At 68.9% G+C, this 57671-nt stretch carries 50 protein-coding genes, 3 tRNA genes and 1 other RNA gene (2 of these 54 only partly in view); 28 read left to right on the top strand and 26 right to left on the bottom strand.

Annotated features, from left to right (window positions below):
- The 4 genes from AB0333_RS11480 to AB0333_RS11465 all read left to right on the top strand — a co-directional run.
- A protein-coding gene (locus AB0333_RS11480) for a YifB family Mg chelatase-like AAA ATPase (RefSeq protein ID WP_366218806.1) crosses the window boundary here: on the top strand, window positions 1-603 show its 3' portion. Its footprint begins 975 nt before the window's first position; 603 of the gene's 1578 nt are visible here — the last part of the coding sequence; its start codon lies beyond the left edge, outside the window; it ends in the stop codon at window positions 601-603.
- 68 nt (window positions 604-671) lie between these two features.
- On the top strand, window positions 672-1925 hold the full coding sequence (dprA, locus tag AB0333_RS11475) for a DNA-processing protein DprA (RefSeq protein ID WP_366218805.1): 1254 nt from the start codon (window positions 672-674) through the stop codon (window positions 1923-1925).
- 28 nt (window positions 1926-1953) lie between these two features.
- Complete coding sequence (locus tag AB0333_RS11470) at window positions 1954-3012, top strand: tyrosine recombinase XerC (protein WP_366218804.1); 1059 nt, start codon at window positions 1954-1956, stop codon at window positions 3010-3012.
- Window positions 3013-3233: 221 nt separating this feature from the next.
- On the top strand, window positions 3234-3737 hold the full coding sequence (locus AB0333_RS11465; RefSeq protein WP_366218803.1) for a DUF3145 domain-containing protein: 504 nt from the start codon (window positions 3234-3236) through the stop codon (window positions 3735-3737).
- A gap of 218 nt (window positions 3738-3955) precedes the next feature.
- Here AB0333_RS11465 and fabF read toward each other — a convergent pair whose 3' ends face one another.
- The 6 genes from fabF to aceE form a co-directional block, all read right to left on the bottom strand.
- A complete protein-coding gene (gene fabF / locus AB0333_RS11460; protein ID WP_366218802.1) occupies window positions 3956-5203 on the bottom strand; it encodes a beta-ketoacyl-ACP synthase II in 1248 nt (415 codons plus the stop codon).
- 156 nt (window positions 5204-5359) lie between these two features.
- The gene (locus AB0333_RS11455) at window positions 5360-5605 is read right to left on the bottom strand and encodes an acyl carrier protein (protein WP_188803109.1); all 246 of its coding nucleotides are present in this window, start codon (window positions 5603-5605) and stop codon (window positions 5360-5362) included.
- Window positions 5606-5680: 75 nt separating this feature from the next.
- Window positions 5681-6733, bottom strand: a complete 1053-nt coding sequence (locus tag AB0333_RS11450; RefSeq protein ID WP_366218801.1) for a beta-ketoacyl-ACP synthase III — start codon at window positions 6731-6733, stop codon at window positions 5681-5683.
- 79 nt (window positions 6734-6812) lie between these two features.
- Entirely contained in the window at window positions 6813-7769 is a 957-nt protein-coding gene (locus AB0333_RS11445; protein WP_366218800.1) for an ACP S-malonyltransferase, read from the bottom strand.
- Window positions 7770-7848: 79 nt separating this feature from the next.
- Window positions 7849-9045: a helix-turn-helix domain-containing protein gene (locus tag AB0333_RS11440; RefSeq protein WP_366218799.1), complete on the bottom strand. Its 1197-nt coding sequence runs from the start codon at window positions 9043-9045 to the stop codon at window positions 7849-7851.
- 169 nt (window positions 9046-9214) lie between these two features.
- Window positions 9215-11971: a pyruvate dehydrogenase (acetyl-transferring), homodimeric type gene (gene aceE, locus AB0333_RS11435; protein WP_366218798.1), complete on the bottom strand. Its 2757-nt coding sequence runs from the start codon at window positions 11969-11971 to the stop codon at window positions 9215-9217.
- Window positions 11972-12271: 300 nt separating this feature from the next.
- Here aceE and AB0333_RS11430 point away from each other — a divergent pair, with 300 nt between their 5' ends.
- The 3 genes from AB0333_RS11430 to AB0333_RS11420 all read left to right on the top strand — a co-directional run bounded on the left by AB0333_RS11430 (window position 12272) and on the right by AB0333_RS11420 (window position 13358).
- Complete coding sequence (locus AB0333_RS11430) at window positions 12272-12655, top strand: DUF3052 domain-containing protein (protein ID WP_245952049.1); 384 nt, start codon at window positions 12272-12274, stop codon at window positions 12653-12655.
- A gap of 92 nt (window positions 12656-12747) precedes the next feature.
- On the top strand, window positions 12748-13203 hold the full coding sequence (locus tag AB0333_RS11425; protein WP_366218797.1) for a redoxin domain-containing protein: 456 nt from the start codon (window positions 12748-12750) through the stop codon (window positions 13201-13203).
- 78 nt (window positions 13204-13281) lie between these two features.
- Window positions 13282-13358: transfer RNA gene (locus AB0333_RS11420), tRNA-Val, on the top strand.
- 70 nt (window positions 13359-13428) lie between these two features.
- Here AB0333_RS11420 and AB0333_RS11415 read toward each other — a convergent pair.
- Window positions 13429-14130 carry a TetR/AcrR family transcriptional regulator gene (locus tag AB0333_RS11415; RefSeq protein WP_115931032.1) on the bottom strand — a complete coding sequence of 234 codons (702 nt, stop codon included), beginning with the start codon at window positions 14128-14130 and terminating at the stop codon, window positions 13429-13431.
- 96 nt (window positions 14131-14226) lie between these two features.
- On the opposite strand from AB0333_RS11415, the gene AB0333_RS11410 reads away from it, so the two are divergent.
- Together AB0333_RS11410 and AB0333_RS11405 are read left to right on the top strand one after the other, a co-directional pair.
- On the top strand, window positions 14227-15249 hold the full coding sequence (locus AB0333_RS11410) for a PQQ-dependent sugar dehydrogenase (RefSeq protein ID WP_366218796.1): 1023 nt from the start codon (window positions 14227-14229) through the stop codon (window positions 15247-15249).
- Between the two features lie 171 nt (window positions 15250-15420).
- Entirely contained in the window at window positions 15421-16155 is a 735-nt protein-coding gene (locus AB0333_RS11405; RefSeq protein WP_366218795.1) for an SDR family oxidoreductase, read from the top strand.
- 259 nt (window positions 16156-16414) lie between these two features.
- Here the strand turns inward: AB0333_RS11405 and AB0333_RS11400 are convergent, their stop codons facing one another.
- A complete protein-coding gene (locus AB0333_RS11400) occupies window positions 16415-17620 on the bottom strand; it encodes a class I SAM-dependent methyltransferase (protein WP_366218794.1) in 1206 nt (401 codons plus the stop codon).
- Between the two features lie 80 nt (window positions 17621-17700).
- Complete coding sequence (locus AB0333_RS11395) at window positions 17701-18567, bottom strand: SDR family NAD(P)-dependent oxidoreductase (RefSeq protein ID WP_366218793.1); 867 nt, start codon at window positions 18565-18567, stop codon at window positions 17701-17703.
- A 275-nt stretch (window positions 18568-18842) separates the two neighbouring features.
- Between AB0333_RS11395 and panD the strand changes: the two genes are divergently transcribed.
- From panD to gndA, 3 genes are all read left to right on the top strand, one after another.
- Window positions 18843-19259, top strand: a complete 417-nt coding sequence (gene panD, locus AB0333_RS11390; protein WP_366218853.1) for an aspartate 1-decarboxylase — start codon at window positions 18843-18845, stop codon at window positions 19257-19259.
- A 171-nt stretch (window positions 19260-19430) separates the two neighbouring features.
- Window positions 19431-20342: a polyphosphate kinase 2 gene (gene ppk2 / locus AB0333_RS11385; protein ID WP_366218792.1), complete on the top strand. Its 912-nt coding sequence runs from the start codon at window positions 19431-19433 to the stop codon at window positions 20340-20342.
- Between the two features lie 175 nt (window positions 20343-20517).
- Entirely contained in the window at window positions 20518-21996 is a 1479-nt protein-coding gene (gene gndA, locus AB0333_RS11380; protein ID WP_366218791.1) for an NADP-dependent phosphogluconate dehydrogenase, read from the top strand.
- A gap of 89 nt (window positions 21997-22085) precedes the next feature.
- Here gndA and epsC read toward each other — a convergent pair whose 3' ends face one another.
- The 3 genes from epsC to msrA form a co-directional block, all read right to left on the bottom strand.
- Window positions 22086-22670, bottom strand: a complete 585-nt coding sequence (epsC, locus tag AB0333_RS11375) for a serine O-acetyltransferase EpsC (protein WP_366218790.1) — start codon at window positions 22668-22670, stop codon at window positions 22086-22088.
- 71 nt (window positions 22671-22741) lie between these two features.
- Window positions 22742-23677 carry a cysteine synthase A gene (cysK, locus tag AB0333_RS11370; protein ID WP_366218789.1) on the bottom strand — a complete coding sequence of 312 codons (936 nt, stop codon included), beginning with the start codon at window positions 23675-23677 and terminating at the stop codon, window positions 22742-22744.
- A 73-nt stretch (window positions 23678-23750) separates the two neighbouring features.
- A complete protein-coding gene (gene msrA / locus AB0333_RS11365; RefSeq protein ID WP_366218852.1) occupies window positions 23751-24284 on the bottom strand; it encodes a peptide-methionine (S)-S-oxide reductase MsrA in 534 nt (177 codons plus the stop codon).
- 156 nt (window positions 24285-24440) lie between these two features.
- On the opposite strand from msrA, the gene AB0333_RS11360 reads away from it, so the two are divergent.
- The 5 genes from AB0333_RS11360 to AB0333_RS11340 all read left to right on the top strand — a co-directional run bounded on the left by AB0333_RS11360 (window position 24441) and on the right by AB0333_RS11340 (window position 28249).
- A complete protein-coding gene (locus tag AB0333_RS11360; protein WP_366218788.1) occupies window positions 24441-25331 on the top strand; it encodes a Nif3-like dinuclear metal center hexameric protein in 891 nt (296 codons plus the stop codon).
- A gap of 24 nt (window positions 25332-25355) precedes the next feature.
- Window positions 25356-26102: a DNA-binding protein gene (locus AB0333_RS11355; protein WP_366218787.1), complete on the top strand. Its 747-nt coding sequence runs from the start codon at window positions 25356-25358 to the stop codon at window positions 26100-26102.
- Between the two features lie 77 nt (window positions 26103-26179).
- Window positions 26180-27205: a reverse transcriptase-like protein gene (locus AB0333_RS11350; protein WP_366218786.1), complete on the top strand. Its 1026-nt coding sequence runs from the start codon at window positions 26180-26182 to the stop codon at window positions 27203-27205.
- A 152-nt stretch (window positions 27206-27357) separates the two neighbouring features.
- Window positions 27358-27903 carry an S-layer homology domain-containing protein gene (locus AB0333_RS11345; protein ID WP_366218785.1) on the top strand — a complete coding sequence of 182 codons (546 nt, stop codon included), beginning with the start codon at window positions 27358-27360 and terminating at the stop codon, window positions 27901-27903.
- 16 nt (window positions 27904-27919) lie between these two features.
- Window positions 27920-28249 carry a hypothetical protein gene (locus AB0333_RS11340; RefSeq protein WP_366218784.1) on the top strand — a complete coding sequence of 110 codons (330 nt, stop codon included), beginning with the start codon at window positions 27920-27922 and terminating at the stop codon, window positions 28247-28249.
- 75 nt (window positions 28250-28324) lie between these two features.
- On the opposite strand, the gene AB0333_RS11335 is transcribed toward AB0333_RS11340, so the two are convergent.
- Window positions 28325-29140: a peroxide stress protein YaaA gene (locus AB0333_RS11335; RefSeq protein WP_366218783.1), complete on the bottom strand. Its 816-nt coding sequence runs from the start codon at window positions 29138-29140 to the stop codon at window positions 28325-28327.
- A gap of 67 nt (window positions 29141-29207) precedes the next feature.
- On the opposite strand from AB0333_RS11335, the gene rnpB reads away from it, so the two are divergent.
- Window positions 29208-29608, top strand: an RNA gene (gene rnpB / locus AB0333_RS11330) — RNase P RNA component class A.
- A gap of 121 nt (window positions 29609-29729) precedes the next feature.
- On the opposite strand, the gene AB0333_RS11325 is transcribed toward rnpB, so the two are convergent.
- Window positions 29730-31730: a BCCT family transporter gene (locus AB0333_RS11325; RefSeq protein WP_366218782.1), complete on the bottom strand. Its 2001-nt coding sequence runs from the start codon at window positions 31728-31730 to the stop codon at window positions 29730-29732.
- Window positions 31731-32110: 380 nt separating this feature from the next.
- Between AB0333_RS11325 and AB0333_RS11320 the strand changes: the two genes are divergently transcribed.
- The gene (locus tag AB0333_RS11320) at window positions 32111-33565 is read left to right on the top strand and encodes a glyceraldehyde-3-phosphate dehydrogenase (RefSeq protein WP_366218781.1); all 1455 of its coding nucleotides are present in this window, start codon (window positions 32111-32113) and stop codon (window positions 33563-33565) included.
- Between the two features lie 143 nt (window positions 33566-33708).
- Here the strand turns inward: AB0333_RS11320 and def are convergent, their stop codons facing one another.
- The 7 genes from def to orn form a co-directional block, all read right to left on the bottom strand.
- Window positions 33709-34326 carry a peptide deformylase gene (def, locus tag AB0333_RS11315; RefSeq protein ID WP_366218780.1) on the bottom strand — a complete coding sequence of 206 codons (618 nt, stop codon included), beginning with the start codon at window positions 34324-34326 and terminating at the stop codon, window positions 33709-33711.
- A gap of 215 nt (window positions 34327-34541) precedes the next feature.
- Window positions 34542-35453, bottom strand: coding sequence for an HAD family hydrolase (locus AB0333_RS11310; protein WP_366218779.1), 912 nt, complete (start codon window positions 35451-35453; stop codon window positions 34542-34544).
- A complete protein-coding gene (locus AB0333_RS11305; protein WP_366218778.1) occupies window positions 35450-36415 on the bottom strand; it encodes a formylglycine-generating enzyme family protein in 966 nt (321 codons plus the stop codon). The genes AB0333_RS11310 and AB0333_RS11305 overlap by 4 nt, the downstream gene beginning before the upstream one ends.
- Entirely contained in the window at window positions 36412-37641 is a 1230-nt protein-coding gene (locus tag AB0333_RS11300; protein WP_366218777.1) for a class I SAM-dependent methyltransferase, read from the bottom strand. The genes AB0333_RS11305 and AB0333_RS11300 overlap by 4 nt, the downstream gene beginning before the upstream one ends.
- Entirely contained in the window at window positions 37638-39137 is a 1500-nt protein-coding gene (locus tag AB0333_RS11295) for an arylsulfatase (protein WP_366218776.1), read from the bottom strand. The genes AB0333_RS11300 and AB0333_RS11295 overlap by 4 nt, the downstream gene beginning before the upstream one ends.
- A gap of 387 nt (window positions 39138-39524) precedes the next feature.
- Window positions 39525-39597, bottom strand: a tRNA-His gene (locus AB0333_RS11290).
- Between the two features lie 92 nt (window positions 39598-39689).
- Window positions 39690-40310, bottom strand: coding sequence for an oligoribonuclease (orn, locus tag AB0333_RS11285; protein WP_366218775.1), 621 nt, complete (start codon window positions 40308-40310; stop codon window positions 39690-39692).
- Between the two features lie 84 nt (window positions 40311-40394).
- On the opposite strand from orn, the gene mptB (AB0333_RS11280) reads away from it, so the two are divergent.
- From mptB (AB0333_RS11280) to AB0333_RS11270, 3 genes are read left to right on the top strand one after another with little or no spacing between them, the layout of a single operon-like run.
- Window positions 40395-42092: a polyprenol phosphomannose-dependent alpha 1,6 mannosyltransferase MptB gene (mptB, locus tag AB0333_RS11280; RefSeq protein ID WP_366218774.1), complete on the top strand. Its 1698-nt coding sequence runs from the start codon at window positions 40395-40397 to the stop codon at window positions 42090-42092.
- On the top strand, window positions 42089-43720 hold the full coding sequence (mptB, locus tag AB0333_RS11275; RefSeq protein ID WP_366218773.1) for a polyprenol phosphomannose-dependent alpha 1,6 mannosyltransferase MptB: 1632 nt from the start codon (window positions 42089-42091) through the stop codon (window positions 43718-43720). The genes mptB (AB0333_RS11280) and mptB (AB0333_RS11275) overlap by 4 nt, the downstream gene beginning before the upstream one ends.
- On the top strand, window positions 43717-45186 hold the full coding sequence (locus AB0333_RS11270; RefSeq protein ID WP_366218772.1) for a glycosyltransferase 87 family protein: 1470 nt from the start codon (window positions 43717-43719) through the stop codon (window positions 45184-45186). Before mptB (AB0333_RS11275) ends, AB0333_RS11270 begins: the two co-directional genes overlap by 4 nt.
- Window positions 45187-45209: 23 nt before the next feature.
- On the opposite strand, the gene AB0333_RS11265 is transcribed toward AB0333_RS11270, so the two are convergent.
- Window positions 45210-46526 (bottom strand): helix-turn-helix domain-containing protein, encoded by a 1317-nt coding sequence (locus AB0333_RS11265; RefSeq protein ID WP_366218771.1) that lies wholly within the window; start codon window positions 46524-46526, stop codon window positions 45210-45212.
- 59 nt (window positions 46527-46585) lie between these two features.
- Between AB0333_RS11265 and AB0333_RS11260 the strand changes: the two genes are divergently transcribed.
- Together AB0333_RS11260 and AB0333_RS11255 are read left to right on the top strand one after the other, a co-directional pair.
- A complete protein-coding gene (locus AB0333_RS11260; RefSeq protein WP_366218770.1) occupies window positions 46586-47656 on the top strand; it encodes a ferredoxin reductase in 1071 nt (356 codons plus the stop codon).
- A gap of 246 nt (window positions 47657-47902) precedes the next feature.
- Window positions 47903-49003, top strand: a complete 1101-nt coding sequence (locus tag AB0333_RS11255; protein ID WP_366218851.1) for an acyl-CoA desaturase — start codon at window positions 47903-47905, stop codon at window positions 49001-49003.
- Window positions 49004-49086: 83 nt separating this feature from the next.
- Here AB0333_RS11255 and AB0333_RS11250 read toward each other — a convergent pair whose 3' ends face one another.
- Both AB0333_RS11250 and AB0333_RS11245 read right to left on the bottom strand, forming a co-directional pair.
- On the bottom strand, window positions 49087-50745 hold the full coding sequence (locus AB0333_RS11250) for a DUF2079 domain-containing protein (protein WP_366218769.1): 1659 nt from the start codon (window positions 50743-50745) through the stop codon (window positions 49087-49089).
- A 118-nt stretch (window positions 50746-50863) separates the two neighbouring features.
- Entirely contained in the window at window positions 50864-52606 is a 1743-nt protein-coding gene (locus AB0333_RS11245; RefSeq protein ID WP_366218768.1) for an FAD-binding protein, read from the bottom strand.
- 71 nt (window positions 52607-52677) lie between these two features.
- Between AB0333_RS11245 and AB0333_RS11240 the strand changes: the two genes are divergently transcribed.
- Window positions 52678-53622 carry a LysR family transcriptional regulator gene (locus AB0333_RS11240; RefSeq protein WP_366218767.1) on the top strand — a complete coding sequence of 315 codons (945 nt, stop codon included), beginning with the start codon at window positions 52678-52680 and terminating at the stop codon, window positions 53620-53622.
- 27 nt (window positions 53623-53649) lie between these two features.
- Here AB0333_RS11240 and AB0333_RS11235 read toward each other — a convergent pair.
- A tRNA-Arg gene (locus AB0333_RS11235) sits at window positions 53650-53722 on the bottom strand.
- A gap of 207 nt (window positions 53723-53929) precedes the next feature.
- Here AB0333_RS11235 and ssb point away from each other — a divergent pair.
- On the top strand, window positions 53930-54505 hold the full coding sequence (gene ssb / locus AB0333_RS11230; protein WP_366218766.1) for a single-stranded DNA-binding protein: 576 nt from the start codon (window positions 53930-53932) through the stop codon (window positions 54503-54505).
- Between the two features lie 68 nt (window positions 54506-54573).
- Window positions 54574-56256: an energy-dependent translational throttle protein EttA gene (ettA, locus tag AB0333_RS11225; RefSeq protein ID WP_366218765.1), complete on the top strand. Its 1683-nt coding sequence runs from the start codon at window positions 54574-54576 to the stop codon at window positions 56254-56256.
- Between the two features lie 38 nt (window positions 56257-56294).
- On the opposite strand, the gene AB0333_RS11220 is transcribed toward ettA, so the two are convergent.
- The gene (locus AB0333_RS11220; protein ID WP_366218764.1) at window positions 56295-57275 is read right to left on the bottom strand and encodes an acyl-CoA thioesterase II; all 981 of its coding nucleotides are present in this window, start codon (window positions 57273-57275) and stop codon (window positions 56295-56297) included.
- A gap of 190 nt (window positions 57276-57465) precedes the next feature.
- Between AB0333_RS11220 and AB0333_RS11215 the strand changes: the two genes are divergently transcribed.
- Window positions 57466-57671: the 5' end (the start) of a hypothetical protein gene (locus AB0333_RS11215; RefSeq protein ID WP_366218763.1), read on the top strand. 529 nt of this gene lie beyond the right edge of the window; the window shows 206 of its 735 coding nt (coding positions 1-206); the start codon lies at window positions 57466-57468; its stop codon lies off the right edge, out of view.

Below are 57671 nucleotides of genomic sequence, written 5' to 3'. Positions count from 1 at the left end.
CGGCGGGTCCTGGATGCCCTGCGCCAGCCGCTGGAGTCCGGGGCCATCACCCTCCACCGGTCCTCCGGGGCGGTGCGCTATCCCTCCCGCTTCCAACTGGTACTCGCGGCGAACCCCTGCCCGTGCGGTTGGGGCGGCGGACGCGGCAGCAAGTGCCGGTGTACGTCCCTGCAACGGCGGCGCTACACGGCCAAGCTGTCCGGCCCCCTGCTGGACCGGGTGGATATCCAGGTGGCGGTGCCGGCGGTGGACGCCACGGCCCTGGTCTCCGGTGCCGGGGGAGAGGACTCGGCCACGGTGCGGGACCGCATCCTGCCGGCCGTCCAGCGGCAGGCCGAGCGGCTGCGGCCCTTCGGCCTGTCCCGCAACGCCCACCTCCCGGCGGCCGTCCTGCGGGAGGGGCCGCTGGCCATCGGGCCTGGGGCGCGTGCCGGAGCCGACGCGGCCCTGGACCGGACCGAGCTCACCGCCCGGGGCCATGCCCGCGTCATGCGCCTGGCCTGGACCATGGCGGACCTGCGGGGCGCGGACCGACCGGCGGCGGAGGACGTGGATGCGGCCCTGTATCTGCGGCGCCGCAGCGATGGGGAGGACGCCGCATGAGGGGCCATCAGGGAGACAGTGGCAGAGACAGAGACAGAGACGGAGACAGAGATGGGGGCGGCACCGAGATGACGGGAGAGGACAGGCGCGGCACCACGATGCCGGCGGGGGCCACCGACGAGTTGCGTGTGGCCCGGGCGGCGCTGACCCGGTTGCTCGAGCCCGGGTCGGTCCTGGGCGCCACCGCGGTCCGGGTCTGGGGTGCCTCGCGGGCGGTCCAGATTCTCACGGGGAGGGACACCCCGGGGGTCGATGAGCGGCAGGATCTGAGGCTCGCCCTTGCTTCGGAAGGTGTGACGCTGACCGAGCGGACCTGGACCACGTCCTTGGCCGGGTGGGCGGCCCGTGCCTCGAGCCTTGCCCCCGAACGCGACCTGGCCTCGCTGGGACGACTGGGCGGCGGGTTGTTGATTCCAGAGGATCCCGAGTGGCCCAGCGGGGCGGACGACTTGGGGCCGGCCGCCCCCGTGGCCTTGTGGTTCCGTGGTGCAGGGTCCCTTCCCTGCGGGAGTTCCACGCTGGCCGTGGTGGGGAGCCGTGACGCCACGGGCTATGGGCAGTCGGTGACGAGGACCCTCGCGGGCGGGCTGGCCGCCAGGGGACTGACGGTGATGTCCGGCGGGGCCTACGGCATCGATGCCATGGCCCACCGGGCGGCGCTGGCCTCGGGGACGGGCACCCCGCCGACGGTGGCGGTCATGGCCGGCGGCCTGGACCGCTACTACCCGGCCGGCAATGAGGACCTGCTGCGCGAGGTGGTGGCGCAGGGGCTGCTGCTGTCCGAGTTGCCACCGGGCGCCAGCCCCACACGTCATCGGTTCTTGCAACGCAACCGCGTCATCGCGGCCCTGTCCGCCGCCGTGCTGGTGGTGGAGGCGCGGTGGCGTTCCGGGGCGCAGAACACCGCCGGTCACGCCTTGGGCTTGGGCCGGGAGGTCGGGGTGGTCCCCGGGCCGGTGACCTCCCCGCAGTCCGCCGGGTGCCACCGGTTGCTGCGGGAATCCCCCGCAGTCGTGGTCAGTGACGTGGAGGAGGCCCTGGCCTTGATGCCGGGTGGTGGATCGGACGCGGCGCGGCCTGACGCTGGCACGCCGACCTCCGCACGGCCCCACGATCACCTCACGGTGGAAGAGCTGTTGGTCTATGAGGCACTGCCCCTGCGCAACGTCGCCCCGGTGGACAAACTCTGCGCCGTGGCCGGGTTGGGCCCCGGCACGGTCATGAGCACGCTGAAGAAGCTCCAGCGCCAGTCGCTGGCCGAGCAACGGGAGTCCGGCTGGCGGCGCACCCCTGCCCCGGGAACGGGAGTCGTAGCACCCTGAAGGTCCGGCACGGTGGCAGAGTGGGACCATGCCATCCTCCACTGCACCGCCTGCCCCGGATGCCGGAACGCCGCCCCGGCTGGCGGCCCGGGATCGTGCCTGGGTCGAGGGTTTCGCCGACCACCTGATGCACGAACGCAACCGCTCGGATCAGACGGTGCGCGCCTATCTCTCGGACGTGGAGGGCCTCGTCACCGAGGTGGCCGGACACGAGCAGCTGGTCCCCGTGGAGGGAGCCTGGCCGGAGGTCCTGGGCGGACTCGACCTGGCGGACCTGCGCGGCTGGTTGGGCCGGCTGTCCGCAGCCGGGCGCTCGCGGTCCACGCTCGCCCGGAAGACGGCCTCCGTACGGGTCTTCATGGCCTGGGCCGTGCGGGAGGGACACCTCGAACAGGATCCATCGCTCCGGCTGAGCTCGCCGAAGCGCAGCAGCACGCTGCCTGATGCACTCAGTGCCGCCCAGGCGGGACGGTTGTTGGACACGGCCGGGTCGCCCGCGCCGGAGGACGCCCGGAAACGGGCCGTGGCCCTGCGGGACGCGGCCCTGCTGGAGGTGCTGTATGCGACCGGACTGCGCGTCTCTGAACTGGTGGGGCTGGACCGTCGGGACGTGGACCATGAACGCCGCACTCTGGTGGTCACCGGCAAGGGTGGCAAGCAGCGGACGGTGCCCTTCGGCGCACCTGCGGCGACCGCGCTCGAACGCTGGCTCGATCACGGTCGGCGGGTCCTGGTGCCGGGCGGCCCCACTGAACAGCATCCGACCTCCACTTCGTCCTCAGCACCAGGCTCAGCCGCTGATCCTGCCCGGGACGCCCTGTTCCTGGGGGTCCGGGGCGGACGCCTGGGTGTGCGCCAGGTCCGCGAGGTCGTCAACCGGGCTCTGGCCGGACTCGGGGACACCGCCGCCCGTGGTCCCCACGTGCTGCGTCACACGGCCGCCACTCATCTGCTCGATGGCGGCGCGGATCTGAGGAGTGTGCAGGAACTACTCGGCCACTCCTCCCTGCAGACCACGCAGCTCTACACCCACATCTCGGTCGAGCGGCTGCGCGAGGGGTACCGCCAGGCGCATCCGCGGGCCTGATGGGGTGTCGATCTTGGCTCTGGCGGCACTTGTGGGGCACAATGGTCCCGGAAGCACACCCGTGTCATTCCTTCGACTGACCTCGGAGCTTCCAGTACCAGCATCTGTAACTGAACATCTCGAGGCATCTGGCGCAGGTCGCTGCCTCCCGGGAACCCTTGTGGTTCACCCGCCTGTGGGGTCGTTGGGGAAGACGTACCGCACAGCACTGGGAGGAACGTATGTCTGAAACCATGGTCCGTGGAATTGTGTACATCCACTCGGCCCCGGCCGCGCTATGCCCACACATCGAGTGGGCGGTGGGCTCGGTCCTCGGTGCCCAGGACCAGCTCGAGTGGACGGCGCAGCCGGCATCCCAGGGTGCCTATCGAGCCGAGATCGTCTGGACCGCAACCCAGGGTTCGGGCGCCCGGCTGGCCTCCGCCCTGCGTGGGTGGGCCCACTTGCGGTACGAGATCACTGAAGAGGCCTCCGCTGGAGCGGACGGCAGCCGGTGGTCCCACACTCCCGAACTGGGCATCTTCCATGCCACCACTGACGTCACGGGCAACATCATGGTGTCCGAGGACCGCATCCGTTACGCGTACGAACAGGGCAGCGGTGACCCCTCGGCCGTCTTCCACGAGCTCAGTCTGGCCCTGGGCGAGGCCTGGGACGAGGAGCTTGAACCCTTCCGCCAGGCGGCCGAGGGAGCCCCCGTGCGCTGGTTGCACCAGGTCGGCTAGGGACCTTCACCACAACCACAGCCACAGCCACAGCCACAGCCACAGCCAGGCTTCCATAGCCGCCGCCTGAGCTGTCGACGCGACGACGCTTCTGAGCCGCAGTCTTCCTCCCAGAACGGCAGAACCCGCCAGGTGATCCTGGCGGGTTCTGCCGTTAAGGCGTTCAGGCCGTGAAGGGGTGCGGGGTGCTGCCCCGGCGTCAGACGCTCCGGAACAGGTTAGATGCTCCGGAACAGGGAGACGGCGTTGTGGCCGCCGAACCCGAAGGAGTTGTTGACCGCCACGCGGGCGCCCTGGGGCAGCTCACGGGGCTGACCGGTGACCACGTTCAGTGGGATCTCCGGGTCCTGGTTCTCGAGGTTGATGGTCACCGGGGCCTGGCCGTGGTGAACGGCCAGCACCGAGAGCACGGACTCGATGGCACCGGAGGCGCCGAGGAGGTGCCCGGTCTGGCTCTTGGTGGCGGACACGGCCACGTCGTCCAGGTGGCCGCCGAAGACCGACTTCATGGCCAGGTACTCCGGGCGGTCGCCGACCGGGGTGGAGGTGGCGTGGGCGTTGACGTGGCTGACGTCCGTGGGCGCGGCACCGGCCGATTCCAGGGCCATCGTCAGGGCGCGGGAGGCGCCGAGTCCCTCGGCCTCGGGGGCGGTGATGTGATAGGAGTCGGAGGTGACGCCCGTTCCGGCCAGTTCGGCGTAGATGCGTGCTCCGCGGGCCTTGGCGTGCTCCTCGGACTCGATGACCAGGGCTCCGGCTCCCTCGCCGAGGACGAAGCCGTCGCGGTCCTTGTCATAGGGGCGGGAGGCGCGCTCGGGCTCGTCGTTGCGCCGGGACAGGGCCTGCATGGAGGCGAAGGCGGCGATCGGCAGCGGGTGAATGGCGGCTTCCGCACCGCCGCAGACCACCACGTCCGCCTTGCCGGAGCGGATGAGCTCCAGACCGATGTCGAGGGACTCGGTGCCAGAGGCGCAGGCGGAGACCATGGTCCGGGCGCCAGCACGGGCACCCAGGGCCAGGCTGATGGCCGCGGCCGGGCCGTTCGGCATGAGCATGGGCACGGTCATGGGCAGCACGCGGCGCGGGCCCTTGTTCCGCAGGGTGTCCCAGCCGTCGAGCAAGGTCCACACACCGCCGATACCGGTGCCGAAGGACACGGCGAAGCGATCAGGGTCCACGGAACCCTCCGCATCGAGTCCGGCGTCGGCCCAGGCCTCCCGGGCGGCCACCATCCCGAACTGGGTGCTGGGGTCCATCCGCTTCATCTCCACCTTGGAGAGCGTCTCCGCCGCCGGAGTGGACACCTGGGCGGCGAAGGTCACGGGCAACTCGTACTCGGCGACCCATTCCTGCTCCAGCGGGCGGGCACCCGAAGTTCCGGCGAGGGCGTTCTGCCACAGGGTCGGGACGTCACCGCCGATGGGTGTCGTGGCACCGAGCCCGGTGATCACGGCTGTGCGGTTCATGTATCTACCTTTGGTCTACCGGGTCGGTGGACCCGAACGAGTGGTTTGAGTGGGGCTGGGACCAGCCCTGAACCGGGGGAGGGGCCGGCCGGCGTCGGGACAATCCTGCTGTCCGCCGGCCGGTTCCCTCACCGGTCGCTGTGGTCCAACGGCGGGTCAGCCCTGGGCGTTGGCGATGAACTCGACGGCGTCGTTCACGGTCTTGAGGTTCTTGACTTCCTCATCCGGGATCTTGACGTCGAACTTCTCCTCGGCGTTGACCACGATGGTCATCATCGAGATCGAATCGATGTCCAGGTCATCGGTGAAGGACTTGTCCAGCTGGACCTCTTCGGACTCCAGGCCGGTCTCTTCGTTGACGATCTCGGCGAGGCCGGCGAGGATCTCTTCCTTGTTTGCCATGGTGGCTCCTTCGGTGTGGATGGTGATGGTTGATCCAACGTCGGTTGACGTGGAGGTCAGGTCAGGGGGAGCGGCTCAGGGGAGCCGGACCACCTGGGCGCCGTAGACCAGCCCGGCGCCGAAACCAATCTGGAGGGCCAGGCCCCCGCTGAGGGAGGGGTCCTCCTGCAGGACCCGGTGCATGGCCAGGGGGATGGAGGCGGCAGAGGTGTTGCCGGTCTCCTTGATGTCCCGGCCGATGGTCACCGTGTCCGGGATCTTCAGCTGCTTGGCCAGCTCGTCGATGATCCGCTCGTTGGCCTGGTGCGGCAGGAAGGCTGCCAGGTCCTCGGCGCGGACACCGGCCTTGTCGAGGGCCTCCTGGGCCACCTTGGCCATGGACCACACGGCCCAGCGGAACACGCTCGGCCCGTCCTGGTGCAGCGTCGGCCAGAGCCTGGACTCCGGGTCGGTCAAAGCGGAGGTGTCCCCCGTCCTCCGAGCGGTCTCCGCTGCATCACGCAGGTCGAGGATCGAGCGGGTCATGCTCACGGTCTCCCAGCGCTCACCATCGGACCCCCAGACGCTCGGGGCGATCCCGGTGTCCTCGGACGCGCCCACCACCACGGCGCCGGCGCCGTCACCGAGGATGAAGGAGATCGAACGGTCCGTCTCGTCGATGAAGTCCGAGAGCTTCTCGGCACCGACCACGAGCACGTGGTGGGCCATGCCGGACCGCACCAGGGCATCGGCCTGGGCCACGCCATAGCAGTAGCCGGCGCAGGCGGCGGAGATGTCGAAGGCCGGCGCCGGGGTGGCACCGATGTTGTGGGCCAGTGCGGCGGCGGCCGAGGGGGTCGCGTAGGGGGAGGTGACGGTGGAGACGATGACGGCGTCGATGTCCGCCCCGGTGAGCCCGGCCTTCTCGATGGCCTCCTGGGCCGCCTGGGTGGTGAGGTCGAGCAGGGACAGGTCGCGGTCCGCCCGGCGGCGGGTGACGATGCCGGTGCGCTTCTGGATCCACTCGTCCGAGGAGTCGATCGGCCCGGCGATGTCCTCATTGGTCACCACCAGGTTGCCGCGTGCGGCGCCCACGGAGAGGATGCGGCTGCCGGCAACGGGCTCGTACTGCTTCAGGGTGGTGGTCATGGTGTCCTCGGGGTTCTCGGGTGCAGTCTGGGTGGGTGTGGCGCGGACCTCGGGAGGTCCCTGTGCGCCCGGCGTCCGGTCAGCCGGCCGTGCCGGTGGTGGAGACGGCGGCGGCCATGCCGTGCTCGGCGGTGAAGTCCCGGGCGGCGTCCAGGTCCGCAGGGGACTTCACCGCCAGGGTGGGTGTCCCCTTCAGAGCGCGCTTGGCCAGCCCGGTGAGGGTGCCGCCCGGCAGCAGTTCCAGGATGCCGGTCACGCCGGAGTCCCTGAGGGTGTCCATGCAGAGGTCCCAGCGGACCGGACGGGTCACCTGGTCCACGAGCTGTTCCACGAACCGGCGTCCGGTCTCCACCGCAAGCCCGTCACGGTTGGACAGCAGGGGGACGGCAGGGTCCCGGGGGGCCAGTCCGTCCGCGTAGGAGGTCAGGGCCGGGACGGCCGGCGCCATGTACGGGGTGTGGAAGGCGCCGGCGACCTTGAGGGCGATGACGCGGGCCTTGGCCGGCGGATTCTCGGCCAGGGCGGCCAGCGCGGCAGCCGAACCGGCGGCCACGGTCTGGCCCCCGCCGTTGACATTGGCCGGTACAAGTCCCTGGGTCTCGAGGGCGGCCAGAACCTCGTCCGGGTCGCCACCGAGGACGGCGGACATCCCGGTCGGTTCGGCCGCGGCGGCCTGGGCCATGCCCGTGGCGCGGATGCGGACGAACTCCAAGGCCTCGTCCGCGGGGAGGACACCGGCCAGGACGGCCGCGGTGATCTCACCCACGGAGTGACCCGCCGCGATCCATCCGGCAGCGGGGACGGAGTCCAAGTCCAGGGCCCGGGCAGCCAGCAGGCCGGCGGCCACGATGAGGGGCTGTGCCACGGCAGTGTCCTTGATCGTGGCCTCATCCGACACGGTGCCGTGGGCGGTCAGGTCGACCCCGGTGGCGGTGGACCACTCGGCGAGCAGGCCGGCCATGCCGTCCAGCTCGAGCCATGGTGTGAGGAACCCGGGGGTCTGGGAGCCCTGTCCGGGGCACACGATCGCAAGCATGTCCTTAACTGTGTCAAAACCGTGACCGGGTTCCGGGGCGGTGGGGACACCAAGCTCCGAGCAGTGTTTTGGAGGATTCCTACAAGTTGGTTCCGGGGGCGGGGGGCAGGCGACCGACGACCAGGGCGGTCTGCAGGACGTAGGCGTCCCGCGGGGACAGGGGATCCCAGCCGGTGATCTCGCTGACCCGCCGGAGCCGGTAGCGGACGGTGTTGGCGTGGATGAACAGCTCCCGGGCGGTGCCCTCGAGGGAATGGCCCAGCTCGCAGTAGGCGTCCACCGTCTCCAACAGGGAATTACCGGCTGCCTGGAGGGGTGTGAAGACGCGCTGGACCAGCACGTCGATGGCGGCCTGGTCGCCGTGCAGGGCACGCTCGGGAAGCAGGTCCTGGGCATGGGCGGGCCGGGGTGCGCGGGGCCAGGCGGCGGCGGCGGCCAGTCCGGCGAGGGCCTCCCGGGCGCTGCGGTGGGCATCCACCAGGCTGTCGGAGAGGGGGCCGTAGACGACCGGGCCGTCACCGAACCAGGCTGTCAGGGCGAGTGCGGCCTGGCTGGGATCGGTGACGCCGCCGACCACGAGGACGATCCGTTCGGACTGGACGCCCACCAGCAGGTCGTGGCCGGCGCGGACCGCGGTGCGCCGTGCCCCGGCCAGTCGGGTGGGCAGGTCGGCAGCGGGGGTCGGCCCGGCCATCACCATGATTCCCTTGTCGCCGTTCCAGCCGGCGGCCGTGGCCCGGGACAGGATCTCGTCCGGTGCCTCACCGCGCAGCACGGCGTCCAGTAGGACCGCCTCGTTCCGGCTGTCCCAGGCGCCGCGGGTCTCGGCGGCACGGGCATAGACATCGGCCAGGGCGAAGGCGATCTCCCGCGAGTACCGCAGCACGGCCTCGCGCACCAGGATCTGGTCCCGGTCCTGCACGATCCCCGGCACCTGGGCCTCCACCACGTCCACGACCGTGCGGATCAGCTGGAGGGCCCGCTGCAGGCTGATGGAGCGGGTCAGCTCGGTGGGGGCCCCACCGAAGACCTCCCCGAGGACGGTGCTGATCGAGGTGGTGGGACGTTCGAACCAGGACAGAAACCCAGTGAGCCCGCGCTGGGCGATGAGCCCGAGGGAGGAGCGCTCGTCCGGCGTCAGCTTGCGGTACCACGGCAGCGTGGAGTCCAGACGCTGGAGCGTCGCGGTGTTGAGCATGCCCAGATGGGCCCGCAGCCGGCGCAGGGACTCTTCGGAGACCTTGCGCGGCGGTGGGGTGCTGCGCGCGTCGGACATGCAGTCGAGCATAGGCCCCGGAGGGGGCGTCGTGACGCGCGTGACACGGGTGCATTGTGGGAAACCCACAAGGACGACGACGGCCGGTGAGGTGCGCTGTGCACCTCACCGGCCGTCGTCGGGATCCGGGCGAGCCCGGACAGGGATCACTGGGCCCCTGGGGAGGAGGTCAGGAATCGCCGCCGGCGTTGCCGGTGGTGCCGGCGTTGACGTCGTCGATCCGGTACGTGCGGTAGGCCTCGGCCGCGGTGCCCGCGTCGACCATGCCGTCCTTCTCCAGCATCTGCAGCGCCTTCACGACCATCGAGTGGGTGTCGATGAGGAAGTAGCGGCGGGCTGCGGCGCGGGTGTCCGCGAATCCGAACTCGTCCGCACCCAGGGTGGCGAAGTCGTTCGGGACGAAGGGGCGGATCTGGTCCGGGACCAGGGTGGCGTAGTCCGTGGTGGCCACCACGGGACCCTCCGTCTCGGCCAGCTTCTGCGTGATGTAGGGAACGCGGGCCTTGCCCTCCGCGCTTTCCAGCGCCTCACGCTCGGCGGCCACGGCGTCACGGCGCAGCTCGTTCCAGCTGGTCACGGACCACACATCGGCGGCCACGTTCCAGTCCTGGGCGAGAATCTTGGCCGCGTCGATGACCCACGGCACGGACACGCCGGAGCCCATGAGCTGGACCTTCGGTCCGGTGACGTCGGCGCCGGCCTGGCTGTAGCGGTAGATGCCCTTGAGCAGCCCCTCCACGTCCAGGTCCTCCGGCTCGTTCGGGTGGATGATCGGCTCGTTGTACACGGTGAGGTAGTACATGACGTTGCGGACCTCGTCCCCGCGGTCGTGCTCGCCGTACATGTCCTCCAGGCCCTGGCGGACGATGTGCGCGATCTCGAAGGAGAACGCCGGATCGTAGTGCTTCACCGCGGGGTTGGTGCCGGCCAGGATCGGCGAGTGGCCGTCCATGTGCTGGGTGCCCTCGCCGGCCAAGGTGGTGCGTCCGGCGGTGGCGCCGATGACGAAACCGCGGGCCAGCTGGTCACCGGCGGCCCAGAAGGCGTCGCCGGTGCGCTGGAAGCCGAACATCGAGTAGAAGATGTACACGGGGATCATCAGCTCGCCGTGCGTGGAGTACGACGTGCCCACGGCGGTCATCGCCGAGGTGGCGCCGGCCTCGTTGATGCCCACGTGGAACAGCTGGCCGGACGTGGACTCCTTGTAGGACAGCATCAGATCCCGGTCCACGGACAGGTAGTTCTGGCCCTTGGGGTTGTAGATCTTCGCCGTGGGGAAGAACGAGTCCATGCCGAAGGTGCGGGCCTCGTCCGGGATGATCGGCACGATGCGGTTGCCGATGTTCTTGTCCCGCATCAGGTCCTTGAGCAGGCGCACGAAGGCCATGGTGGTGGCGGCCTGTTGCTTGCCGGTGCCCTTGCGGGCGTGCTTGTAGGTGGCCTCCGGCGGCATCGGGATCTTGTCGTAGTCCGTGCGGCGTTCGGGCAGGAACCCGCCCAGTTTTTGGCGCCGCTCCATCATGTACTTGATCTCCGGCGCATCCGCGCCCGGGTGGTAGTACGGCACGTTGTACGGATCGGCTTCGATCTGCTCGTCCGTGATGGGGATGCGGTGGCGGTCGCGGAACAGCTTGACGTCCTCGACCGTGAGCTTCTTCATCTGGTGCGTCGAGTTCTTGCCCTCGAAGTGCGGACCCAGCCCGTAGCCCTTGATGGTCTGCGCCAGGATGACGGTCGGCTTGCCCTTGTACTCCATGGCGGCCTGGTAAGCGGCGTAGACCTTGTTGTAGTCGTGTCCGCCGCGCTTGAGGCCCCAGATCTCGTCGTCCGTCATGTCGGCGACCATCTCCTTGGTCACCGAGGAGCGGCCGAAGAAGTGGTCGCGGACGAATCCGCCGGACTCCGCCTTGTAGGTCTGGTAGTCGCCGTCGAGGGTCTCGTTCATGATGCGGACGAGCTCGCCCTCGTCGTCCTGGTCCAGCAGCTGGTCCCATTCGCGGCCCCAGAGGACCTTGATGACGTTCCAGCCGGCGCCGCGGAAGTAGGCCTCCAACTCCTGGACGATCTTGCCGTTGCCGCGGACCGGGCCGTCGAGGCGCTGCAGGTTGCAGTTGACCACGAAGTTCAGGTTGTCGAGCTTGTCATTGGCGGCGATGTGGAGGGCGCCGCGTGATTCCGGCTCATCCATCTCGCCGTCCCCGAGGAAGGCCCAGACCTGCTGGTCGGAGGTGTCCTTGATCCCGCGGTTGTGCAGGTAGCGGTTGAACTGCGCCTGGTGGATCGCGTTGATCGGGCCGAGTCCCATGGACACGGTGGGGAACTGCCAGAAGTCCTTCAGCATGCGCGGGTGCGGGTAGGACGGCAGTGCCTTGGGCGCCTTGGACTTCTCCTGGCGGAATCCGTCGAGCTCCTCCTCGGTCAGCCGTCCCTCGAGGAAGGCCCGGGCGTAGTTGCCGGGAGAGGAGTGCCCCTGGAAGAAGACCTGGTCGCCACCGCCAGGGTGGTCCTGGCCGCGGAAGAAGTGGTTCAGTCCCACTTCGTAGATGGTGGCCAGGCCGGCGTAAGAGGAGATGTGGCCGCCGACTCCGACGCCCTCGCGCTGGGCGCGCTGGACGATCATGGCGGCGTTCCACCGCAAGTAGTTGCGATAGCGGCGCTCGAGCTCCTCGTCTCCGGGGTACTCGGGCTCCTGGTCCACGGGGATCGTGTTGACGTAGTCCGTGGTCGTGACCATCGGTACGCCGACCGACTTGGTGCCAGCCCGCTGCAGGAGTTGGCGCATGATGTATTCCGCGCGCTCCGTGCCCCGCTCTTCCACGAGTCCGTCGAAGGACTCGATCCACTCGGCCGTCTCCTGGGGGTCCTTGTCTGACATCTGGTTGGTCAGTCCGCTCAGGATGTGGGAGCTCTCTTCAGCTGCGCTCACGGCAACCTCTCTGTCGGCGGATGGTCTCCGCTGGTCTGGTGGGCCCGCGGTCCACACCGGGATCGTCCGGCTGGATGGTCAGTGGCGAGTCCTCTGGTTCCACCCAAGACTGTATAACCTGACGGGCCTCGGATGCAGGCTTGCGTACCCCGCATGGCCCGTGGTGCCCGCGAGGACGTAATCTGGTGAGATGATGCCCACATGGGTACCACGCGACAGTCAAGGAGAGATGTGAACCAGCCAGACTCCGCCCCCGCCGTAGGGCGTACTGCGGAGACCAGTGAGGGACCGGCCGCGAAGATGGGCCTTTCCGAAGGCAAACTGGTCCAGGAACTCGGTTTTGACGAGGACATCGACTTCGATTTCCGGAACACGCTCGAGGACGAGCTCGGTAGCGAGCTGCTGACCGAGGAGGATCAGGAGCCGGTCGATGCCGTCCTGTTGTGGTGGCGGGAGGCGGACGGAGACGTCGACGACCTGGCCGATGCCCTCATGGACTCGCAAACCACGTTGGACACCGGTGGGGCGCTGTGGTTGCTCACCCCGCGCAACGGCCGTGACGGCCACGTGCCGCCGGCGGACATCGCCGAGGCGGCACCGACGGCCGGCCTGCACGTCACCACCACCGCCGGGGTCTCTGCGGACTGGTCTGCCACCCGACTGGTGGGCAAGCGCAACCTGTGACCGGTCCGGCGGGGCTGCGTCAGGTTCCAGCAGCTCCAGCGGAGCCGCCGGCCCTTCGGGACCAGTACGGCCAGCTCTGGTCGTGGCCCCCGGTGGCGCCGCCGTCTCCGGACGCGCTCGGCGCCGGTCACGGGGCCCCGCACGACGGCGGCTCCGTGCCCACCCGCTGCTGGCTGTTCTTCCTGCCCGGGGCCTTCACCCCCGTATGCACCGCCGAGCTCGGCTGGGTCGACGAGCTGGCCGAGCGGCTGGCGCCGGCCGGCGTCGGGCTCCGGGTGGTGTCCTGCGATTCCGCCGCCGTGCTGCGCAAGGCCGCGGACGAGACCGGGATCCGCACCCCGCTGCTGTCCGACTTCTGGCCCCACGGGGCCGCGGCCCGCGCGGTCGGTGCGTTCAATGAGGCCACCGGCCGGGCTCGGCGCAGCAGTGTCCTGATGGACGCCGTCGGCACGGTTCGGGCCCGCATCCACGCCGCGGCCGGGGACGAGCGCAGGCTTCAGGACCACCTGGACGCCCTTCCGGGGGAGTGGTCCACCGGCTCGCGATGACGTCGCCGAGTGAGCCGCTGACGTGCTGCTGAGGTAGCATGGAGCGGTCCGGTGGCGGTCCGTCCGCACCGGAGGTTGGGGCCTATAGCTCAGTTGGTTAGAGCACTTCGTTTACACCGAAGGGGTCGGGGGTTCGAGTCCCTCTGGGCCCACCATTGATGACGGACTATGATCTCGATGCCGTTGGGCGTCCGAGTCTGATCGCAGATGGTCCACGCGCGGGATCTATCGACCCAGAGGTGGGTTGCCGAGCCGGTCGAGGAGCTCGACGAGCAGTGCCTGTTCCCCGGCGGTCAGCAGCCCGTCGGTCTTCCCGAGGGTGGCCTTGAGCGCCGTGGCGTGCTGCGGGTACTCGGAAGCGCTGGGTGGCGCGTCGCCTGTGACCGCACCGAGGACGGCCTCGCGTAGCCTGACGGGCAGCTCGGGGTCACGTTCGTCGGGTGCCGTCCCGATGAGGTGGTATGTGAGGCCGCTACCCGCGGAGTGGATCATCGCGGCAGCGGACTCCACGGTGACCGCCAGGCGGCCCGCAGCGGCGATCCGCTCGACGAGCAGGTGCAGCCGGTCCGCCGAGCGCTGGGCCGCGGCCGACGTCTCGCCCGGGATTCGCCGGTCGTACATGAGCAGGTAGTGGGCCGGGTGGGTGAGGCCGAACTCGACGTGGAGGTCCCAGCCGTTGCGCAGGTCCTGCACCGGGTCGTCGGTGAGGCCGATGTCGTGCTTCTGGGCGAGGTACGTCTCGAACCCGTTCGCCGCAACCGCCTCTAGCAGGCCGTTCATGTCCGTGAACTGCCGGTAAATAGCCGGCGGTTGGACCCCGGCCGCGTGGCTCACGGCACGCGTGGTGACGCCGTCGCGCCCTTGGTCCTCGAGCAGGCGTGCCGCCGCGTCGAGGATCCGTTGCCGGGTACTGGTCGGCTCGTTCATATATCAACGATAACGCAGAACTGGTATCAATGGTTGCGTAGTGGTGATAACCGCATTAGTGTTACCGGTGATAACGCATCCACGAAGGGGCATCCAGTGTTCAACGCAACCCACGCGGCCGTGGTGGCTGCGGCCGCCATGGCGACCATGGCAGTGCTCGTGACCGCAGGATGCAGAGGGCCGGCGCCCTCCCCGAGTGGAGAGGTACGTACGCCGGACCCGCCGGGCGCTGCCGTGCCGGCGTCGGAACCGGGCGAGCTGACGGAGCTCACGACCGGGCTGGAGGCCCCGTGGGGGCTGACCTTCCTGCCCGATGGTTCGGCTCTGCTGACCGAGCGGCTGACCGCCCGGATATTGCGTGTGCCCGCCGACGGTGGGCCAGCCGAGGAGGTCGGCGTGGTCCCCGACGTGGAGACCAGCTCGGAAGGTGGCCTGCTCGGCCTGGTCGCCTCACCGGACTTCGCGACCGACCGCACGGTGTTCGCCTACGCCTCCGGATCGCCGACCAACCGGGTGATCGCACTGGAGATCGGGCACGACTTCGACTCACTGACCGTTGCGCGGGTACTGCTCGACGGCATCGAGACCGCGGACCGGCACCACGGAGGCCGGCTGCGGATCGGGCCGGACGGGAACCTGTGGATCGGCACCGGGGATGCGTTCCTCCCCGAGAACGCCGCGGACGACGGGTCCCTCAACGGCAAGATACTGCGGATTGCGCTCGACGGCTCGACACCGGAGGCCAACCCATCCGGGACTGCCGTCTACTCCTCGGGCCACCGCAACGTCCAGGGCATCACCTTCGGTCCGGATGGGACGATGTACGCCTCTGAGCTTGGACACCGCACCTGGGATGAGGTCAACGTGCTGCGTCCCGGCGCCGACTACGGCTGGCCGGAGACCGAGGGTGTTGCCGGCGACACCGGGGAGCCACCGCTGTTCACCGTCCACCCCGACGACGCGTCGCCGTCCGGTATCGCCTACGCGGAGGGATCACTCTGGATGGGCGCCCTGGGCGGGCAGCGCCTGTGGCAGCTGCCGGTGGACGGCCCCGACGCGACCGGGGCCCGATCGAGCACTACACCGGCGAGTACGGCCGCATCCGGACCGTCGAGGTAGCGCCCGACGGAGCGCTCTGGCTCGTCACCTCCAACACCGACGGCGCGACCTGGGGCGGTACGGAGGCCCGGCCCGGTGACGACCGGATCCTCCGGCTCGAGGTCGACCCGGCCTGAACGTGACCCATCACTACCGCACACCCATCACCTGCACATACTCGAGGAGCACACCATGAGAAGCACACCACGAGTCGCCGTCGTCACCGGCGGATCGCGCGGTATCGGCCGGGCCGTCACGCGCCGGCTGACCGCCGCTGGGTTTGACGTCGCCATTATCTACAACGCAGATCAGGACGAGGCGGCGGCCACGGTCAGCGAAGTCGAGGCCGCGGGCCGCACCGGGCTGGCCATCAGGGCGGACATCGCCGACGCGCCAGCCGTGCGCCGGGCCTTCGAGGCAGTCAAGGACCGGTTCGACGGCGTCGACGTAGTGATCAACTCCGCGGGAATCATGCCGCTCGCACCGATAGCGACGCTCGACCTGGACGACCTGGACCGCGTCCTGCGCACCAACGTCCGTGGGGCGTTCGTCGTGGCCCAGCAGGCGGCCCAGAGCGTGCGTGACGGCGGCGCCGTCGTCCTGTTCTCGACCACCGTGACCCGCACCCATCTGCCGAACTACGGCGCCTACGCCGCCACCAAGGCCGCGGTCGAAGGGCTGGTCCCGATCCTGGCCAAGGAGCTCGCCGGCCGGGATATCACCGTCAACGCAGTCGCGCCCGGCCCTACTGCGACCGACCTGTTCTTCGAGGGCAAGCCCCAAGAGGCGGTCGATCGCATCGCGGGCGCCAACCCGATGGGCCGGCTTGGCACGCCCGAGGACATCGCCGAGGTCGTCGCGACGATCGCCGGACCTGCCCGATGGATCAACGGGCAGACGATCTTCGCCAACGGCGGTCTCGCATGAGTGCCGTCCAGATCACCGGCGCCTTCGGAGGTGACCATGGCTGGTTGGATCGGGGCCGGTGGAGCGCTGTTGTTCGTGGCGGTGTTCCTCCTCCTGGAAGATCGCCTTCGGCATGGTGGCCCTCGGGCTGATCCGAACCATGGTGGCCTTCGGGGTGGCGTGGGAGAACGACTCGCCGCGGACACGTCTCGTCCAGCGGGCGTTCCTTGTCCCCGGGATGCTCTGGACGGCGGGGGTGATCAGTCTGTAGGCAGACGGCTCACCCGAGCGGGGGACTGCTCGGCCGCTTCGTGCGAAGTCGCCACAGCGAGGCGACTTCCCGCGAGCGGGCGGCGTGGAGGAGATCAGCGCGGTCGGCGGCTCGCTGATGGCGGGGTGCAGTGTCAAGCCGATCGATCACTTCAAGCCCCGCCTGGTCAATGGCGTCCAGCAGCAGCTGTCGACTGCGTAGCCCGAGGAGCTCGGCCAGATCCGAGAGGACCAACCAGCCCTCGCCGTCATCCGTGAGGTGGCGCGGTAGTCCGGCCAGAAACTGCAGCAGCATGGTGCTGCCGGGGTCGTACACGGCCGCGTCGAGTGTGGTCGCAGCGCTGCCGGGCAACCATGGGGGGTTGCAGACGATGAGGGGCGCCCGACCTTCCGGGAACATGCTGGTCAACTGAGCTTCGGCCGCGTCTTGGAGTCCCAACCGAGCGAAGTTCTCGTTCGCACAGTCCACCGCACGCTGATGGATGTCCGTCCCCACCACCTGCTTCACGCCACGGTTCACGAGCACGGCGGCCAGTAGTCCCGTGCCGGTGCCCACATCGAACGCGAGGTCCGGGTTGCTCAACGGTGCCTGGGCCACCAAATCGACATACTCGTGGCGGGTGGGCAGGAACGTGCCGTAGTGAGGATGGATCCTCCCGTTCACGGCGGGGATGTCGATGCCGGTCAGATACCACTGGTAGGCGCTCTGGATGCCGGTCAGCTCCTGCAGACTCACCACAGCGTGGCCCGCACCGAAGCCTGGTTCCTGCGCGTAGGCGAATTCGACCGCGGGACCGACCTGAGGGGCGCGGGGCAGAGGCACCGTGGCCGCCCCGCCCGGTGCGTCGAACGCGAGTGGCACCAGCATCAAGGACATCATCCTCGAGCGTTGGGCGCGGGCTTGGCGCAGGCGATAGAAGGCATCCGCGTCGCCGATGACAGGCTGTGCGGCCGCCCCGCTTCTGCCCTTGGCCAGGCGTCGATCAATGGCGCTGAGGATCTGTTTCGCGTTGTAGAAGTCGCCCAGCCACAGCATGGCGGTGCCCTGGGCCGCATACTTCACGGCCTGGACGGTGGTGAGCCGGTCATCGACAGCGACCAGTTTCTTGGGGGCCGGCCGGCCGTTGGCAGACCACCACCTGGCGGATGCCGTCACCCCGGCTTGGTCCCAGGTCAGCGACGGACTGTCAGCAATCGGTTCTGGAATGATCGTCATCAACCTCGTTCGGTAGCGGCACGTCACCTGTTGGCAACCGCGCAGGAACTGACCGACCACGGCATGGGGCGTTCCGTAGTCTACCGAGATGGCCGGCCATGGATCTGCTGGTCGGCCATTCCGAGGTCGGTGCCGGTCGCCCGTACCCCGAGGTCCCAGATCGCCTCTGCCGCAGTGTCGTCGCGAGCCAGTGCTGAGGCCTGTTGCGGTTCGGGCTTGCCTCGCCTCTGGCGGAAGCCGTCGGGCCCGAGGTAGGTGAGCGGCGGCAGACCGGTCACGGCGGCCTCCAGGACTGGCAGGCATCCCTCTGCTGCCGATTGGCCGATCATGCGGCAGGCGCCGCTGACCGCACGGTCGAGGACGGGCACGCCGGTGGCGTTCTGGAGGTTGGTGACGGCCCAGCCTGGGTGAGCAAGCTGGACGCCCACCGTAGTGGGCTGGGCAGCCAGCCGCTCATGGAGGGCCCGGGCCCAGAGCATGTCGCAGAGCTTGGACTGCGCATAGGCCGCCGCGATGCTCCAGCGGCGGTGCCGGAAGTGCGGGTCCGCGGCATCGACCCGGCCGCTGTGATGCGCCCCCGACCCGACGATGACCACCCGCCCACGAAGGTGTCCGGAGATCAGGTTGGTCAAGGCGAAGGGCCCCAGGAAGTTGGTGCCGAGGATCATCTCGAAACCGTCGGTGGTCTCGCGGCGGCGCGGAGTGACGGTGCCGGCGTTGTTGACCAAGACGTCGATGGGCTCGTCCAGGCCGGCCGCGAAAGCCCTGACGGAATCCAGATCGGCCAGATCCATCCGGCCCACCAGCACGTCGGCCCCGAGGCGACGCAGGTCCTCCGACACGGCCTGCCCGCGCTCTGCATCCCGGGCCGGGATCACCAGCCGAGCCCCCGCCCGGGCGGCCGCGCGGGCCACCTCCAGGCCGATGCCGTGGGTCGCACCGGTCACTAGCCACGTGCGCGCCGATTGGTCCGGCAATTCCAAACCGGTTGGGACGGAGGGAAATCCTGAGCGATCGGTGGGGCTATCGGTGGGGCGAGAACGGGCCATGGTGACACGGTACCGGTGGCCTGGGAGAGCGTCCGGAAGCCGGGAACCCTGGCTGTGACCGCGACGAGCAGGTTAGTATAGGGGGTTGCTTCCGGAATATGGGAAGCACCTTGACCGTTGAAGAAGGCGCTACGGGAAGTCCAGCCATCTGAAGGGATGCACGCCACATGGCCATGACCCGCACCATGTTCAAGTCCAAGGTCCACCGGGCCACCGTCACCCACGCCGACCTGCACTACGTCGGCTCCGTGACGGTGGACCAAGATCTGCTCGATGCCGCGGACATCCTCCCCGGCGAGCTCGTGGCCATCGTGGACGTGACCAATGGGGCACGGCTGGAGACCTACACCATCGCCGGTGAACGCGGTTCCGGTGTCCTCGGCATCAACGGCGCCGCAGCGCATCTGGTGGACGTGGGGGACACGGTCATCCTCATCACCTACGCGCAGATGGAATCCGCCGAGGCGCGGTCCTTCGTGCCGACCGTCGTCCATGTGGACGCGGACAACCGGATCGTGGACCTCGGGACCGACCCGTCCGAGGCCTTGGCCGAGGACCTGCAGCGTCCTCCCTATGCCGTGGCCTTCTGACCCCTGAGCACAGACGTACCGACGGCCGGCCGCAGCACGCGGCCGGCCGTCGTCGTTCCCGGGACTGTTCACGGCCTGTTCACCGGGGGACCGGCACCAGAGGTCGTGATCCGTCACGCGTCCGTCCGATGATGGAGAATGAAGGCTCAGCCCGGCGTAGAAGGAGACCACATGCTGTTGACCCCTGATGCTCCGCGGGAGAACCTGCGCGAGTTCATCGACAAGCTACGCAACGGCGGGTACACGGTCTCCGACGGGCACACCCCGGACCCGGACCTGATCGACCCCCAGGGGCGGGCCGTGGAGACCTGGCAGGAGGACTATCCCTACGAGACGCGGCTGTCCCGTGAGGAGTACGAGCTCGAGAAGTACAAGCTGCAGATCGAGCTGCTGAAGCTGCAGTACTGGGGCGAGGACACGGACCAGCGGCACATCATCGTCTTCGAGGGCCGGGATGCCGCGGGCAAGGGTGGCACCATCAAGCGTTTCACCGAGCACCTGAACCCGCGCACCGCCCGGGTGGTGGCGCTGAACAAGCCCTCGGATCGCGAGCAGGGCCAGTGGTACTTCCAGCGGTACATCAACCATTTCCCCACCGAGGGGGAGATCGTGCTCTTCGACCGCTCCTGGTACAACCGTGCCGGGGTGGAGCGGGTCATGGGATTCAGCTCGGACGAGCAGTACACCACGTTCATGAACCAGGTGCCGCTGTTCGAGAAGATGCTCGTGGATGACGGGATCCACCTGACCAAGTTCTGGTTCTCCGTGACCCAGTCCGAACAGCGCACGCGCTTCGCCATCCGCCAGATCGACCCGGTGCGCCAGTGGAAGCTGTCCCCGATGGACCTGGAGTCGCTGGACCGCTGGGAGGACTACACGGCCGCCAAGGAGGCCATGTTCCTCCACACGGACACCGACCACGCGCCGTGGACCACCATCCGGTCCAATGACAAGAAGCGGGCCCGGCTCAACGCCATGCGGTACTTCCTGACCCAGTTCGAATACGACGGCAAGGACCACGAGGTCATCGGCACTCCGGACCCGTTGATCGTCCGCCGCGGACGCGACGCCGTCGGGGACTGATCCGCGGCCGTCCGGCCCTGCGCCGATCGCGAGCCGTGGTGAGCCGGCTCGGCCACGGATCGGCCAGGGGTGGGGCGCGCGACCGCGTAGGCTGGAGCACGGTCGCACCGCCCCTTCAGGGGCGGCGGCCCATCCCCTGTTGGTAGCAGCACCGAGCGTGCTGGGAAGGAATGGCATGAAGGCTGACATCGGCGTCACGGGACTAGCGGTCATGGGGGCCAACCTGGCCCGGAACTTCGCGCGGAACGGGTACACCGTGGCCCTGCACAACCGCAGCCGAGCCCGGACCGATGCGCTCGTGGCCGAGCACGGCGGCGAGGGCTCCTTCATCCCCACCGAGACCCTGGCCGAACTGGTCGAGAACCTGGCCGTGCCGCGCCGTGTGCTGATCATGGTCAAGGCCGGCCAGCCCGTGGACGACGTCATCGACCAGCTGGTGCCGATGCTGGCGCCCGGGGACATCGTCATCGACGCCGGCAACTCCCACTACGAGGACACCCGCCGGCGCGAGGCCGCCCTGGCCGCGCAGGACCTGCACTTCGTCGGCATCGGCGTGTCCGGCGGTGAGGAGGGCGCGCTCAACGGCCCGGCGATCATGCCCGGTGGGCCGAAGGAGTCCTACGAGGCACTCGGCCCCCTGCTGGAGGACATCTCCGCCCACTACGACGGCGATCCGTGCTGCGCCTGGATCGGCACCGACGGGGCCGGCCATTTCGTCAAGATGGTCCACAACGGCATCGAGTACGCGGACATGCAGGTCATCGGCGAGGCCTATGACCTGTTGCGCTCCGTGGGCGGGATCGAGCCCGCTGACCAGGCCGGGATCTTCCGCTCGTGGAACTCCACCGATCTGGCGTCCTACCTGATCGAGATCACGGCCGAGGTCCTCGGGCACGTGGACGCCGAGACCGGCAAGCCCCTCGTGGACGTGATCGTGGACCAGGCCGGTCAGAAGGGCACCGGCCGCTGGACCGCCATCTCCGGGCTGGACCTCGGCTCGCCCATCGGGGCGATCGCCGAGTCCGTCTTCGCCCGGTCACTGTCCAGCCAGCCCGAGATCCGCACCACCGCCCAGCAGCTGCTGGCCGCGGGGACCGACCCGGTCACCGCCCCGCAGGAAGAGGACCGTGAGGCCTTCGTGGAGGACGTGCGCCTGGCGCTGTACGCCTCCAAACTCGTGTCCTACGCCCAGGGCCTGGACATGCTGACCGCCGCCGCCGCCGAATACGGCTGGTCGCTGGACCTGGGCACCATCGCCTCGCTCTGGCGGGACGGCTGCATCATCCGCGCCGACCTGCTCGACGTCATCATGACGGCGTTCGGCGGCCGGGACACCACCCGCCACCCGGAACCCGGCACCACCGCCGAGGGGCAGCCGTCCAACCTGCTGTTCGCCCCGGAGTTCCGGGACGCCATCGCCGCGGCGCTGCCCGCCTGGCGCCGTGTGGTGGCCACCGCCGTGGCCGCCGGTGTGCCCGTGCCGGTGTTCTCGTCGGCGCTGTCCTACTACGACGGCCTGCGCCGCGACCGCCTGCCCGCGGCCCTCACCCAGGGTCTGCGCGACTACTTCGGCGCACACACCTACCGCCGCACCGACCGTGAGGGCACCTTCCACACGCTGTGGTCCGGGGACCGCAGCGAAGTCCAGGCCTAAGGGCCCAGAGAACGACGCCGGCCGGCACCTTCCGCGGAAGGTTCCGGCCGGCGTCGTACCCGGGTGTGGTGCTCTCGGTGCTGCGCCGGTCAGATCCACATGGCGGGGTCCACGTACTCCGCCGGGTCCACGGCCGGCTGCTGTTCCCTGGGGGAACGGTGCCGGAAGGTCGCGGGGATGCCGGTGGCGATCGAGTCTGCCGGGGTGTCCTTGACCACTACCGCGTTCGCGCCGACCGAGGAGCCCTGACCGATCTCCACCGGGCCCAGGATCTTCGCCCCGGCCCCGACCACCACGCCGTCATGCAGGGTGGGATGGCGCTTGACCTGTTCCAGGGAGCGTCCGCCGAGGGTGACCCCGTGGTAGAGCATCACGTCGTCGCCGATCTCCGCCGTCTCACCGATGACCACGCCCATGCCGTGGTCGATGAAGAAGCGGCGGCCGATCGTCGCCCCGGGGTGGATCTCGATGCCCGTCAGGGTCCGGGCGGCTTGGGAGAGCACCCGTGCCGGCGTCTTGAGCTTCTCGTGCTGCCACATCTGGTGCGTCAGCCGATGGGCCCAGATGGCGTGCAGACCTGAGTAGACGACGGCGACCTCCAGGTTTCCCCGCGCCGCCGGGTCATGGGACCGGGCATTGGCGATGTCTTCCTTCAGTCGGGACAGGAAACCCACTGGTGGCCTTTCGATCGGGTGGCTCCGGGCTGCGCCAGGATGCCGGGGAAGGGGAGAGGGAGACCGGCCGGTCAGCCGCGGATGTCCTCGTAGAGGACCGTGGAGATGTAGCGCTCCCCGAAGTCACACACGACGGCGACGATCAACTTGTCACGATTCTCTTCCAAGGCAGCCTGCTGGAGGGCCGCCGCCACGATGGCGCCGGAGGAGATGCCACCGAGGATGCCCTCTCGGGTGCCCAGGGCCCGCGCGGTGGAGACAGACTCCTCGAGAGTGGCGGCATAGACATCGGAGTAGATCTCCGTGTCCAGGATCTCCGGGACGAAGTTGGCGCCGATGCCCTGGATCTTGTGCGGTCCTGGCTTGCCGCCTGAGAGAATGGGGGAGTCGGACGGTTCCACCGCGACCATCCTGATCTCCGGCTTCTGCTCTCGAAGGTAGCGGCCGGCGCCGGTGATGGTCCCGCCGGTGCCGATGCCGGCGACGAAGATGTCCACCTGGCCGTCGGTCGCCTCCCAGATCTCCGGGCCGGTGGTCGAGTAATGGGCCTGGATGTTCGCCTCGTTGGCGAACTGCTGGGCCCAGACGGCGTTGTCTGACTCAGCGACGATCTGCTGGGCCTTGTCCAGGGCGCCCCGCATGCCGTCGGCACCCGGAGTCAGCACGATCTCGGCACCATAGGCTCGCAGCATCACACGACGCTCGTTCGACATGGTCTCCGGCATCGTCAGGATGACCTTGTAGCCGCGGGCCGCACCGACCATGGCCAGGGCGATGCCGGTGTTGCCGGACGTCCCCTCCACGATGGTGCCGCCGGGGCGGAGCTGGCCGGAGGCCTCGGCCGCATCCACGATCGAACGCCCAATGCGGTCCTTGACGGAGTTCGCCGGGCTGTAGAACTCGACCTTGACGGCGACCTTGCCGGGAAGGCCCTCGGTCAGTTGGTTAAGCATGACCAGCGGGGTGTTGCCGACGGCTTCGGTGATGTTGTTGAGAATAGTGGCCAAGACGGTGTTCCTTCCAGAAACGGTGGACGTGGGCAAGCCGGGAGAAGGCCGCGATAACAGTGCTGACTTCAGCCTATGACAGGCCGACACTCTCCGAGGGTTCCACGAGCCATTCCGAGTAACGCTGGCGCACCTTGGCCAGCTTCGGGGTGATGATCACGTGGCAGTAGCCCACGTCCGGGCGGTTGGAGTAGAAGTCCTGGTGGAAGTCCTCGGCCGGGTACCACGTGCCGAGCGGCTCGAGGGTGGTGACGATGGGGTCCGGCCAGTTCTCCTGGTTGCGCCGGATGGCCGCACGGTACAGCTCCTCGTCCGCGGCGTCCGCCGGGAACAGGGCGGACCGGTACTGGGTACCGATGTCGTGGCCCTGGCGGTTGAGGGTCGTCGGGTCATGCCCGGTGAAGAAGAGGTCCAGGATCAGGTCCGCGCTGACGACGGACTCGTCGAACCCGACGCGGACGGCCTCGGCGTGGCCTGTGCGGCCCGAGCAGACGGACTCATAGGAGGGGTTCGGCCAGTCACTGCCGGTGTACCCGGATTCCACGGAGGTGACTCCGCGGATCCGCCGGTAGACGGCGTCCAGGCACCAGAAGCATCCGCCGGCCATGGTCAGCACGCGGTAGGACGAGCGCTGTTCCTCGGCCGCCGGGGCTGCGGTGGCGTCAGTGGCATCTGTGGCTTCGGGGGCGTTGTCGAGATCACTCACATTTCCCTACAGCGCCCCGCTGGCCGCGTTCATTCCCGTCTCAGGCAGAATGGCACCATGAGCGCCGAGACCCACGCCACGGATTCCCACACTCCGAACACCGCGACGCCGACCCTGGCCCAGGTGCTGGAGTGCTTCGAGGAGCTGTGGCCGGCCGCCCTCGCCGAGCCCTGGGACGCGACCGGCCTGGTGGCCGGCCGCCCCGGCCAACCGGTGGGACGGATCCACTTCGCGGTGGACCCCGTGCAGGAGGTGGTGGACGAGGCCGTGGGTGCCGGCGCCCAGTTGCTCGTCACCCACCATCCCCTGCTGTTGCGCGGCGTGACCTCGGTGGCCGCCACCGGCTTCAAGGGACAGGCCGTCCACACGTTGATCGAGGGGGGCTGTGCCCTGCTGACCGCCCATACCAACGCGGACTCCGCCGTCGGCGGCGTCTCGGATGTCATCGCGGACATCCTCGGACTGGAATCGGTGGTGCCGCTGGCCCCCACTCCCGGCGGGCTGCCCGAGGAGGGCCTCGGCCGGGTGGGGCACCTGCCCCAGGCGCTCACGCTCTCCGAGTTCGCCGCCCGGGTCTTCGGGGCCATGCCCGCCGTCGCCGGCGGCGTGCGGGTGGCCGGTGACCGGGACGGCATCGTCCAGACCGTCGCCGTCTGCGGCGGGGCCGGGGACAGTCTGTTCGACCAGGTCCGCGCCGCCCAGGCGGACGTCTACGTCACCGCGGACCTCCGCCACCATCCCGCCTCCGAGCTGCGGGAGGCCGCCCGGCTGACCGGTGGCCGCCCCTACCTCGTGGAGGTCTCCCACTTCGGCAGTGAATGGCTGTGGCTGCCTGCCGCCGCCGAGGCCCTGGACACCCTGCTCACCGATCGGGGCTTCGACGTGGAGATCGCCGTGAGCTCCCACAACTCCGACCCCTGGGACTTCGTCCTGACGCCCGGGCCGTGACCACCGAACCGTAAGGACACCACCATGAGCAATGCCCCCACCGTTCCCCTCGCCGAGCAGTTGCGCCTGCTGGAGCTCCAGCAACTGGACACGGCCCTCGACCGGGCCCGCCACCGCATGCAGCAACTGCGCCAGGACCCGGACTACGCCCGGCTCCAGCGGGAGCTGGCCGACCACCAACGGGCCGCCGAACAGGCCGCCACCACCCTGGCCGAGGCCCGGGAGGCGGTCCGGAAAGCCGAGGCCACCGTGGCCGGCGTGCAGGAACACCGGGACCGCAACCAGAAGCGCCTCGATGCCGGGCAGGGCTCCGCCAAGGACCTCGAGAACATGATGCACGAGCTGCAGACGCTCCAGGCCCTGCAGGACGAGCACGAGGGCACCGAGCTGGAGGCCATGGAGGCCGCCGAACAGGCCGAGGCGGCCGACGCCCAGGCCCAGCGCCACCTCGCCGCGGCCCAGGCGGCAGCGCAGGAACGCGGTGCCGCACTGAAGGAGGAGGCGGCCGGCGTCGCCGCCGAGGGCAACGGGCTCACCGGCCAGCGCCAGGCCCTCGCCGCCACCCTGCCCGCCGACCTGGTGGCCCGCTATGACAAGATCCGGGAACGCAACGGCGGGATCGGTGCGGCCCGGCTCGTCGGCAACCGGTCCGAGGCCTCCGGCATGCCGCTGAGCCCCGCCGATCTGGCCCAGATCGAGCAGACGCCCGTGGAGACGCTCGCCTTCTGCCCCGACTCGGGGGCGATCCTGGTCCGCGCCGAACAGGCCTAGACTCGACCAGTTCCCGCACCACGCCCACTTCATCCCCACCGTCCACCTCGTCCTCACCCTCCCTAGGAGATCTCCGCGTGCCCCAGCAGTCCACCCCCTCCACCGGTCGTCTCCTGTATGTCGAGGCCGACGGCGGCTCCCGCGGCAATCCCGGTGTGGCCGGCTACGGAGCGCTGGTCCGTGATCCCGATTCCGGGGCGGTTCTGGACATCGACGCCCAGCCACTGGGGCGGGCCTCGAACAACGTGGCGGAGTACTCGGGCATGATCGCCGGACTGCGGATGGCTCGGCAGATCGACCCGGACGCCGCCGTGCACGTGCGGCTCGACTCCAAATTGGTGGTGGAGCAGATGAGCGGGCGCTGGAAGATCAAGCACGCCGACATGCAGAAACTGGCCGCTGAGGCCCGGGACATCCTGCCCGCCAGCCAGGTCACCTACGAGTGGATCCCGCGGGCGAAGAACAAGGACGCCGACCTCCTCTCCAACGAGGCCATGGACGCCGGGGCCGCCGGCACCGCATGGGTCAAGGAGAGGTCCGGCATCAAGGTGACGGGGGCATCCCCCGCATCGACACCTGCCCCGGCCCCCTCGCCGGCGCCCTCGCCTGCCCCCGCACCCGCCCCCGACGCCGGCTCGCTCGCCCCGGGCGCGCGGGCGACGGAACCGACCGCGGGAGCCGCCCCGGCCGGCGTCGTCCCCCCGCGGCGGGCGGGACGACTGCACCACGTGGAGATCTGGGTGGAGGACCTGGAAGCCGCCCGCGCCAGCCTGGGCTGGCTGTTCCAGGAACTGGGCTATGCGGTAAGCGGTGAATGGTCCGAGGGGACCAGCTACCAGGGGGCGGGGGAGTACCTGGTCCTGGAATCAGGCCCGCACGTCCGTGCCAGTGGCCATGACCGGCTGCGGCCGGGACTGAACCACGTGGCGTTCCACGCGGGCTCCCGGGCGGAGGTCGATGCGCTGACCGAGGCCGCCCGGAGCCGTGGCTTCACCCTGCTGTTCGCGGACCGGCACCCCTTCGCCGGCGGTCGCAACCACTACGCGGCCTACCTGGAGGCGCCGAACGGCTTCGAGGTCGAGCTCGTGGCCGAGCCGGCCTAGCCCCGCGCTGTACGCGGGCGCGTAGGAGCCCACAGCGAAGGCAAGAAACGGCGCCGAGGTCGTGAGTGAACCGCTGCAGAGCACGATGCCGCATAGTTTCCGACGCAGGGGCGCCACGATTGCTCCTGTCATGTCATCACAGGGGGAACATCATGCTCGATGCGCACCGCCGCCGGATCGCCGGCGTCATGGCCATACTCACCGTCACCGTCACCCTGGCAGGGCCCGTGTCCGCCAGTACTGCCCCTGCGGCTGAGGCCGCCGCCACCCAGGCCTGCGCCACCCCCGACTTCACCGACGTTCCCCGCGGGGCGAACTTCTACGACCCCATCACCTGGCTCCGCTGTGAACAGATCAGCACCGGCTACATCAACGGCTCCTACGCCCCGCATCAGCGGATCACGCGAGGGGAGACCGCTCAATTGCTCTACCGGTTCTCCGGCGAGACCCACCGGCCCGGGATTCACCTCGACTTCACCGACGTTCCCGCCTCCCGCTCCGCCTTCACCGCGGTCTCCTGGATGCAGGCCAAGGGATACACGGCCGGCTACGCCAACGGAACCTTCGGGGCGGACCGGCCCATCACGCGCGGCGAGTTGGCCGCCTTCCTCTACCGCATGCCTCCTCAAGAACCTGGGCAAGAAGTACGACCTGGACCTGAACCAGGTGTACTGGACCGGCTACTCCGGAGGAGCTGACACCATTGCCCGGCACGTGGTGAACTCCCACTCCGCCGGATGGACCGGTGGGGCGGCCGTGCTGGTGGCCGGCGGCGGGATCTACGGACAGAAGGCGCCGCTCCGCCCGATCTCCAGCGCCCTGATGAAGAACTACGAGATGCACTGGGTGGTCGGGGCCGACGACACGCCCTCCCGTGGCGGGGCCTCTGGAGACTTCGACGCCGTACACGCTGCCCGCCTCGGTTCTGCCTTCTACTCGGGCCAGGGCATGAAAACGTCTCTGACCATCAAGCCAGGCATGGATCATTGGGAGATCGCCCCCTCAGGGCCAGCCAAGCTCGCCGAGGTGCTTGCCTCCCGCTGACCTGGGGAACCAGTCACCTTCCTGCAGAAGGACGACTGGACCTCGGGCAGACCGCCCGATCCCACCGACGCGGGGTCAGGACCCTCGGACCGTGGTGTGCTCGTCCGGGAGGGCGATCTGCAGGCTCGACGGCTTGGTCCCGGTCCCCGGCACGAGGTCCACGGACCAGTCATGGGTGCCCTCGGCGGACCCGGCGGCCGCGATCACCTCGGCGGCGGACTCGGGTGATTTCACGACCCGGGGGCCGGCCAGCAGCAGCTCGCGGGCCACGAGACCCCGGGTGTGCTTGGCGAAGTGGGAGACGACCTTGCGTTCACCGTTCCGGATCTGGAAGACGTCCACGGTGGCGGTGATCGCCGCCGGGGCCTTCCACTGCGCCGCGTAGCCGCCCGAGCGACCATCGATGATGACGCCGGTGTGCTCCGCCTGGGCATCCAATGGAGGGGTCAGCCGCGGCTTCCACCAGCTGGACAGGCGGCCCAATCCGGGCAGGGAGCTGGTCACGGACAGGCGGTGGTTCGGGATGTGGTCGCCCAGGGAGAGGACCCCGAACAGGCCGGAGAAGATCAGGACCTTCTCCCGGGCCCGGCGGCGGGCCGTTTCCGGGAGGGAGGGGTAGTCGAGGGCGTCGTAGAGGACGCCGGTGAAGACCTGGTGAGCCGGAGCGGCAGGCGACTCCATGAGCACCACGTTGGCGTCGATGTCCGCCCGCACGGTCTCGCCCACACCCAGCACCTCGGCAGCATCCGGTTTGGCGGAGGCCGCGGCGAGGATGCCCATGACCGTGGTCCGCTCACCGGCCAGGGTGGGCAGGACGAGGGAGGCGAGGTCCAGGGGAGCGCCGGAACGGGGAGCGGTCTTGCCCTCGGAGGGCGGCAACAGGATGAGCACCGAAACAGCCTAGCGATCCCCGCCGGGCCCCGCCGCGACCGGCCGGCGGTAGACTGGTGCGCCGGGACAGGCTGGCGGACGGCCGCAGGGCACCGGTTCTCGGTGCCGTGAGGAACGTCCGGGCTCCACAGGGCAGGATGGTGGGTAACGCCCACTCGGGGTGACCCGCAGGACAGTGCCACAGAAAACAGACCGCCGGCCCGCCTGGTGCGTGCATTACGCGCCTCAGGCGGGCAGGTCAGGGTGAAACGGTGGTGTAAGAGACCACCAGCGGTCCGGGTGACCGGATCGGCTCGGTAAACCCCATCCGGAGCAAGGCCGAACAGGATGTGTTCGAGGGCTGCCCGCCCGAGCATCCGGGTTGGCCGCTCGAGCCCGTCGGCAACGGCGGGCCTAGATGGATGGCCGTCGCTGGGAAGCGGGTGACCGCTCCCGGTACAGAACCCGGCGTACAAGCCAGCCTGTCCCGCCCACGCTCCTCCACCGGAGGCTCAGAACCGACGAACCCCCGGGAGGCCAGGCCTCCCGGGGGTTCGCGATGTCCGGCGCGAGCGGACCCGGACGGGGAGGGAATCCCCGTCCTGATGGCCTACTGGCCGTCCTTCCGGCGCCCGCGGAACAGCCGACGGGACTGGTCCCGGTTCCGGGCGGCGTCCGGCTCCGTGGCCGGTGTGGGCGACGGCGGGGAGTCCGGTGCGGCGGTCTGCGTGGCCGTGCCGCCCGCACGGCGGCGGTCGAAGACCCCGGTGGTGCGGGAAATCCGGTAATCGATGCGGTGATCCACTTGTTCGCCGAAGGCGTCGTCGAAGTCCTCGGACAGCCGATCGCTGATCTGCTGATAGCGGAGCCGGCGTTCGCGGGCGTCGATCGCGTCCTGGTCCTTCTTCAACGCCTTGACGATGGCGAAACACATGGCGATCAGGATCAGGCTGAAGGGCAGGGCCGTGGCAATGGACGCGGCCTGCAGGGCACCCAGGCCTCCGGCGAGCAGCAGGCCGATGGCGAGAGCCCCCTCCAGCAGCGCGAACAGCACGCGGGACCAGATCGGCGGGTTCGGGTGACCGCCGGAGGCCAGCATGTCCACCACCAGTGAGCCGGAGTCTGACGAGGTGATGAAGAAGATCGCCACCAGGAGGATGGCGATCACGGACAGCACGCTGCCGAGGGGGAGATCGCCCAACACGTCGAACAATGCTGCCTCCACGCCGAACTCGGAAGCGCCTTCCGGAACGATCGGATCATCGGAGAACAGCTGGCGCCACAGCCCGGTGCCGCCCATGATCGAGAACCAGAGGAAACCGACCAGCGTCGGCACGAGCAGCACGCCGCCGATGAACTGGCGGACCGTGCGGCCGCGGGAGATGCGCGCGATGAACACGCCCACGAACGGGGCCCAGGAGACCCACCAGCCCCAGTAGAAGATGGTCCAGCTGGCGCCCCAGCTGGCGCCCGCCTCGCCGGTGTAGGCGCCGACGTCGAAGGTCATGTTCATGACTTCGGCCAGATAGACGCCGACGGACTGGACCAGGTTCTGGAACAGGAAGAGCGTGGGGCCGAGCAGCAGCACGGAGATCACCAGGATGGCGGCCATGGACAGGTTGATGTTGGACAGCCACTTGATGCCCCGGCCGATGCCGGATACCACGGACAGCGTGGCCAGCAGGGTGATGACGATGATCAGCACCACTAGCAGCGTCTGGTCCGGTGCCTCGACGATGCCCATCGCCGTGAGGCCGGCACCGATCTGCTGGACGCCCAGGCCCAGCGAGGTGGCGATCCCGAAGATGGTGCCGAAGATGGCGACAATGTCCACCACGTCGCCCATCCAGCCCTTGACCCGGTTGCCCAGGATCGGTTCCAGGGCCCAGCGGATGGACACGGGACGCCCGCGGCGGTGGATGGCATAGCCGACGGCGAGTCCGATCACGGCGTAGACGGCCCAGGGGTGAAGTCCCCAGTGGACGAAGGTCTGGGCCATGCCCAACATGGCTACCGCGTGTTCCTGACCGGGGATGATCGAGGTGACGCCGTCGGCGCCGGTCTCGGTGCCGGGCCAACCGGGCTTCGGCGTGGTGGTGGCATAGCCGAGTGGTTCACCGACGCCGTAGAAGACCAGGCCGATGCCCATGCCGGCGGCGAAGAGCATGGCGAACCAGGACAGCACGCCGAACTCGGGCTTCTCATCGTCCTTGCCCAGGCGGATCTTGCCGAACTTGGAGAAGCAGATGGCCAGCGCCACGATGATGAAGACGCCGATGGCCAGCATGTAGAACCAGCCCAGGTTGGTGGTGATCCAGCCCTGGATGGTGGACAGCACCTCTCCGGTCGGATCCGGTGCGAGGATGGCCACGAGGGCCACTGCCGCGATGAGGATCAGCGAGGGCCAGAAGACGGCCGGCGCGATGGTCCCCGCACCCACGCGGACACCCTGGCGCTTGAGCTTCTCTGTGATCTCCTGGTCGGAGTCGTTCTCGTGGATCCGGGCTGAGGGAGGGACATGCTCCCGGCCGTCCTCCGAGACTGGTGCTGTGGTGGTGGGCGTGGGTGGGTCCTCTGCTGTGGTCGTGGGTTCGTGGTCCGAGCTCGACATGATTGCCTCTCTTGATGAGACGAGGGATACCGTCGCACGTTCCGGGACGGTGGTCCGGCTCGTCGGTTCCCAGCCACCATTCAGGAAGATGGTGGATTGAGTCAAACAAGAAATGACAAGGCTGTCAGTATCTGCTGGTCGGCCGGCCCACCGGCCTCCCGATCCGATGTGGTCGAGGTCACGGCCCTTCGTGTGTCAACGCGGACACACTTCTGCGGTGAACGGCTCAGGATTCACTAGACTGGACACCGCCGTGTGCCATCTGGTGGCGGCATTGGCCGGGACGGGCCATGACCGTCCGCTCACCGGGCGCCCATCGGTGCCCGTCAGCGACAGCGCCGTCGCCGCCTGGAGGCAGGCGCACAAGGGAAGGACCTACCGTGGCAGAAGCGACCAACGGAACCGCGCAGGACCAGCGCGCCGCCTGGAACAACCGGGAGGAGCTGGCCGAGAGGATGGTTCCGCTGATCGGCTCGTTGTACCGGGACAACAACGTGATCACGAGCATCTACGGCCGCCAGCTCGTCCACAAGGGCGTCATCGACATCATCAAGGCCCACCGCTACGCCCGTCAGATCGACGACGTCGTGCTTCCGGTGGAGGACACCTATCCCATGGTCGAGGCCCTGGCCGGAATGAACCTCGGCGCCGCGTCCATCGACCTGGGCAGGCTGGCCGGGAAGTTCCGGACCGCTGGCGGCGACCTGCAGCACTTCCTCGACACCGAGCTGGCCGAGGTGGCCGGGCAGGGTGGCGAGGGCGTCAAGGCCCCCAAGGACGTGGTGCTCTACGGCTTCGGGCGCATCGGCCGCCTGCTGGCCCGCATCATCCTCTCCCACGAGGGCGGCGGTTCCTCGCTGCGCCTGCGGGCCATCGTGGTTCGCAAGAACTCGGAGGACGACCTCGTCAAGCGCGCCTCGCTGCTGCGCCGTGACTCCATCCACGGACCCTTCGAGGGCACCATCACCGTGGATGAGGAGAACAACACGATCACCGCCAATGGGACGGTCATCCAGGTCATCTACTCGAACGACCCGTCCACCGTGGACTACACCGCCCATGACATCCACGACGCCATCGTGGTGGACAACACCGGCCGCTGGCGGGACGAGGATGGCCTCGGCCAGCACCTGAAGGCCAACGGTGCCTCCAAGGTGCTGCTGACCGCGCCGGGCAAGGGTGACATCAAGAACATCGTCTTCGGAGTCAACACCGGTGACATCACCGCCGAGGACACCATCCTCTCGGCCGCGTCCTGCACCACCAACGGCATCACCCCGGTGCTGAAGGTCCTCCACGACGAGTACGGCATCGACTACGGCCACGTGGAGACCGTGCACGCCTACACCAACGACCAGAACCTCACGGACAACTTCCACAAGGGTTCCCGTCGCGGCCGCGCCGCCGGCCTGAACATGGTCATCACCGAGACCGGTGCCGCGAAGGCCGTGGCCAAGGCCCTGCCCGCGCTCAAGGGCAAGCTCTCCGGCAACGCCATCCGCGTCCCCACCCCGGACGTCTCGATGGCCATCCTGAACCTGGCGCTCCAGCAGGAGACCACGGTGGAGGAGCTCAACCAGCGGCTCCGCGAGGAGTCCCTGACCGGCGAGCTGCGCAACCAGATCGACTACATCCACTCCCCGGAGATCGTCTCCTCGGACTTCGTCGGCTCCAACCGCGCCGGCATCGTGGACGGCCTGGCCACCATCGTCAACGGCGGCAAGAACGCCGTGCTCTACGTCTGGTATGACAACGAGTTCGGCTACTCCTGCCAGGTGGTCCGTGTCATCGAGGAGATGGCCGGGGACGCGGTCCCGGTCTTCCCGAAGGCCTGACCCGTTCCGGGCCCGCCCGGAACCCCCTGAACCACGGCGCCGGCCCGGTCACCTGAGAAGGTGGCCGGGCCGGCGTCGTTCTCCCCTGATGTCAACTTTGCGGGCAGAAACACCCGGGTGTTTCTGCCCGCAAAGTGGTGTGGCTAGCGATTCTCGTGCTGGTGATCCTCGAGGTCGTCGGCGTGATCGTGGCCGAACGGGTCGGGGTCCACACCGGGCAGCCAGGTGTGGCCCGGCACCGTCCAGCCCTCACGGCGCAGGGATTTCTTCCACCGCCGGGTCCACTTGCCGTTGAGGCGGTTGATGTACAGGTAGCCGTCGAGGTGGTCGTACTCGTGCTGCATGACGCGGGCGAACCAGCCGGTGCCCTCGAAGTCGATCTCGTGGCCGTCCACGTCGAGACCGGTCAGGCGCACATGGTCCGAGCGCTTGAGCGGGAAGCTGTAGCCGGGCACGGACAGGCAGCCCTCGGACTCCTCGTCCGGGTGCGGATCCTCCTGGGAGGTCTTGCCGATCCGGGTCAGTACGGGGTTGATCACGTGCCCGCGTGCCGGGGCGTCCCCGGAGTCCTCGAAGGTCCACGTGAAGATCCGCAGTCCCACCCCCACCTGGGGCGCCGCCAGCCCGACGCCGCGGGCCGCGTCCTGGGTCTCGAACAGGTCCGCCACCAGGGTCCGGATCTCGTCATCGATCTGCGTGACCTCGGCGGCCCGGCGGTGGAGGACGGGTTCGCCGTGGATGGTGATCGGGCGGATGGTCATGGTGGTGAACGCTCCTTCGGGTGCCGTGCGGGACAGCAGAGAGTCTAGTCTCCGCGGCACTCGGCCGGCCTACGGCGCCAGGTAGGCACAGGCCGCCACCACGTGCGCCCGGGTGGCGGCCTCCAGGTCGGCGCCGGCGGTGGGACGCAGCAGCTGGAAGCACCGATACTCACTGGTGAGATGCGGACAGAAATCCAGGGACGTTCGCCTCGATCCTAAACGGCGAACACGTGTTCCCAGTCTCTGGCCATGCTCACGGTGACCCATCCGAGCCGGTCGGCGACGGCGGAGATCGGCTCTGTGTCGTGGAAGGTGGCCGCCGTGCTCTGGTAGGCGTACTCGCGGCCCGCGTCATCATGGTCGATCAAGATCGCGAGTCCGCCGTGCGGGGAGGACTGCGCCCACTCGAGCATCTCTCGGTCGCCGCCCGAGTTGCCGACCGCGATGAGAGGGGCGCGCCCGTTCTGGGTCTGGATGTTCGCGATCTTCGCCGGCCCCTCGTTGGCCGCGCCCATCAGTGACACGGTCCGCTGCAGGGCGGGACGGCCCTCGTCGTCGCGCACGAACTCGTACCCGATGATGGTGCCGACGACGAGCTCGGGTGGGACCCCGTACAGGCGTGAGCTGACCCGGCGCACGAACTCGGTGCCCCCTCCGGTGACGATGCCGACCGTCACGTCATGGGCGCGCAGCTCCTCGATGAGCTCGAGCATCGGCTGGTACACCACCGACGTGATCGTCACGTCGTATGACGGGTGCCTGTACCGCGCGACGAAGTCGTCGACGGCGGCAGCGAACTCGTCCGGGCTCCGCCCGTCGAACAGTGCGGCCAGGGCACCGGCGATCGTCGCGAGGCCGATCTCGCTGATCGCGGTCGCATCGGAGTCGAGCACCGCGGCGAACTCGGGACGCCTCGCGAGCGAGGGGTCCTCCATCGACCTCTGGCGCAGCACGTCGAGGAAGAAGTCGTATTGGACGTACTGCGGTTTCTCGCACCACATCGTGCCGTCGTTGTCGAGATAGGCGACGCGGTCCTCCAGGGGCACGTCGTCGATGTCGTCGAGGAAACGGAGGATCGAGTCCCGTGCCGCACCGGGCCGCCAGGACGGAAGTCGGTGCGTCATCATGTCTGCTCCTCATCGCTGGGTCGTGACCACGCGCAGCGGAAGCCCACGTGGCTCATCCCGGTGTCAATCATCTGGGGTCTTCTCGCCGCGGGCCGGTACCGGAGGCAGTACGTGTCAGCGCACAGGTGCGAACCGCCCTTGATCACCTTGCGGGGCATGCGGAACTGGGGCTGCGCCGGGTCGAAGCTGTCCTCGACCGAGCCGCCCCGGGGGTCCCTTGGCACGCAGCAGGCCGACGCGGCCGCGTCGGGGTGTCTTGCGCTCCACCAGTCCTCGGTCCACTCCCAGACGTTGCCGGCCATGTCGTGTAGGCCGAAACCGTTGGCGGGGAAGGAACCGACGGGCGAGGTGCGCTCGTAGCCCGACTCGCCGGTGGAGCGCCAGGGGAAGTCAAGCCCGTCCCAACTGTTGGCCATGACACGGCCGCCCGGTCGTGCCTCGTCGCCCCACGTGAAGACGGCACCGTCGAGGCCCCCACGGGCGGCGAATTCCCATTCAGCCTCGGTGGGCAGTCGTGCCCCGACCCACGCGGCATAGGCCTGTGCATCCTCGTGACAGACGTGGACCACCGGGTGGTCGCCGCGATCAGCCACGGTCGAGGGAAGACCCTCGGGCCGCGCCCAGCTGGCACCGGGCTTCCACTCCCACCACTGACTCAGGTGGCGCAGATCGACGGGACCCGACGTCGGGGTGAACACCATCGAGCCGGGGACGAGCTGGGCTCGCGAGAGTCCCGGGAAGTCCTTGGGGTCCAGGGGTCGCTGCGCCACCGTGCGGTAGCCGGTCTTCTCGACGAAGGCGGCGAACTGCCGGTTCGTCACCGGGTGGCGGTCGATGCTGAAGGCGGCGACCGTGACGGGATGCTTCGGCGCCTCCTCCGGATAGTGGTCGTCGGAGCCCATGGTGAAGGTGCCGCCGTCGAGGTGGACCACGTCATGGCCGGGCTGTGAGGTGTCGATCATGAGGACATCCCAGCACAGCCGGAGGCGTCGAGGACCACGAGGTCGTGGCGGAGCCAGCGCCGCACGAACGCGGGGGCACCAGGGCCCAGCTGGGCGATCGTCGTTCCCCCGTCAACACGGCGAAACATCGCCCATTCCTCGGCGCCGACGAACAGCACCAGATCGGTGTCGGTATGGGCACGATTCAGCAGTGCGGCGGCGATGCCGGGTGGTAGCCGCTCCTGCACCGCCAGAGCAGTCGGCACCGGTATTGGTCGTGCAGCGGCCATGGTCGAGGCTGAGGGGTCAGGCTGCTCCGCGGCAGGGTCATCGGCGGCCACGGCGATCGCCGTGTGCCGCACCATGGTGCCGCGGAAAAGCTCCAGGGCGGCGGACTGCTCCGCGGCCGGGAGCGCGGCGATCCGCTGTCCGTGGGGCGTCTCGCTGATGGACCCGCAGTCCGGCAAATAGGGTGCCTGGCGGGCCCAACGGCCGAGCCGCAGCCCGGCGCTGTCCAGTAACGCCAGGAGTTGGGGGACTGAGTATGCGCGGTCTCGGGGGTTCAGCAGGGCGTCGGCGAGGGCGTCGTCGTCGGCGAAGTCTCGGGTGCCGCGCAGCAGGGGGCTGAGCGGATGGCCCGGCGGTAGCTCGCGCAGAGTGGCGACGAGATCGGCGATGTCGTCGGGGTCGGTGCTGACGCCGAGGCGTCGGCAGTAGTCCTGGATGAGATAGATGCCCGCACGGCCGTACGGGGCGTAAACCATGAGGGTCACGGTGCCACCGGGGGCGAGGACTCCCTGCAGGGCAGCGAGGCCGGCCGCGGGATCGGCGAGGTGATGCAGCACGCCGGTGCAGACGATGTGGTCGAACCTCTCGCCGAGCTCGGCGACGTCCTCGATCCTCAGCTCGTGGAACTGCAGGTTTGTCACACCGTGCCGCTCGGCGAGCCGGCGCGACTGCTCCAGGGAGCTCGGGGCGACGTCGATGCCGACGACGTCGGCCGACGGGTCGAGCATGGCATGGCGCACCGCCTGGCTGGTGCCGCAGCCGGCGACCAGCATCCGGTGCTGCTCCGGGACCGGTCGCCACGGCCAGCGTAGGTGGTGCGCCGCGCACTGTTCGAGGGACGAGCGCGGCGCCGCGGCGTCGAGATCCGCCGGGGGCGGGTACGGATGGCGATCGTAAAACTGCGCGATCACGTCCGCCCGCTGATCAGGCGAGTCCCGGCGCCGCAGCGAGGTGGTCATGCGCTGCCGGCACCCGACTTCAGCTTCTCCATCACCTTGTCGACGCTGAACGATGCGGGCTCCTGGCGCGCCGGGAACTCCTTGAGGGACTCCAGCATTTGGGCGACATACATCTGCGCCGGGACCAGGAGGAACGCGTGGCTGATCATCCAGTCGTAGTAGGTGTTCGACGTGATGTCCGCGCGCTCGTAGGGATCAGTGCGCAGATTGAAGATCTTCGGGACGCGGAGCTCCGTGTACGGATCGATCCAGACCTGCAGCGTCCCGGGAGCGCGCTGCTCGAGGAAGACGAACTTCCAGTTGTCATAGCGCAGCGCCGTGAGGTCGCCGTCATCGGAGCAGTAGAAGAAGTGGCTGCGCGCGCTCTGCTCCGACGCCCCGGTGATGTAGTCGAGCTGGTTGTACCCGTCCAGATGAACCTTGAACGAGGTCCCGTTCAGGTCGGCTCCCAGTTTCAGCTGCTCGGCGATCTCGGAATTGCCAGCCGCTGCGAGCAGGGTCACGAACCAGTCGTTGTGGCTGACGATGTCGTTGAGCACCGTGCCGGTCTCGATCTTGTCGGGCCAGCGGACCATGCACGGCACGCGGTAGGCGCCCTCCCAGTTGGAGTTCTTCTCGTTGCGGAAGGGGGTCATGCCGGCATCGGGCCACGAGTTCATGTGGGGGCCGTTGTCGGTGGAGTACATGACGATCGTGTTGTCTGCGATGCCCAGACGGTCCAGCTCGTCGAGCACCTGGCCCACGATCTCGTCGTGGTAGAGCATCGTGTCGTGGTACTCGGACTGCCAGCGCCCCGAGCGCCCCTTGTCTTCATCGCGGGTGTGCGTGCGGAAATGCATATGCGTGGTGTTGAACCAGGTGAAGAACGGGGTGTCGGCCTCGACCTGGCGGCGCATGAAGTCGATGGTCGCGTCGCGGAATTCCTCGTCGCAGGTCCTCATCCGCTCGATCGTCAGTGGCCCGGTGTTCTCGATCCGCTGGGTGCCGTCGCCGTTGGCCCAGGACTTCAGCACGCCGCGGGGCCCGAAGCGGTCCTTGAAGTCCGGGAAATCGTTCTCGGTCGGGTAGTCGGGTTGCTCCGGCTCCTCCTCCGCGTTGAGGTGGTACAGGTTGCCGAAGAACTCGTCGAAGCCGTGCATCGTGGGGAGATGCTCATCGCGATCACCGAAGTGGTTCTTGCCGAACTGGCCGGTGGCGTAGCCCTCGGCCTTCAGCGCGGTCGCGATGGTGGGGTCTTCGGCCTGGTAGCCGACCGGAGCGCCCGGCATGCCGACCTTGGTCAGTCCGGTGCGGTAGGGGTTTTGTCCGCTGATGAAGGCGGCCCGGCCGGCCGTGCAACTCTGCTCGCCGTAGTAGTCGGTGAAACGGACGCCCTCGTTCGCGATGCGGTCGATGTTGGGAGTGCGATAGCCCATCAGTCCATCGCTGTAGCAGCTGAGGTTGCTGATTCCGATGTCGTCGCCCCAGATAATCAGGATGTTCGGCTGGTCTGCCATGTCACTTCTCCTTGAGCTGGTGTCGTGGTCCGCTCCGGTGAGGGTAAGTGCGTGATGCGGAGAAGCACCTGCGACATCATCAACTTGGGGTGAGGCATCCTCGGGCGGAGCGGAACGCCGGCGGCCACCATCGTGGTGCATCACGCAGCCGATGACGTTGAAGTAGCCGCCGAGGGCTACCGCGGGCGTGGGTCGAGAACTCTTCCGCAGAACACGTCGGCAACATGACGACCCGTTCTGCTCCGCAGAGCTGTCATTCGGGCGAACCTGAGTGCCGAGGGTCAGGTATGCGCACTGCCCTGGTCCACGGGTGCAAAAAAATGGTGAGGTTCAAACCCGAATCGAGAGAAGAAACTCCCGCCGAGGGTTTGAACCTCACCACATCAGGGTGAGTAACGGGGCTTGAACCCGCGACCTTCTGGACCACAACCAGACGCTCTACCAGCTGAGCTATACCCACCATGCTGGTCCGTTGAGCGGACCTTGACAGCGCGTTCCATCATACATGGATTTCGCGGTGGGTCCGAATCGGCCCCGCCGTCCGGCCTCGGCTCAGGCCTCTGGCGCGGCCACGGTCTGCAGGCCAGCGGCGATCCGCTGTGCGGTCTTCGAGTCCGGGCCGGGCGCCGGCACCATGATGGCCTCACGGTAGTACCGCAGCTCGTTGATGGAGTCGGCGATGTCCCCGAGCGCGCGGTGCCCACCGGTCTTGGCCGGGGCCTGGAAGTAGGCCTTCTGGTACCAGCGGCGGGCCAGTTCCTTCAGGGTGGACACGTCCACGATCCGGTAGTGCAGGTGGTCCGTGATGGCCGGCAGGTCCCGGGTGAGGAACAGCTTGTCCTGGCCCACCGAGTTCCCGGCCAGTACCGCCTTGCCCGGCTGCGGGCAGTGCTGGGTGATATATGCCATACAGGCTTCGGATGCCTCGGCGAGGGAGACGCCGTCGTCCAGCCGGTTCAGCAACCCTGAGGTGGTGTGCATGTCCCGCACGAAGGGGACCATCTGGTCCAACGCCTCACGTGGGGGTTTGATGACCAGGTCCACCCCCTCGCCCAGGACGTTGAGCTCGGAGTCCGTCACCAGGACGGCGATCTCCACCAGCGCGTCCTTGACGGGGTCCAGCCCGGTCATCTCACAATCGATCCATACGAGGTTCTCTGCAGTAGCTGCCACGCCTCCCACAGTAGCCTGACGCCCAGTGGTACTTTGTGGAAGGCCCTGAGACGGCCCGCCAAGCCACGGAAGGAACCCGCCCCGATGAGTGTGTCCGGCACCCGGACGGAACGGTCTTCCGCGTCCTGGACGGTCTCGGTGTGGATCCCGGCCGTCCTCGGCTTCGTCGGCTCGGTGGCCGTGATGGCCGGATCCCTGTCCGTGGGCTGGCTGGCCTCCGTGTCACCGATCAACCGCTGGGGCTGGCTGATCCCCTGGCGCACCACCGAATCCGGGGTCATCACCGGCACCGTGGTGCTCACCCTCGGCTGTTGGCTCATGTTCTGGGGCTGGCTCCGCCTGGGCAAAGTCCTGCGGCCGTTCGGCCCCGGCGCGCTGCGGATCGTCACGCTCACGACGACGGCCTGGATCCTGCCGCTGCTGGCCTGCCTGCCGATCTTCTCCCGGGACATCTTCGCCTACATCGGCCAGGGCCGGCTGATGATCGCCGGCCGCGATCCCTACGAGGACGGCATCTCCACGCTCTCCAACTGGTTCCAGCTGGGCGCGGACACCACCTGGGCGCAGACCGAGACCCCCTATGGGCCGGTGTTCCTGTGGATCGAGCAACTGGTCATGGCCGTGGCCGGACCGGACGACCCGGACCTGGCGATCTTCCTGTTCCGCCTCGTCGCCGTGGCCGGCGTGGTGCTCCTCATGGTCTACATTCCCAAGCTGGCCACGCTGCTCGGCACGAATGCGGCCCGGGCCCAGTGGATCACCGTGGCCAACCCGTTGTTCCTCATTAGCTTCGTGGCCTCCGGTCACAACGATGCGCTGATGGTCGGCCTGGCGGTCGCTGGTGTCTGGTACGCGGCGACCAACCGGGGGCTGCTCGGTGTCCTGCTGGTCACCGCCTCGCTCGGCATCAAGCCGATCACCATGGTGCTGCTGCCCTTCATCGGCCTGCTCTGGGCCGGCCGCGGAGCCAGCTGGGCCCGGCGCTTCGGCTACTGGTTCCTGACGGCCGGCATCGCCGGGACGATCATGGTGGTGGTTGGGGTGCTCAACGAGTTCGGCTTCGGGTGGCTGACGGTCATGCTCGGCACCGGCACCGGCTCCGTGCCCTGGTCCCCGGTCGGAATCCTCGCCGAGGGCACCAAGGTGATCCTCGGCTCGCTCGGATTCGACGACAACTGGGTGCTCGACGCCTTCAAGACCGCTGGCCGGCTGTTGTCCATCCTCATCGTCATCTGGCTCATGTTCCGCGGTCGGCACGAACACCTCATGCAACGTCTGACATGGGCTTTCACCGCGCTGGTGGTGCTGACACCGATCATCCAGCCCTGGTATCTGCTGTGGCTTCTCCCGTTCTTCGCCGTGCTGGGGATCCGCAGTGACTGGCAGCTGAAATGGGTCGTGTTCACGGTGGCCTTCTTCGTGGCCTTCGGTGCCGCCGACCAGCTGTTTGTGTGGCAGTTCCTCGGCATCGGCGAGCAGCTGGCCCACCTGGCCACGTTCCTGTCCTGGGCCTGCATGCTGTGGATCCTGCTCCTGGACCCCTGGACGAGTTCCATCCTGAAGGAGGAGTGGCACGTACGGGCCGCCCTGCGCCGGACGGTGGCCCGGCTGAGAGGCCGCGATGCCGCCGTCGGCTCCGAGGGTTCCGTCGGAGTGACGCCCGGAGCGCAGCTTGGCTCCCAGACCGGCGCGGCCTCCACCGGAAAGACTGACCTGACGGCGGACCTGGCGGGGGACAGGGTGGGGGACGAACGGGCAGACCAGGGGACGACCCCCTCGTGAGCGTCTCCGAACCCACGGGCGCCCCCTTCGGAGCCCTGGCCGGACTACGACGCCGGCTCGGCGACTTCCCGCTGACCCACCGTCTGGTGGGCGGTGCGGACGAGGAGACGGCCCCGAGCCTGTGGCAGGGGCTCATCGGCTCGCTCCTGATCATGGTCGGCTCCTGGGGCGTCGGCTGGCTCGCCATGACCCCGGCCTCGGTCTTCGCCCGGACCACCGTGCTCAACCCGCTCCGCGTGGAACCGGTGGGCGTGGTGGTCTGCGCCATCCTCCTGGTTCTGGGGTCCCTGCTGCTGGTGCGGGCGTGGCTACGGCTGGGCCAACGCCTGGAGGGCCGCTGGGGGACGGCCGGGCCGGTGGTGGTCCGGGCGACCTGGCTGTGGGCCGCGCCGCTCCTGGTGGCCTTCCCCGTGTTCTCGAGGGACGTCTACTCCTACCTCGGCCAGGGGCGGCTCCTACATGCCGGACTGAACCCCTACGAGGACTGGATCTCCGAGCTGCCCGGTTGGTTCATGCAGGGCGCGGACTCCATCTGGGCCGAATCGCCCTCGCCCTATGGCCCCTTGTTCCTGCTGATCTCCCGGGCCGTCTGGTTCCTGACCGGTGGGAGTCCCGAGCCGGCCCTGCTGCTGTTCCGCCTCGTCTCGGTGGCCGGGCTGGCGCTGTGCCTGTGGGCCGTGCCGCGACTGGCCCGGCGGTTCGGCACCGACCCCGGGTGGTCGGTGTGGATCTCCGTGGCCAATCCGCTGTTCGCGCTCTACATAATCGCCGCCATCCACAATGACTCGCTGATGGTGGGCCTCTTGCTGGCCGGCTTCGTGCTGTTGACCCCGGGGTCCTCTCGCGGCCGCAGTCTCGCCGGGCTCGTGCTCGTGTCCCTCTCGATCGCCATCAAGCCGTTGACGGTCCTCGCGCTGCCCTTCGCCGGGTTGCTGCTGCTCCCGGGCGCTCCGGGGTCTCCGCGCTGGGGGGCGCGTGCGAAGGTCTGGACCTGGTGCCTGCTGGTGGCAGCGGCGGTGCTGACGGGCATGGGGGCCCTCACCGGGCTCTGGTTCGGGTGGATCCCGGCCATGCTGACCTCGGGCGATGCCGCCTTCCCCTACGCGCCCTTCGGGATCCTCGGTCTGGGGGCCGGCTGGGCCGTGGATGCGTTGGCCGGCACTGGGGTCCGCCCGGTGGCCGACCTCGTCTACACGCTGGGCACGGTGGCGGCGATCGGCTTCACCGCCTGGCTGGCCCTCACGCGCCGGCCCGTCCACCCCGTGCTGGCCACGGGGTTGGCCCTGTTGGCCGCCGTCCTGCTCGCCCCGATCATCCAGCCCTGGTACCTGCTGTGGGTGCTGCCGATGTTCGCTGTCGTGCGGCGCTGGCACGGGTGGCCCGTGTGGACGCTGTACCTGGTGGTCATGGTGCTCGTGGTCGTCGGCGTGGTGGACCAACTGTCCGTGGCGCAGTGGATCTCCCTGTTCTGGGTGCGGATCACCGCTGCCGTCGTCGGACTCGCCTATATGGTGTTCATTGTCTTTCTCGATCCCAAGACGTCCACGCTGTTCCCCTTCACCGCATGGTGGAGATCGCGGGGACGCCCGCACGCCCCCACTCGCCAGACCAATCAGGAGACCTTGTGAACCAGACCGGACCAGCGAAGGCCGCACCGAGGGCGGGGTCCCGTGCAGGCTCCCGTGCTGGCGGTCCGGACCGCCGGCTGCTGCTCGTGCTGGTGGGGGCGACCCTGCTGGCGGCCGTGGTGGCGGTGCTGTCCAAGCAGTGGTGCCGTCTCAACGGCTGGGAGGCCCCGGGGGTGCACATCCACATGTGCTATTCGGACTTCGGGCAGCTCTTTCCCACGCGTGGCCTGGCTGAGGGATACTTCCCCTTCTTCACGCCGTTGCCCGAGGACCAATGGATGGAGTACCCGGCGCTGCTGGCCGTCGTCGCCGGGGTGACCTCGTGGTTCGTACCCCAGGACGGGACGCTGCTGGAGCGGACAGTCACCTACTTCGACATCAATGCGGTCGGTGCCCTGCTCTGCTGGCTGATCGTCGTGGTGGCGACCGCCTACACCGCACGCGGCCGGTCCAAGGACGCACTGATGGTGGCGGTGGCGCCGGGTATCATCCTGACCTCCTTCCTGAACTGGGACCTGTGGGCCGTCATGCTGGCTGCCCTCGGCCTGCTGCTCTGGTCCCGCAGCCATCCGGTCCTCGCCGGGGCGGTGCTCGGCCTCGGAGCGGCCATGAAGCTGTACCCGCTGTTCTTCTTCGGCGCGATCCTGGTCCTGTGCTGGCGTGCCGGGAGGCTGGGTGTCTTCTTCAAGTCCCTGGCCGCCGGCGCGGTGGCCTGGCTGGCCGTCAACGTGCCCTTCATGCTGACCGCTTTCGACCAATGGAGCCGGTTCTACACCTTCTCGGGGGACCGCGACGTGTCCTTCTCCTCGATGTGGCTGGCCTTCACCTGGACCGGATGGTCTGGTGAGACCTTCTCGCTGATCTCAAACGGGCTGTTCGCCCTGTGCTGTCTGGGCATCGCCTACCTGGGGCTCTCGTCCCGGCACCGGCCCCGGATGGCCCAGCTGTGCCTGCTCATCGTCGCGGCCTTCATCCTCCTGGGGAAGGTGTACTCGCCGCAGTTTGTGATGTGGCTGATTCCGCTGGTCGTGCTGGCCCGCCCGAACTGGCGGCAGTTCTGGATCTGGCAGGCGGTGGAGGTCTACCACTGGGGCGGCGTGTGGATGGAATCCGCCCGCATCACCTCGGAGGGCGCCTTCGGTGGGGGAGCGCTGTGGATTCCGCTCTGGTACGGGTCCGGGATCGTGCTGCATATGGCCGCCGTGATCTGGATCTGCGTCTCCGTCATCCGGGACATCCTCGACCCCGACCGTGACCCGGTCCGCCGCTCCGCAGCGGCTGGCGCGGCGCGGGACGTTGCTCCCGCTGTCACCGCGGCGCCGGGTGCCATCACCGACGCCCCGGCCATCGACGCCACTCCTTCGGTGTCCCTGCCGCCTCTTGATCCCTCAGCGGGAATCTTGGCGGAGGAGCCGGATCGATTCCTGCTGCCTCCAGCGGGACGAGGCCGCGTCCTGACCGGCTGACCCCAGTCCCCGCCTGCCTCGCTCTACTCGACCGGTCCGTCCGCGGCCATCCTGCGGGCACGCAACACGAGTTCCAGTTCGAACCGGACCGTCGGTCGGTCCAGCTCGCCGCCGAACAACTCACGCAACTGGGCCACCCGGTAGCCGACCGTCTGCGGATGGATGCCCAGCTCATGGGACACGGGAGTGCGCTGGCCCCAGTGCACCAGCCAGGACAGCAGGGTCTCCTCCAAGGTCGCGCGCTTCGTGCCGCTGAGTCCGTCCAGGGGTGCCAGGCGACGCGCGGCCAGGTCCGCCATCACCTGGGTCTCTGCTCCGAGGACGATCTGAGCCAGATGGTCCGAGGCGAAGACCGGGCCGCCGTCCCCTGGGGACTCGGCTTGCGGCTGCGGCAACTGAGCGGCGACGAGCCGTGCCACGCGGTGGGAATGGGCCACGCCGTCCCACTCCACGGCGGGACCGAGGACGGCGGAGGTGCCGGCGAAGACCTCCCGCAACCGGGGGCGCAGGCGGTCCGACTGGGGGGCGGCCACGATCGCGGTCGCCTCGGATTCGCGCTCCACCACGATTCCCGAGGTGCCCAACCGGGTGCGGACCCCGGCCGCGGCAGCCAAGGGCAACACCACCGCCGCCATGCGCTGCGGCAGGTGCCAGTCGGCTCCCGAGGCCAGCCGCCGCACCTCGTGGATCTCGGCACCGCCTCCCACCAGCGCCGCCACCAGGTCGGCACGCCGCAGCTCCAATGCTCCGGCGTGGGCCGATTGCTCCACCGCGTAGGCCTGGACGCTCACGGCGGACAGCTCGTCGATGTACGCCAGGATCGTCTCCCCGAGGTCCACCACCACGTCCATCGCCATGCCCCGCTCGGCACACGCTTCGGACAGGCCGCGGAACGTGATCCGGGCGCTCGTGCGATAGGCGGCCAGCAGGGCGTCCATACTGCGTCCCTGCCGGTACTCACCGGCACCGAGGGCCGCCACCAGCTCGCGCGACTCCTCGTTCAGGGCAGGATTGGCCGTGCCCGGCAGGGACAGCAGTTGCTCCAGGGCACCCTGCACGCCGAGGAAGAGCACCTCGCTGAACCGCTCGGTCCGGGTGATCTGATAGGCGGGGATCTGGTTCGGTACCGTCTGGATGATCTGCTCGACGACGGCGGGGACGGCGGGTGCCAGCAGTTCCGCCAACTCGGGGGGCAGCGACAGCCACGGGGGCCGCGAGGCGTCCTGGGCCTCGGAGGCTCCCCGGGAGCGCTGCGCTTGCGGGGTCTCCCGGACCTGCGGCGGTGGGGGACCTCCGGCCAAGGGATGGGACGGATGACTATCCTCGGACGATAGATTCATGACAGCAATCGTATCCGTTCGGTGCAGAAATTAGTTGACGGGGCGCATATTGTGGACATATGGCTCGTCGTCCCCTTGTATCGGTATTCTCCTTGTTCTCCTCTGTCCTGGCGACGCCCCGCTCGCCTCGCGATTTCCTGGCGCTGTTGGATCCGGTGCACTCGTCCCGGCAACTGCGCGGCATCGTCACCCACGTCTCCCGTCCGGTTCCCGGTACGGCCACGATCTCCTTCCGCACCGGCCCGGGCTGGAAGTCCCATGAGGCCGGCCAATGGGCCCGCATCGGGGTGGACGTCAACGGGGTGCGCCAGTGGCGGTCCTACTCCCTCTCCGCCGCTGCGGGGGAGGATCCCGAGATCACGGTCACGGATATCGGCAAGGTCTCCGGCGCACTGGTCCGCGACACCGAGCCCGGAGACGTCCTGTTCCTGGACCGCCCGGAAGGGGACTTCACCCTTCCCGAGCACCCCCGGCCCCTGCTGATGCTCACCGCCGGCTCCGGCATCACCCCCGTGATGTCCATGGTCCGGACCCTAGTGCCGCGTCGCCCTGACGCGGACGTGGTCCTCATCCACTCCACCCGCACCTCGGAATCCTCCCCATTCCGCGAGGAACTGGACGAGCTGGCCCAGCAGTTTCCCGGGCTGCGGGTCCACCACCACGCCACGGCGGACGAGGGCCGGCTCGACCTGACCGGCCCGCACGCCGTGGACGCCCTGTGCCCCGACTGGCGCGACCGCGCGGCCTATGCCTGCGGCCCCACGGGTTTCCTCGACGATGCCGAGGACCTCTGGGAGCGCGAGACCGGTTCCGGTGCGGCCGGGCTCAAGATCGAGCGTTTCCAGGCTGACCTGGCCGGCGGGGTCGCCGGTGCGGGCGGCCTGGCCGTTTTCGAGAACTCGGACCTCGAGGCCGAGGCCGCTGGGGACACCCCCTTGCTCGAGGTCGCCGAGGACGCCGGGGTGGCCGCTCCCAGCGGTTGCCGCATGGGGATCTGCCACGCTTGCCTGATCCCGCTGCGCTCCGGGCAGGTCACCGACCTGCGCACCGGCGAGGTGCACGGAGACCCCGGTGAACTTATCCAGACCTGCGTCAGCGCGGCTGCCGGCCCCGTCAGTCTCGCGCTGTGACGCTCAGCAGGACGCTGCAGGCCCGGCCGGTCCGCAGTGTCACCACGCATCACCCCCGACCATCCGACGCCCATCTCTAGGAGCCTCGTGTTCAAGACCAACACCCATGCCAAGACCATCAGCGAACCGGACACGGTCAGCTGGGCCCCGGGCCGGGGCAAAGGCCCCGACGGTCCGCCGGAGCCGCGCACCGAGGCGCCCGGCCGGCGTCGTGCCCCGGGAAGCGGAACGCCGCGACCGGGATCCCTGGCGGCCGAGGGCAGCCCGACCGTGCGCCCACCGGCAGCTGCCCATCTGTCCGACGACCAGGTGGCCGAACTCGGCCGCGAACTCGACGCCGTCCGGGACGCGGTCCTGGCCGAGCGCGGTGACACGGACGCTGCCTACATCCGCAAGGTCATCCGCTGGCAGCGTGCCCTGGAGTTCGGCGGACGAGCCTGTCTGATGGGCGCCAACAACAAGCTGGCCTGGGTGGCCGGAACCTCCATGCTGACGGTCGCGAAGATCATCGAGAACATGGAGATCGGGCACAACGTCCTGCACGGCCAGTGGGACTGGATGCGGGACCCGGACATCCACTCGACCACGTGGGAGTGGGATTTCGTCACCCCGTCCAAGTCCTGGCAGAACACCCACAACGACATGCACCACCGGTGGACGAACGTGATCGGCAAGGACCGGGATGTCGGCTACAACGTGCTGCGTGTGGACCGGGACCAGCCCTGGGAGCCCAAGCACATCCTCAACCCGGTCATCAACGCCGGCCTGGCTCCCGTCTTCGAATGGGGCATCGCGCTCTACGACCTGGAGCTCGACCGGGTCAAGACCGGCGAGAAGTCCAAGGCCGAGCTCGCGCGGGACCTGAAGACCGTGGGGGCGAAGGCGGCCAAGCAGTTCGCCAAGGACTACGCGGCCACCCCGGTGGCGGCGCAGGTCCTCACCGGCTCCGGCCTCGCGGCCCTCTTGGCGACCGGTACCGCCAACGGACTGCGCAACATCTGGGCCCACGCCGTGATCTTCTGCGGCCACTTCCCGGAGGGGGCGGAAACGTTCACCGAGGAGATGGTCGAGGGGGAGACCCGCGGTGACTGGTACGTCCGCCAGATGATCGGCTCCGCCAACATCTCCGGCTCCAAGGCCATGCACTTCATGACCGGCAACCTCTCCCACCAGGTGGAGCACCACCTGTTCCCGGACCTGCCGTCCAACCGCTACGCCGAGGTGGCCGTGCAAGTCCGCGAGATCTGCGAGCGCTACGGGCTGCCCTACAACATCGGGCCCCTGCACAAGCAGGTCGGCTCCACCTGGGGCAAGATCTTCCGGTTGGCGTTGCCGGACCGGAAGTAGCCAACGCAGGTACCTCGAAGCCCGGCCGGAGCATGACGCTCCGGCCGGGCTTCGTGGTGGGTGGGGTCAGGGCACGTCCAGGCTCACGGCACGTAGGTGGCGCAGACCGGGTCCACCGGCTGGTCGCGGTGCAGCACCCAGATGCCGTGGTCGTCCTCGGTGACCACCTCGTAGCCGAGGCGTTCGGCACGATCCAGGGCCTCGGCCGGCGTCAAGGGATCCCAGCCGCCGAGCTCATCCACGGTGGTGTCGATGATCATCCAGGTGGCCAACTCGTCCCCCATGTCCCCGTGCAGGCCCACATAGGTGCGGTCCACGAGGTGGGGCACGGCGTTGTCCGCGGCCTCCACGCAGACATCATCCGGGATGGACTCCACGGCCCGGTCCAGGGCGTGGGCCCACTCCGTCATCTGCCAGTTGTCACCGGTCACCGTGCGCTGGAACGGGAAGACCTGCGGGAAGACCGCGGTGCCCAGCACTCCGCAACCCAGGAGGACCGAGACGAACACGAGGGGCAGCCGCCCGGGCCGCCCTGGTCGCGAGACGCTCGGGGCACCCAGGCCGGCGGTGGCTGCGGAACCGGTGCGCCGGCGTCGTGCCTCTCGCCAGACGCCGAGCCGGGCGAGTGCCTCGAGCGCGGCCAGCAGGAAGATCGGGGCCAGGATCGCGTCGTACTGGTAGACCGGGCTCCATACGTTCAGCCGGTCATTGAACAGGCGGGAGAGCAGGATCGGCGCGCCGATCAGGGTGTACGGGGACAGGAACGGCAGCAGCCACAGCGCCACGAAGTGCAGCAGCCACAAGCCGATTTTCAGCGGGTGGTCGAACAGGACCGCCACGGCGTCGAAGGGCTGGGACAGGATGAACGCGATCGAGGATCCCATGTCCGGGCCCAGCGCCGTGAACTGCCAGTAGCCGAACTCGCCTGCGGGGGAGAAGTGCGGGATCACCACGGAGGTGGCGAAGACGTAGCCGGCCACCCCCAGCACGGCCGTCACGACGGCGGGCAGCCAGGCCCGCTTGATGGCCAGCACCATCGCGATGGCCAGCAGTGTGATGCCCATGTCCTCACGGACGGTCAGCAGGGACACCGCGAGGAGGGTGGCCAGCCAGTACCGGCGGCCGTCGATGGCCCAGATGACCCAGGCGACGATCGGCACGCCGAAGGAGACCTCGTGGAAGTCCCAGTTCACCATCGCCTGGAACGGCCACCACAGCAGCAGGGCGGCGGCGCCGATCAGTGCGGTGGCGTGGCTGAAGCGACGGCGCGCGAAGAGGTAGACCGGGATGACGGTGGAGACCAGCAGGGCGGTCATGGCGATGCCAAGCATGCGCGGGTCGTCCCAGATCCAGTACAGGGGGGCTGCCAGCGCGATGATCGGGTGGAAGTGATCGCCGAGGATGTTGAAGTCCACGCCCTTGATGGGCACGATCGGCTCCCGGAACAGCGCGTACTGGCGCACGGCCTGGTCGAAGATCCCGAGGTCGTATCCCTTGGCCTCGAAATTCCGGAAGCGCAGGAACGAATGGACCAGGTAGAGGACGGCGGCCGCGGCCATGACTGCGCCCAGCTGCCACCATTGCCGGCCGGTGGTGCGTGGCCCCACGGTCAGGGCGCCGTCACGGCGGTCCGGCTGGCGGCCGATCACCCAGCGGGGCACCCGCCGCGGGACGCGGTCCTGCGCGGGTGCCGGGACAGCGGCCGGATCGGCGGGGTCGTCAACGGCGGGATTCTGCTGCACGGGCCACCTGGGGGATCGGGAACGGGACATCCCCTCCATCGTAATGACCCCGGGTGGGCCGGCGGCGCCACAGTCCTCCGATCTGCGCCGCACGGCGCAGACCGGAATCGTGCCGTGGCTACTCGACCAGCTTGCCGTCCTGGGAGACCTCCCGGATCAGTGCGGCGATCTCCTCCGGTACCGCCGGGATCTCCTCGCGCGTGATCCCTCCGGTGGGTGACCAGACGAGGTTGACCTGCAGTTCGGGATCAGTGTCCGGGAAGTCGCTGCGGTTGTGGCAGCCACGGGTCTCGCGGCGCTCGCGGGCGGCTTCCAGCGTGGCCCGGGCGGCCAGGGCCGAGGCCTTCAGATCGAACGCGTGGGCCAGGTCCTGGTAGCCGGCGATGTCCGGGTGGATGCCGACGTCCCGCAGGCGCGCCTCAATCGAGTCCAGCTCCGCCAGCCCTGCCCTGAGCCCCTCCTCACTGCGGACGACGCCGGCGTGCTCGGTCATCGTGTCGCGGATGGCCCGCTGGAGGGCACGGACGTTCTCGTGACCGTCCGCGGCCAGCAACTCCTCGATCTCGGCCCGGGCGGCGGCCACGGCCTCGGGGGAGCGCCGCTGCGCGTCGAGACCGGCGGAATGATCGACGGCGGCCCGGCCGACGATGCGTCCGAACACCAGTAGCTCGATCAGGGAGTTCCCGCCCAGTCGGTTGGCGCCGTGGAGGCCGGAGGAGGCCTCACCGATGGCATAGAGGCCCTCGACGTCCGTGCTGTGGTCCTCGGGACGGACCCAGACCCCGCCCATGGAGTAGTGCGCGGTCGGGGCGATCTCGATGGGATCGGTGGTGATGTCCAGCATCTGCAGTTCCAGCAGCGTCTGGTAGACGCGCGGCAGGCGGGTCATGATCGTCTCCCGCGGCAGGTGGGAGACGTCCAGCCAGACGCCACCGTTCGCCGTGCCGCGGCCCTCCTGGATCTCGGTGTAGGCGGCCAGGGCCACCCGGTCCCGGGTGGAGAGCTCCATCCGTTCCGGGTCGTAGTTCGCCATGAAGCGCTCGCCGCGGCCGTTGCGCAGGATCCCGCCCTCGCCGCGGGCGGCCTCGGAGACCAGGGTTCCGGCGGCGTTCTCGGGCTCGATGATGCCGGAGGGGTGGAACTGCACGAGCTCGGGGTCGCGGAGCCGGGCCCCAGCCTCCACGGCCAGGCGGAACGAGTCCCCGGTGTTCTCATCGCGGCGTGAGGAGGTGCGCCGCCAGATGCGGTTGTGGCCGCCGGCGGCGAGGATGACGGAGTCCGCGTGGATCAGGTAGCGGGTGCCATCGTTGACATCGAAGCCGTAGGCGCCGAAGACCACGTTGTCCCGCACCAGCAGCCGGGTGATGTACACGGTGTCCAGGATGGGCACCTCGAGCTGTTCGGCGCGGTTGACGAGGGTGCGCTGGATCTCCAGCCCCGTGTAGTCACCCGCGAAGGCGGTGCGCCGGTAGGTGTGGGCCCCGAAGAACCGCTGGGAGATACGGCCGTCCTCCTCCCGGGCGAAGGCCATGCCGTAGCGGTCCAGGTCGGCGATGCCCTGCGCGGCGCCGCGGGCGACGATCTCCGCCGTGTGCGGGTTGGCGAGGTGGTAGCTCTCCTTGATGGTGTCCGCGGCGTGCTGCTGCCAGGTGTCCTCCTCATCCATGGTGCCCAGGGCCGCGTTGATGCCGCCGGCGGCCAGGGACGTGTGCGCGTCGTGCCGTGGACGCTTTCCCACGGCCAGGACATCCACCCCCTGTTCGGCCACCTCGATGGCCGCGCGCAGGCCGGAGCCTCCGGTGCCGATGACGAGGACGGTGGTGGAGACCTGGTGTTCGGTGAGACGTGCTGTTGAAGTCATGAGACCACCGTAGGGAGGACAGCCACCATTACTCCAATGAATAATCGGAGTAGAAACGATACGCTTTTGCTATGACCATGAACTTGGAGCAGTTGCGGGGATTCATGGAGGTGGCCCGCGTCGGGCATTTCACCCGGGCGGCCGAGACCCTCCACGTGACCCAGCCCTCCCTGAGCCGCCAGATCGCGACCCTGGAGCATGACCTGGGGTCTGAGCTGTTCCACCGGGCGCGGGGACATATCACCCTGACCGCCGCGGGAGAGACCTTGCTGCCCCTGGCACGCCGAATGCTGGCCGATGCGGAGACGGTGCGCCGGGAGATGGCGGAACTGGCGGGCCTGCAGCGGGGCCGCGTCCGGCTCGGGGCCACCCCGTCGTTGTGCGTGGGTATCGTGGCCGATGCGGTGGCAGCCTTCCATGCTGCCCACCCGGGGATCGAGCTGCACCTGACGGAGCGGGGTTCACGCGGGCTGATCGACGAACTGTCCTCCGGCGCCCTGGACCTGGCCCTCGTCATCACCTCGGACGCGCATCCGGGGACCGCACCGAGCCTCACCCGCAGCCGGTTACTGACCGAGGAGCTGGTGGTTGTCGGCGGCGGGGACGCACCCTTCGGGGGGCGCACCTCGGTCACGCTGAAGGACCTGGCCGGCATGCCGCAGATCGTCTTCCCGTCCAGTTATGACCTGCGCGGCACCCTGGACGAGGCCTTCCGTGCCGTCGGACTCACCCCCAGGGTGGTGCTGGAGGGTGCCGAGATGGATGCCGTGCTGCGCTTCGTCGAACTGGGGATGGGGGTGGCGCTGGTGCCGGCCATGGTGCTGGTGGACCGCCCCGGCCTGAGCTCGGTCCGGTTGCGGGAGCCCCGGCTCAGCCGGACCATCAGCCTCGCCCGGCGCCAGGACGTGCAGCCCACGCGTGCCGCAGCGGCCATGCATCGGATGATCCTGCGGACGGCCGATGCGCTCGCAGCCGGAGACCGGGGCCTGGGCGGGCTGGTCTCTCGGGCTGGCTGAGGGAAGGGTGGCTGGCTGAGGGAAGGGTGCCCCAGGAGGGAGTCGAACCCCCGACCGACGGAGTAGAAAGCCGCTGCTCTATCCACTGAGCTACTGGGGCTGGGCTCCGTCATTCTAGCGGGATGGCCCTCCTCCACAGGAAACCGTCCCCGGTGGGTTGTCCACGGATCAAGGGGGCCGCCCTGTCGCCGCGGTGCCGGTGCGGCTGTGCTGGGAGGGCAGGAAGTCCTCTTCCTGCCGCCGTCGGACACCATGGCCGACGGCGGCCCCTCGCCGGCCGCGGGCCGGCTCTCCGAAAGGCACCAGCATGAGTCAGCACATCACCGTCCGCGGCTTCGTGGCCACCGATCCCACCATTCGCAATGCGCAGGCCGGGTTCCCCGTCGGCAATTTCCGACTGGCCGCCACGGACCGGCGTTTCGACCGGGAGCAGAATGCGTGGGTGGACGGCAACACGAACTGGTTCACCGTCAATCTCTTCCGCAGTCTCGCCCAGAACGCCTTCACGTCCCTGCAGAAGGGCCAGCCCGTGGTGGTCACCGGCCGGCTCAAGGTCCGTCCCTGGGAGACGGAGGAGCGTTCCGGGACCGCCGTGGAGATCGAGGCGGACACCATCGGCCATGACCTGTCCCTGGGCACAGCCACCTTCCAGCGCTCCTCCGGGCGACCGGGCGAGGTGGCGGCCGGAGCGGCGGAGGCCGGGACGGGAACGGGCGAGCCGGGCGGGTCGGTCGGGTCGCACGGCCCCAGCGAGGAGTCCTTCGACCGGGAGACCGGCGAGCTGCTGGGCCACGAGGGCGCCGGGACCGGGGCGGCGGAGGACACTGAGGACCCGGATGCGGGGGTGGACTCGGCCGACTCGCAGGCCCTGTCAGTGGCCTGAGGGCAGCCGGTGGCCGCCGGACGCCACCGATGCGGGCAAACCGGCGGCCACCCACTAGCCTGGGGACCATGGCGGAATACATTTACAGCATGGTCAAGGCCCGTAAAAAAGTGGGCGACAAGCTGATCCTGGATGACGTGACGATGGCCTTCCTTCCGGGGGCGAAGATCGGCATGGTGGGCCCCAACGGTGCGGGCAAGTCCACGATCCTGAAGATCATGGCGGGGCTGGACACGCCCTCGAACGGAGAGGCCCGGCTCACTCCGGACTACAGCGTCGGCATCCTCATGCAGGAGCCCGCGCTGAACGAGGAGAAGACCGTTCTCGGCAACGTCCAGGAGGGCGTCGGCGAGATCTACGGCAAGATCCAGCGCTACAACGAGATCTCGGAGGCGATGGCCGATCCGGATGCCGACTTCGATGCGTTGATGGAGGAGATGGGCAAGCTCCAGGAGCAGATCGACGCCGCTGACGCCTGGGACATCGACTCTCAGCTCGAGCAGGCCATGGACGCGTTGCGATGCCCCCCGGGCGATGCCGACGTCACCAACCTCTCCGGTGGTGAGCGCCGCCGCGTGGCGCTGTGCAAGCTGCTGCTGCAGAAGCCGGACCTGCTGCTGCTCGACGAGCCCACCAACCACCTGGACGCGGAGTCCGTGCTGTGGTTGGAGCAGCACCTGGCGGCCTACCACGGCGCTGTGCTCGCCGTGACCCACGATCGGTACTTCCTGGACCACGTGGCCGAGTGGATCTGTGAGGTGGACCGCGGACGCCTGTACCCCTACGAGGGCAACTACTCCACCTACCTGGAGAAGAAGCGCGCCCGCATGGAGATCCAGGGCAAGAAGGACGCCAAGATGGCCAAGCGGCTGTCCGAGGAGCTCGACTGGGTGCGCTCCAACACCAAGGGGCGTCAGGCCAAGTCCAAGGCCCGCCTCTCCCGCTACGAGGAGATGGCCTCGGAGGCCGAGAAGACCCGCAAGCTGGACATGGAAGAGCTGCAGATCCCGCCGGGCCCGCGGTTGGGCAACCAGGTCATCGAGGCCAAGAACCTGCAGAAGGGCTTCGGCGACCGCGTCCTCATCGACGGGCTGTCCTTCTCCCTGCCGCCGAACGGCATCGTCGGCATCATCGGCCCCAACGGTGTCGGCAAGACCACCCTCTTCAAGACCATCGTCGGCTATGAGTCCCTCGACGGCGGGGAGCTGAAGATCGGCGATTCGGTCAAGATCTCCTATGTGGATCAGTCCCGCGGCGGAATCGATCCGGAGAAGTCGCTGTGGGAGGTCGTCTCGGACGGTCTGGACTACATCAAGGTCGGGCAGGTCGAGATGCCGTCCCGTGCCTACGTCTCGGCGTTCGGCTTCAAGGGCCCGGACCAGCAGAAGAAGGCCGGTGTGCTTTCCGGTGGTGAGCGAAACCGCCTGAACCTGGCGCTGACCCTCAAGGAGGGTGGCAACCTGCTTCTGCTGGATGAGCCCACCAACGACCTCGATGTGGAGACCCTGACCTCCCTGGAGAACGCCCTGCTGGAATTCCCGGGCTGCGCCGTGGTCATCTCCCACGACCGGTGGTTCCTGGACCGGGTGGCGACCCACATGCTGGCCTATGAGGGCACGGAGCAGGACCCGGCGAACTGGTACTGGTTCGAGGGCAACTTCGAGTCCTACGAGGCCAACAAGGTGGAACGGCTCGGCCCCGACGCCGCCCGCCCGCACCGTGTGACCCACCGCAAGCTCACCCGCGACTGAGCGGAGCCCGCCCTGCGGGGCACCGGTATTCCACGGATCTATCGACGTGGTCGGCCGGCGCCCTTCAGGAGCAGGCTCTGAACCGAGTTCTTCACCCGGTACTGCAGGTCGCCGGGCACCCGGATCATCCCCTCCTGGGCCACCGAGGCCACCAGCTCACCATCACGCGAGTAGATCCGTCCGTTGCTGAGCCCGCGGGCGCCTTGCGCCGAGGGGCTGGACTGGACGTACAACAGCCACTCGTCCGCGCGCGCCGGCCGGTGCCACCACATGGCGTGGTCCAGGGACGCGACCGAGATCCCGGGACGAACCCAGGAGATGCCGTGCCGGCGCAGGACCGGCTCGAGCAGGGTGTAGTCCGAGGCGTAGGCCAGGGCCGCCCGGTGCAGGTTGGCATTGCCCTCCATATCGGAGAACGTCTTCATCCACACCATGTTGGTGGCCACCTCGCTCCGGTCCGGGGCGATCTCGATGGGCGGATCCACGTGCCGGATGTCGAAGGGCCGGGCCCAGGACCACTCCTGCGCGATCGGGTGACGCATGCGGCCCAGCCGGTCTGCGGTGGACGGCAGGGACTCCGGATCGGGTACGCCCGTGGGCATGGGGGACTGGTGGTCCAGGCCGGCCACCGGATCCTGGAAGGAACTGATCAGGGACAGGATGGTCTTTCCCTCCTGCATCGCCTGGACGCGCCGCGCGGAGAAGGACCGTCCGTCACGCAGAGTCTCGACGGCGAAGGTGATGGGCAGCAGGGCGTTGCCCGGGCGGAGGAAATACCCGTGCATCGAGTGGATGGCACGGTCCCCGTCCACGGTGGCGATGGCGGCCATCAAGGACTGAGCCATGACCTGTCCGCCGAACACCCGGCCGCGGGCCTGCGGTGGAGTCTCACCGGTGAAGAGGAGCTCGCCGGTGGCGGCGTCCTCGCCGTCCGGGGTCAGGTCCAGGACGCTGCGGAGCACGTCGGTCGGATCCTCCGGGAAGTCGTTGCGCCCCTTGTGGACCTTGCCAGTACTCATGAATGCCCCTTCGCTGTCTCCGAGCCGTCCGGCTGATCCGGCCTGTCCGACTGCCTCGGTACCGGCCGGTAACCGTCTCGGAAGTCTACTCCGCCCGCGGGACGCTGCCGCCCTGATCTGCCGCCCTGACCTGCCGTGCTGACCTGCCGTGCTGACCGGGCGCCAGTGCCGACGATGGGACAATGGAGCCATGTCCTCTTCCCCCGTCGATCCGTTCCGTCCAGACTCCACGTCCTCTCGGGGCCCGGCTGGCCCCGAACTGCAGCTGGAGGACCTGGAAGCGGCCCAGGATCTCGAACGGTACGCGACGCGCGCCAAGACCATGGCGGACACGGGCCTGCGTCTCCAGGTGGCCGGCAACGTGCTCGCCGCCTGGTCCTCCGTGCTCCACCCCCG

It is taken from the genome of Citricoccus sp. NPDC079358 (assembly GCF_040702545.1).
Lineage (GTDB): Bacteria > Actinomycetota > Actinomycetes > Actinomycetales > Micrococcaceae > Citricoccus.
This window is presented reverse-complemented; position numbering and strand designations above follow the sequence as displayed.

Coding starts and splice junctions, on each gene's coding strand:
- dprA (WP_366218805.1), top strand. CDS start 672: ATGACGGGAGAGGACAGGCGCGGCACCACGATGCCGGCGGGGGCCACC.
- AB0333_RS11470 (WP_366218804.1), top strand. CDS start 1,954: ATGCCATCCTCCACTGCACCGCCTGCCCCGGATGCCGGAACGCCGCCC.
- AB0333_RS11465 (WP_366218803.1), top strand. CDS start 3,234: ATGTCTGAAACCATGGTCCGTGGAATTGTGTACATCCACTCGGCCCCG.
- fabF (WP_366218802.1), bottom strand. CDS start 5,203: ATGAACCGCACAGCCGTGATCACCGGGCTCGGTGCCACGACACCCATC.
- AB0333_RS11455 (WP_188803109.1), bottom strand. CDS start 5,605: ATGGCAAACAAGGAAGAGATCCTCGCCGGCCTCGCCGAGATCGTCAAC.
- AB0333_RS11450 (WP_366218801.1), bottom strand. CDS start 6,733: ATGACCACCACCCTGAAGCAGTACGAGCCCGTTGCCGGCAGCCGCATC.
- AB0333_RS11445 (WP_366218800.1), bottom strand. CDS start 7,769: ATGCTTGCGATCGTGTGCCCCGGACAGGGCTCCCAGACCCCCGGGTTC.
- AB0333_RS11440 (WP_366218799.1), bottom strand. CDS start 9,045: ATGTCCGACGCGCGCAGCACCCCACCGCCGCGCAAGGTCTCCGAAGAG.
- AB0333_RS11430 (WP_245952049.1), top strand. CDS start 12,272: ATGGGCCTTTCCGAAGGCAAACTGGTCCAGGAACTCGGTTTTGACGAG.
- AB0333_RS11415 (WP_115931032.1), bottom strand. CDS start 14,130: ATGAACGAGCCGACCAGTACCCGGCAACGGATCCTCGACGCGGCGGCA.
- AB0333_RS11405 (WP_366218795.1), top strand. CDS start 15,421: ATGAGAAGCACACCACGAGTCGCCGTCGTCACCGGCGGATCGCGCGGT.
- AB0333_RS11400 (WP_366218794.1), bottom strand. CDS start 17,620: ATGACGATCATTCCAGAACCGATTGCTGACAGTCCGTCGCTGACCTGG.
- panD (WP_366218853.1), top strand. CDS start 18,843: ATGACCCGCACCATGTTCAAGTCCAAGGTCCACCGGGCCACCGTCACC.
- ppk2 (WP_366218792.1), top strand. CDS start 19,431: ATGCTGTTGACCCCTGATGCTCCGCGGGAGAACCTGCGCGAGTTCATC.
- gndA (WP_366218791.1), top strand. CDS start 20,518: ATGAAGGCTGACATCGGCGTCACGGGACTAGCGGTCATGGGGGCCAAC.
- msrA (WP_366218852.1), bottom strand. CDS start 24,284: ATGGCCGGCGGATGCTTCTGGTGCCTGGACGCCGTCTACCGGCGGATC.
- AB0333_RS11360 (WP_366218788.1), top strand. CDS start 24,441: ATGAGCGCCGAGACCCACGCCACGGATTCCCACACTCCGAACACCGCG.
- AB0333_RS11355 (WP_366218787.1), top strand. CDS start 25,356: ATGAGCAATGCCCCCACCGTTCCCCTCGCCGAGCAGTTGCGCCTGCTG.
- AB0333_RS11345 (WP_366218785.1), top strand. CDS start 27,358: ATGCTCGATGCGCACCGCCGCCGGATCGCCGGCGTCATGGCCATACTC.
- AB0333_RS11325 (WP_366218782.1), bottom strand. CDS start 31,730: ATGTCGAGCTCGGACCACGAACCCACGACCACAGCAGAGGACCCACCC.
- def (WP_366218780.1), bottom strand. CDS start 34,326: ATGACCATCCGCCCGATCACCATCCACGGCGAACCCGTCCTCCACCGC.
- AB0333_RS11310 (WP_366218779.1), bottom strand. CDS start 35,453: ATGATGACGCACCGACTTCCGTCCTGGCGGCCCGGTGCGGCACGGGAC.
- AB0333_RS11305 (WP_366218778.1), bottom strand. CDS start 36,415: ATGATCGACACCTCACAGCCCGGCCATGACGTGGTCCACCTCGACGGC.
- AB0333_RS11300 (WP_366218777.1), bottom strand. CDS start 37,641: ATGACCACCTCGCTGCGGCGCCGGGACTCGCCTGATCAGCGGGCGGAC.
- AB0333_RS11295 (WP_366218776.1), bottom strand. CDS start 39,137: ATGGCAGACCAGCCGAACATCCTGATTATCTGGGGCGACGACATCGGA.
- mptB (WP_366218774.1), top strand. CDS start 40,395: ATGAGTGTGTCCGGCACCCGGACGGAACGGTCTTCCGCGTCCTGGACG.
- AB0333_RS11265 (WP_366218771.1), bottom strand. CDS start 46,526: ATGAATCTATCGTCCGAGGATAGTCATCCGTCCCATCCCTTGGCCGGA.
- AB0333_RS11260 (WP_366218770.1), top strand. CDS start 46,586: ATGGCTCGTCGTCCCCTTGTATCGGTATTCTCCTTGTTCTCCTCTGTC.
- AB0333_RS11245 (WP_366218768.1), bottom strand. CDS start 52,606: ATGACTTCAACAGCACGTCTCACCGAACACCAGGTCTCCACCACCGTC.
- AB0333_RS11240 (WP_366218767.1), top strand. CDS start 52,678: ATGACCATGAACTTGGAGCAGTTGCGGGGATTCATGGAGGTGGCCCGC.
- ssb (WP_366218766.1), top strand. CDS start 53,930: ATGAGTCAGCACATCACCGTCCGCGGCTTCGTGGCCACCGATCCCACC.
- ettA (WP_366218765.1), top strand. CDS start 54,574: ATGGCGGAATACATTTACAGCATGGTCAAGGCCCGTAAAAAAGTGGGC.
- AB0333_RS11220 (WP_366218764.1), bottom strand. CDS start 57,275: ATGAGTACTGGCAAGGTCCACAAGGGGCGCAACGACTTCCCGGAGGAT.